51 protein-coding genes and 3 tRNA genes (1 of these 54 cut by a window edge) are annotated in these 56,140 nt (G+C 76.7%); 30 read left to right on the top strand and 24 right to left on the bottom strand.

Annotated features, from left to right (window positions below; genetic code table 11):
* A protein-coding gene (lepA, locus tag WDZ17_RS10560; RefSeq protein ID WP_422631943.1) for a translation elongation factor 4 crosses the window boundary here: on the top strand, positions 1 to 87 show its final stretch. The gene continues 1,791 nt to the left of window position 1, outside the view; 87 of the gene's 1,878 nt are visible here — the last part of the coding sequence; its start codon lies off the left edge, out of view; its stop codon occupies positions 85 to 87.
* 32 nt (positions 88 to 119) lie between these two features.
* Here lepA and WDZ17_RS10555 read toward each other — a convergent pair whose 3' ends face one another.
* A complete protein-coding gene (locus tag WDZ17_RS10555; RefSeq protein ID WP_339575113.1) occupies positions 120 to 299 on the bottom strand; it encodes a hypothetical protein in 180 nt (59 codons plus the stop codon).
* 101 nt (positions 300 to 400) lie between these two features.
* On the opposite strand from WDZ17_RS10555, the gene WDZ17_RS10550 reads away from it, so the two are divergent.
* Positions 401 to 1,093, top strand: coding sequence for an MOSC domain-containing protein (locus tag WDZ17_RS10550; protein WP_339575112.1), 693 nt, complete (start codon positions 401 to 403; stop codon positions 1,091 to 1,093).
* Here the strand turns inward: WDZ17_RS10550 and WDZ17_RS10545 are convergent.
* Positions 1,080 to 1,661 (bottom strand): GNAT family N-acetyltransferase, encoded by a 582-nt coding sequence (locus WDZ17_RS10545; RefSeq protein WP_339575111.1) that lies wholly within the window; start codon positions 1,659 to 1,661, stop codon positions 1,080 to 1,082. The genes WDZ17_RS10550 and WDZ17_RS10545 overlap by 14 nt on opposite strands.
* 58 nt (positions 1,662 to 1,719) lie before the next feature.
* Between WDZ17_RS10545 and hemW the strand changes: the two genes are divergently transcribed.
* A complete protein-coding gene (gene hemW / locus WDZ17_RS10540; protein ID WP_339575110.1) occupies positions 1,720 to 2,973 on the top strand; it encodes a radical SAM family heme chaperone HemW in 1,254 nt (417 codons plus the stop codon).
* 68 nt (positions 2,974 to 3,041) lie between these two features.
* Here hemW and WDZ17_RS10535 read toward each other — a convergent pair whose 3' ends face one another.
* Positions 3,042 to 3,659: a DUF4870 domain-containing protein gene (locus WDZ17_RS10535; RefSeq protein WP_339575109.1), complete on the bottom strand. Its 618-nt coding sequence runs from the start codon at positions 3,657 to 3,659 to the stop codon at positions 3,042 to 3,044.
* 129 nt (positions 3,660 to 3,788) lie between these two features.
* Positions 3,789 to 4,688 (bottom strand): DUF3097 domain-containing protein, encoded by a 900-nt coding sequence (locus WDZ17_RS10530; RefSeq protein ID WP_339575108.1) that lies wholly within the window; start codon positions 4,686 to 4,688, stop codon positions 3,789 to 3,791.
* 143 nt (positions 4,689 to 4,831) lie between these two features.
* On the opposite strand from WDZ17_RS10530, the gene WDZ17_RS10525 reads away from it, so the two are divergent.
* The 3 genes from WDZ17_RS10525 to dnaJ all read left to right on the top strand — a co-directional run bounded on the left by WDZ17_RS10525 (position 4,832) and on the right by dnaJ (position 8,321).
* Positions 4,832 to 5,857, top strand: a complete 1,026-nt coding sequence (locus WDZ17_RS10525; protein ID WP_339575107.1) for a TIGR03557 family F420-dependent LLM class oxidoreductase — start codon at positions 4,832 to 4,834, stop codon at positions 5,855 to 5,857.
* A 141-nt stretch (positions 5,858 to 5,998) separates the two neighbouring features.
* The gene (gene hrcA, locus WDZ17_RS10520; RefSeq protein ID WP_339575106.1) at positions 5,999 to 7,030 is read left to right on the top strand and encodes a heat-inducible transcriptional repressor HrcA; all 1,032 of its coding nucleotides are present in this window, start codon (positions 5,999 to 6,001) and stop codon (positions 7,028 to 7,030) included.
* 178 nt (positions 7,031 to 7,208) lie between these two features.
* On the top strand, positions 7,209 to 8,321 hold the full coding sequence (dnaJ, locus tag WDZ17_RS10515; RefSeq protein WP_339575105.1) for a molecular chaperone DnaJ: 1,113 nt from the start codon (positions 7,209 to 7,211) through the stop codon (positions 8,319 to 8,321).
* 38 nt (positions 8,322 to 8,359) lie between these two features.
* On the opposite strand, the gene WDZ17_RS10510 is transcribed toward dnaJ, so the two are convergent.
* The gene (locus WDZ17_RS10510; protein ID WP_339575104.1) at positions 8,360 to 9,343 is read right to left on the bottom strand and encodes a Gmad2 immunoglobulin-like domain-containing protein; all 984 of its coding nucleotides are present in this window, start codon (positions 9,341 to 9,343) and stop codon (positions 8,360 to 8,362) included.
* Between the two features lie 63 nt (positions 9,344 to 9,406).
* Between WDZ17_RS10510 and WDZ17_RS10505 the strand changes: the two genes are divergently transcribed.
* The 8 genes from WDZ17_RS10505 to WDZ17_RS10470 all read left to right on the top strand — a co-directional run bounded on the left by WDZ17_RS10505 (position 9,407) and on the right by WDZ17_RS10470 (position 18,379).
* The gene (locus WDZ17_RS10505; RefSeq protein ID WP_339575103.1) at positions 9,407 to 9,829 is read left to right on the top strand and encodes an HIT domain-containing protein; all 423 of its coding nucleotides are present in this window, start codon (positions 9,407 to 9,409) and stop codon (positions 9,827 to 9,829) included.
* A 124-nt stretch (positions 9,830 to 9,953) separates the two neighbouring features.
* Positions 9,954 to 11,150 (top strand): PhoH family protein, encoded by a 1,197-nt coding sequence (locus WDZ17_RS10500; protein WP_422631942.1) that lies wholly within the window; start codon positions 9,954 to 9,956, stop codon positions 11,148 to 11,150.
* Positions 11,147 to 11,602 carry an rRNA maturation RNase YbeY gene (ybeY, locus tag WDZ17_RS10495; RefSeq protein ID WP_339575101.1) on the top strand — a complete coding sequence of 152 codons (456 nt, stop codon included), beginning with the start codon at positions 11,147 to 11,149 and terminating at the stop codon, positions 11,600 to 11,602. The genes WDZ17_RS10500 and ybeY overlap by 4 nt, the downstream gene beginning before the upstream one ends.
* Before the next feature lie 95 nt (positions 11,603 to 11,697).
* Complete coding sequence (era, locus tag WDZ17_RS10490; protein WP_422631946.1) at positions 11,698 to 12,633, top strand: GTPase Era; 936 nt, start codon at positions 11,698 to 11,700, stop codon at positions 12,631 to 12,633.
* Positions 12,634 to 12,836: 203 nt separating this feature from the next.
* Complete coding sequence (locus WDZ17_RS10485) at positions 12,837 to 14,675, top strand: 2-isopropylmalate synthase (protein WP_339575099.1); 1,839 nt, start codon at positions 12,837 to 12,839, stop codon at positions 14,673 to 14,675.
* Positions 14,676 to 14,928: 253 nt separating this feature from the next.
* Positions 14,929 to 16,590 (top strand): diguanylate cyclase, encoded by a 1,662-nt coding sequence (locus tag WDZ17_RS10480; RefSeq protein ID WP_339575098.1) that lies wholly within the window; start codon positions 14,929 to 14,931, stop codon positions 16,588 to 16,590.
* 89 nt (positions 16,591 to 16,679) lie between these two features.
* Positions 16,680 to 17,564: a DNA repair protein RecO gene (gene recO, locus WDZ17_RS10475; RefSeq protein WP_339575097.1), complete on the top strand. Its 885-nt coding sequence runs from the start codon at positions 16,680 to 16,682 to the stop codon at positions 17,562 to 17,564.
* The gene (locus tag WDZ17_RS10470; RefSeq protein ID WP_339575096.1) at positions 17,561 to 18,379 is read left to right on the top strand and encodes an isoprenyl transferase; all 819 of its coding nucleotides are present in this window, start codon (positions 17,561 to 17,563) and stop codon (positions 18,377 to 18,379) included. The genes recO and WDZ17_RS10470 overlap by 4 nt, the downstream gene beginning before the upstream one ends.
* 25 nt (positions 18,380 to 18,404) lie before the next feature.
* On the opposite strand, the gene WDZ17_RS10465 is transcribed toward WDZ17_RS10470, so the two are convergent.
* The 4 genes from WDZ17_RS10465 to WDZ17_RS10450 are packed head-to-tail and all read right to left on the bottom strand — an operon-like array spanning position 18,405 to position 21,744.
* The gene (locus WDZ17_RS10465; RefSeq protein ID WP_339575095.1) at positions 18,405 to 18,815 is read right to left on the bottom strand and encodes a Fur family transcriptional regulator; all 411 of its coding nucleotides are present in this window, start codon (positions 18,813 to 18,815) and stop codon (positions 18,405 to 18,407) included.
* A 5-nt stretch (positions 18,816 to 18,820) separates the two neighbouring features.
* A complete protein-coding gene (locus tag WDZ17_RS10460) occupies positions 18,821 to 19,774 on the bottom strand; it encodes a metal ABC transporter permease (RefSeq protein ID WP_422631945.1) in 954 nt (317 codons plus the stop codon).
* Positions 19,775 to 19,793: 19 nt separating this feature from the next.
* A complete protein-coding gene (locus WDZ17_RS10455; protein WP_339575093.1) occupies positions 19,794 to 20,705 on the bottom strand; it encodes a metal ABC transporter ATP-binding protein in 912 nt (303 codons plus the stop codon).
* Positions 20,706 to 20,727: 22 nt separating this feature from the next.
* Positions 20,728 to 21,744 carry a metal ABC transporter substrate-binding protein gene (locus WDZ17_RS10450; RefSeq protein WP_339575092.1) on the bottom strand — a complete coding sequence of 339 codons (1,017 nt, stop codon included), beginning with the start codon at positions 21,742 to 21,744 and terminating at the stop codon, positions 20,728 to 20,730.
* A gap of 174 nt (positions 21,745 to 21,918) precedes the next feature.
* On the opposite strand from WDZ17_RS10450, the gene WDZ17_RS10445 reads away from it, so the two are divergent.
* The gene (locus tag WDZ17_RS10445) at positions 21,919 to 23,301 is read left to right on the top strand and encodes a glycine--tRNA ligase (protein ID WP_339575091.1); all 1,383 of its coding nucleotides are present in this window, start codon (positions 21,919 to 21,921) and stop codon (positions 23,299 to 23,301) included.
* Here WDZ17_RS10445 and WDZ17_RS10440 read toward each other — a convergent pair.
* Together WDZ17_RS10440 and WDZ17_RS10435 are read right to left on the bottom strand one after the other, a co-directional pair.
* A complete protein-coding gene (locus WDZ17_RS10440) occupies positions 23,271 to 25,478 on the bottom strand; it encodes a putative bifunctional diguanylate cyclase/phosphodiesterase (protein ID WP_339575090.1) in 2,208 nt (735 codons plus the stop codon). The genes WDZ17_RS10445 and WDZ17_RS10440 overlap by 31 nt on opposite strands.
* Positions 25,479 to 25,618: 140 nt before the next feature.
* Entirely contained in the window at positions 25,619 to 28,336 is a 2,718-nt protein-coding gene (locus WDZ17_RS10435) for a M14 family zinc carboxypeptidase (protein ID WP_339575089.1), read from the bottom strand.
* 178 nt (positions 28,337 to 28,514) lie between these two features.
* Here WDZ17_RS10435 and dusB point away from each other — a divergent pair, with 178 nt between their 5' ends.
* From dusB to WDZ17_RS10405, 6 genes are all read left to right on the top strand, one after another.
* Complete coding sequence (dusB, locus tag WDZ17_RS10430) at positions 28,515 to 29,771, top strand: tRNA dihydrouridine synthase DusB (protein WP_339575088.1); 1,257 nt, start codon at positions 28,515 to 28,517, stop codon at positions 29,769 to 29,771.
* The gene (locus WDZ17_RS10425; RefSeq protein ID WP_339575087.1) at positions 29,768 to 31,156 is read left to right on the top strand and encodes a deoxyguanosinetriphosphate triphosphohydrolase; all 1,389 of its coding nucleotides are present in this window, start codon (positions 29,768 to 29,770) and stop codon (positions 31,154 to 31,156) included. The genes dusB and WDZ17_RS10425 overlap by 4 nt, the downstream gene beginning before the upstream one ends.
* A gap of 177 nt (positions 31,157 to 31,333) precedes the next feature.
* Entirely contained in the window at positions 31,334 to 33,253 is a 1,920-nt protein-coding gene (dnaG, locus tag WDZ17_RS10420; protein WP_339575086.1) for a DNA primase, read from the top strand.
* Positions 33,254 to 33,352: 99 nt separating this feature from the next.
* A tRNA-Asn gene (locus WDZ17_RS10415) sits at positions 33,353 to 33,424 on the top strand.
* A 60-nt stretch (positions 33,425 to 33,484) separates the two neighbouring features.
* Positions 33,485 to 34,720: an acetyl-CoA C-acyltransferase gene (locus WDZ17_RS10410; RefSeq protein ID WP_339575085.1), complete on the top strand. Its 1,236-nt coding sequence runs from the start codon at positions 33,485 to 33,487 to the stop codon at positions 34,718 to 34,720.
* Positions 34,721 to 34,843: 123 nt separating this feature from the next.
* Positions 34,844 to 34,917 (top strand) — tRNA-Ile (locus WDZ17_RS10405).
* 16 nt (positions 34,918 to 34,933) lie between these two features.
* Here the strand turns inward: WDZ17_RS10405 and WDZ17_RS10400 are convergent.
* From WDZ17_RS10400 to WDZ17_RS10390, 3 genes are all read right to left on the bottom strand, one after another.
* The gene (locus tag WDZ17_RS10400; RefSeq protein ID WP_339575084.1) at positions 34,934 to 35,341 is read right to left on the bottom strand and encodes a GVDTG sorting domain-containing protein; all 408 of its coding nucleotides are present in this window, start codon (positions 35,339 to 35,341) and stop codon (positions 34,934 to 34,936) included.
* Positions 35,342 to 35,478: 137 nt separating this feature from the next.
* On the bottom strand, positions 35,479 to 37,470 hold the full coding sequence (locus tag WDZ17_RS10395; RefSeq protein ID WP_339575083.1) for an amylosucrase: 1,992 nt from the start codon (positions 37,468 to 37,470) through the stop codon (positions 35,479 to 35,481).
* Positions 37,471 to 37,554: 84 nt separating this feature from the next.
* Positions 37,555 to 37,770 carry a hypothetical protein gene (locus WDZ17_RS10390; protein ID WP_339575082.1) on the bottom strand — a complete coding sequence of 72 codons (216 nt, stop codon included), beginning with the start codon at positions 37,768 to 37,770 and terminating at the stop codon, positions 37,555 to 37,557.
* Between the two features lie 113 nt (positions 37,771 to 37,883).
* On the opposite strand from WDZ17_RS10390, the gene WDZ17_RS10385 reads away from it, so the two are divergent.
* On the top strand, positions 37,884 to 38,363 hold the full coding sequence (locus WDZ17_RS10385) for a hypothetical protein (protein WP_339575081.1): 480 nt from the start codon (positions 37,884 to 37,886) through the stop codon (positions 38,361 to 38,363).
* A gap of 197 nt (positions 38,364 to 38,560) precedes the next feature.
* Here the strand turns inward: WDZ17_RS10385 and WDZ17_RS10380 are convergent, their stop codons facing one another.
* The gene (locus tag WDZ17_RS10380; RefSeq protein ID WP_339575080.1) at positions 38,561 to 39,196 is read right to left on the bottom strand and encodes a hypothetical protein; all 636 of its coding nucleotides are present in this window, start codon (positions 39,194 to 39,196) and stop codon (positions 38,561 to 38,563) included.
* A 283-nt stretch (positions 39,197 to 39,479) separates the two neighbouring features.
* Here WDZ17_RS10380 and WDZ17_RS10375 point away from each other — a divergent pair, with 283 nt between their 5' ends.
* Positions 39,480 to 39,983, top strand: a complete 504-nt coding sequence (locus tag WDZ17_RS10375; RefSeq protein ID WP_339575079.1) for a DUF3145 domain-containing protein — start codon at positions 39,480 to 39,482, stop codon at positions 39,981 to 39,983.
* Positions 39,984 to 40,094: 111 nt separating this feature from the next.
* Here the strand turns inward: WDZ17_RS10375 and WDZ17_RS10370 are convergent, their stop codons facing one another.
* The 6 genes from WDZ17_RS10370 to WDZ17_RS10345 form a co-directional block, all read right to left on the bottom strand.
* Entirely contained in the window at positions 40,095 to 41,549 is a 1,455-nt protein-coding gene (locus WDZ17_RS10370; protein WP_339575078.1) for an acyl-CoA carboxylase subunit beta, read from the bottom strand.
* A complete protein-coding gene (locus WDZ17_RS10365; protein WP_339575077.1) occupies positions 41,546 to 42,862 on the bottom strand; it encodes a beta-ketoacyl-[acyl-carrier-protein] synthase family protein in 1,317 nt (438 codons plus the stop codon). The genes WDZ17_RS10370 and WDZ17_RS10365 overlap by 4 nt, the downstream gene beginning before the upstream one ends.
* A 138-nt stretch (positions 42,863 to 43,000) precedes the next feature.
* Positions 43,001 to 43,249, bottom strand: coding sequence for an acyl carrier protein (locus WDZ17_RS10360; RefSeq protein ID WP_339575076.1), 249 nt, complete (start codon positions 43,247 to 43,249; stop codon positions 43,001 to 43,003).
* A 127-nt stretch (positions 43,250 to 43,376) separates the two neighbouring features.
* Complete coding sequence (locus tag WDZ17_RS10355) at positions 43,377 to 44,426, bottom strand: beta-ketoacyl-ACP synthase III (RefSeq protein ID WP_339575075.1); 1,050 nt, start codon at positions 44,424 to 44,426, stop codon at positions 43,377 to 43,379.
* On the bottom strand, positions 44,423 to 45,610 hold the full coding sequence (locus WDZ17_RS10350; RefSeq protein ID WP_339575074.1) for an acyltransferase domain-containing protein: 1,188 nt from the start codon (positions 45,608 to 45,610) through the stop codon (positions 44,423 to 44,425). Before WDZ17_RS10350 ends, WDZ17_RS10355 begins: the two co-directional genes overlap by 4 nt.
* 180 nt (positions 45,611 to 45,790) lie before the next feature.
* Entirely contained in the window at positions 45,791 to 47,134 is a 1,344-nt protein-coding gene (locus tag WDZ17_RS10345) for a PucR family transcriptional regulator (protein ID WP_339575073.1), read from the bottom strand.
* Positions 47,135 to 47,312: 178 nt separating this feature from the next.
* On the opposite strand from WDZ17_RS10345, the gene WDZ17_RS10340 reads away from it, so the two are divergent.
* Positions 47,313 to 47,987 (top strand): hypothetical protein, encoded by a 675-nt coding sequence (locus WDZ17_RS10340; protein WP_339575072.1) that lies wholly within the window; start codon positions 47,313 to 47,315, stop codon positions 47,985 to 47,987.
* Between the two features lie 73 nt (positions 47,988 to 48,060).
* Here WDZ17_RS10340 and aceE read toward each other — a convergent pair whose 3' ends face one another.
* Positions 48,061 to 50,805, bottom strand: a complete 2,745-nt coding sequence (aceE, locus tag WDZ17_RS10335) for a pyruvate dehydrogenase (acetyl-transferring), homodimeric type (protein ID WP_339575071.1) — start codon at positions 50,803 to 50,805, stop codon at positions 48,061 to 48,063.
* Between the two features lie 313 nt (positions 50,806 to 51,118).
* Between aceE and WDZ17_RS10330 the strand changes: the two genes are divergently transcribed.
* Positions 51,119 to 51,541, top strand: coding sequence for a secondary thiamine-phosphate synthase enzyme YjbQ (locus WDZ17_RS10330; protein ID WP_339575070.1), 423 nt, complete (start codon positions 51,119 to 51,121; stop codon positions 51,539 to 51,541).
* A gap of 68 nt (positions 51,542 to 51,609) precedes the next feature.
* On the opposite strand, the gene fdhD is transcribed toward WDZ17_RS10330, so the two are convergent.
* Entirely contained in the window at positions 51,610 to 52,494 is an 885-nt protein-coding gene (gene fdhD / locus WDZ17_RS10325) for a formate dehydrogenase accessory sulfurtransferase FdhD (protein ID WP_339575069.1), read from the bottom strand.
* A gap of 174 nt (positions 52,495 to 52,668) precedes the next feature.
* Here fdhD and WDZ17_RS10320 point away from each other — a divergent pair, with 174 nt between their 5' ends.
* The 4 genes from WDZ17_RS10320 to WDZ17_RS10305 all read left to right on the top strand — a co-directional run bounded on the left by WDZ17_RS10320 (position 52,669) and on the right by WDZ17_RS10305 (position 54,658).
* Positions 52,669 to 53,094 (top strand): DUF3052 domain-containing protein, encoded by a 426-nt coding sequence (locus WDZ17_RS10320; RefSeq protein WP_339575068.1) that lies wholly within the window; start codon positions 52,669 to 52,671, stop codon positions 53,092 to 53,094.
* On the top strand, positions 53,052 to 53,591 hold the full coding sequence (locus WDZ17_RS10315; RefSeq protein ID WP_339575121.1) for a redoxin domain-containing protein: 540 nt from the start codon (positions 53,052 to 53,054) through the stop codon (positions 53,589 to 53,591). Before WDZ17_RS10320 ends, WDZ17_RS10315 begins: the two co-directional genes overlap by 43 nt.
* Positions 53,582 to 53,654 (top strand) — tRNA-Val (locus WDZ17_RS10310). The genes WDZ17_RS10315 and WDZ17_RS10310 overlap by 10 nt, the downstream gene beginning before the upstream one ends.
* Before the next feature lie 209 nt (positions 53,655 to 53,863).
* On the top strand, positions 53,864 to 54,658 hold the full coding sequence (locus WDZ17_RS10305) for an SDR family NAD(P)-dependent oxidoreductase (protein WP_339575067.1): 795 nt from the start codon (positions 53,864 to 53,866) through the stop codon (positions 54,656 to 54,658).
* Here the strand turns inward: WDZ17_RS10305 and WDZ17_RS17585 are convergent.
* Positions 54,609 to 54,893, bottom strand: coding sequence for a Nif3-like dinuclear metal center hexameric protein (locus WDZ17_RS17585; RefSeq protein WP_494516970.1), 285 nt, complete (start codon positions 54,891 to 54,893; stop codon positions 54,609 to 54,611). The two genes, WDZ17_RS10305 and WDZ17_RS17585, sit on opposite strands and share 50 nt — an antisense overlap.
* Positions 54,894 to 55,056: 163 nt before the next feature.
* Here WDZ17_RS17585 and WDZ17_RS10300 point away from each other — a divergent pair.
* On the top strand, positions 55,057 to 56,140 hold a 1,084-nt coding region (locus WDZ17_RS10300; protein ID WP_339575066.1), incomplete at its 3' end, for a Nif3-like dinuclear metal center hexameric protein.

Here is a 56,140-nt window from a genome sequence, read left to right as displayed (position 1 = left end):
ATGGTGGGCCGCGTCGAGGTCCCCCAGGAGGCCTTCATCGCCGCGCTGAGCTCGGACGCCGACGTCAAGGACGCCGCGAAGAAGTAGTCCGGGCGGCGCCGGCAGGGCGGTCGCCCCCCTCAGCCGCGCCGGCGGGGACGGCGGTGGTCCACGGTCGCCCAGGAGCGGGCCGCGGCGACGTCCTGCAGCCGGGCGAGCTCGTCGACGTCGCGGTCAACGACCGCTGCGCCCGACGGTGCCCGGGGGGCGGGGACGACGGGTCGGGCGCGGCGCGTCGTCGCGGGAGCGAGGGAGGTCACGCCCTGGTGTCGGCACCGGCGGGCCCGCCCTTGAGCGCCCCGACCCGGACGCCGCGCCGCGAGGGCGCCCGGTGCCCCCACGGCGCTGCTTCACTGCAGCCATGACGGCTGCACCGCCCGGTCCTGCGCCCGCCGGCCCGCCCGCCGGCCCGCCGGGCAGGGTCCTCGCCGTCTGCCGCGTGCACCAGCTGCGGCCCGACGGGGACCGCGGTGACGTCACCGGCATCGACAAGCGACCCGTGGACGCCCTCGTCCCCGTGGGCCCGCTCGGGCTCCTCGGCGACGTCCAGGCGGACCGCGCCGACCACGGCGGTCGCGACAAGGCGGTCTACGCGTACGCGCAGGAGGAGGCCGACCACTGGGCCGACGTGCTGCAGCGCGACGTCGTCCCGGGCCTGTTCGGGGAGAACCTCCGCACGTCCGGCGTCGACGTGGACGGCGCGGAGGTGGGGGAGCGGTGGCGGGTCGGCCGCGACCTCGTCCTCGAGGTCACCATGCCGCGCACCCCGTGCCAGACCTTCGCCCGTCACCTCGGCGAGCAGCGGTGGGTGCGCCGCTTCGCCGAGCGCGGGCGCCCCGGCGTCTACCTGCGCGTCGTCGCCCCGGGCGCCGTGGGCCCGGGCGACCGCCTCCAGGTGCTGTCGCGACCGGGCCACGGCGTCGCGTCCTCGGCCTTCTTCGCCGACCCGACCCCCGAGCGGGCGCGGGCGCTGCGGGCCGCCCACGACGCGGGGGACGTCGTCCTCGCCGCCGACCTCCTCCCGTCGGTCGAGCGGGCGCTCAGCCGCGGCTGACGCTCCCGCCGACGCCGGGGCGGACGGGCGGCTGCGGGACGGCGACGACGAGCACCGCGAGGGTGCCCTGGTCGCCGCCGACCTGCCGCACCCCCGTGTCGGTCCACCCGGCCGCCGCGTAGGCGCGCCGTGCGGCCGTGCTCGCCTCGGCGACCGTGAGGACGGCCAGGGCCGGGCCACCCGCCGACGCCGGCCCCCACAGCCGGGCGGCCAGGGCGGGGACCGCCGCGGCGGCGCGCCGTCCCCAGCCGCGCCCCTGGTGCTCGGCCGCCAGGTAGAAGCCCCGCAGGAGCACCGCCCGGTCGGGCTCGTCGAGCACGGCGGCGAGCAGCTCGCCGCGGTCGAGGACGCCGAACCCCACCGGGCGACCGTCGGCGAGGACGGCGAAGGGCGCCCGGCGCGGGTCCGCGTCGGCGGCCGGCAGCGTCTGCCGGGCGCTCGCCGAGTCCGCGAGCTGGGAGGGCGCGGGCTCCAGCCGCAGCAGCTCAGCGCGCAGCCGGTCGTCCTCGGGCTCGAGCGCGTGCAGCTCGAGGACGACGTCGTCGCGGCGTGCCGCCGGGATGGCCATCTCCCCATCCTCGCGCGGGCGTCGCGGACCACCGCCGTCGCCGGGGGACCATGACGGGGTGAGCCCCGCCCTGCCCGCCGGTGACCCGGTCCCCGAGGACGGCTCCCTGCCCGCGACCGCGGCCGAGGGCGCCGCGGACCGCGCGCTCGCGATGTACCTCCACGTCCCCTTCTGCCGGGTCCGCTGCGGCTACTGCGACTTCACGACGTACACGGCCGAGGAGCTCGGCGGCGCGGGCAGCGGCTCGTCGCGCGCGGGCTACGCCGCCGTCGCCGCGCGCGAGGTGGAGATGTCGGGCCGGGTCCTGGCCGACGCCGGGCTGCCCGCCCGTCCGGTCTCGACCGTGTTCGTCGGCGGCGGCACCCCGACGCTCCTGCCGAGCGGCGACCTCGTCGGCCTGCTCGGCGCGGTCGACCGGGTGCACGGCCTCGCCCCGGACGCCGAGGTGACGACCGAGGCGAACCCCGACTCGGTCACCCCCGCGTCGCTCGCCGAGCTGGCCGCCGGGGGCTTCACCCGGGTCTCCTTCGGGATGCAGTCCTCGGTGCCGCACGTGCTGGCGACGCTCGACCGCACGCACGACCCGGCGCGGGTGCCCGACGTCGTGCGCTGGGCCCGTGAGGCGGGGCTGCAGGTGAGCCTGGACCTGATCTACGGCGCCCCCGGGGAGTCACGCGCCGACTGGCGGGCGAGCCTGGAGGCGGCGCTGGCGTGCGCGCCCGACCACGTCTCGGCGTACGCGCTCGTCGTCGAGCCCGGCACGAGGATGGCGGGGCAGGTACGCCGCGGGGAGCTGGCGCTGCCCGAGCAGGACGACCTCGCGGCCAAGTACGAGGACGCCGACGCCCTGCTCACCGCGGCCGGCATGTCCTGGTACGAGGTGAGCAACTGGGCCGCGCGGCCGGACGCGCGCTGCCGCCACAACGTGTCCTACTGGCGGGGCGACGACTGGTGGGGGGTCGGGCCGGGCGCCCACAGCCACGTCGGCGGCGTCCGGTGGTGGAACGTCAAGCACCCCGGCGCCTACAGCGCCCGGCTCGTGTCCGGACGCTCCCCGGCCCACGCCCGCGAGGTGCTCGACGACGAGGCGAGGCTCGTCGAGCGGGTGCTGCTCGGTGTCCGGCTCGCCGAGGGGCTGCCCGTCGACGAGCTGCCGCCCGCGGGACGGGCGCTCCTCCCGGGCACGGTCGCCGACGGCCTCGTGCGGGAGCCCGCGGAGGTCCCGGGGACCGACGGCGCCGCGCGGGTGGTCCTCACCGACCGCGGCCGGCTGCTCGCCGACGGGGTGGTGCGTCGCCTGCTCGGCTGGTGACCAGGGCTCGGCCGACCACGCCAGGGCCGACGACCGGGGCGTCCGGGGGCGAGGGGGCTCGCGCCCCGTCAGCGCACGAGCCGCAGGGTCAGCGGGTAGCGGTACCGCTCGCCGCGGTTGCTGCGCACGGCGGCGACGACGGCCACGACGAGGACGTAGACCGGCAGCACCACGGCGGCGATCGCCGGCAGGAACGCGAGGACGCCGAGCGTGACGAGCGCCAGGACCGAGGTGGCGAGGAAGACGGCCGCGACGGTGATCTGGAAGTTCAGCGCGTCCCGGGTCTGGTCCCGGACGAAGAGCCCGCGGTCGCGCAGCACGAGGAAGGCCACGAGCGGCCCCACGGGGAAGGTGACGATCCCGGAGAGGTGGGTCAGCGTCGCCCACAGCCGCTGGTCGGCGGGGGAGAGGTCGCCGGCCCCCTCCGGACGGGGCGCGCCGTCCTGCGCGCCGTACCCGTGGGGCGGGGCGGGAGGCCCGGGGGGCTGCTCCCCGTACCGGTACGGCTGCTCGGCGCCCCCGTACCCGGGGTCCTGCGGCCCGTACCCGGGGTCCTGGGGGCCGTACCCGGGCGGCCCGTGACCGCCCGGTCCCCGGGGCGGCGGGCCCTGCGCGGGCGGCGGGGCCCAGCCCGGCGGCGGCTGCTCGGCGGACGGCTCGTCGCCGCGGGGCTGCTGCTCGGACACCGGTGGGCTCCTCCCCGGGCGGCCGGTCGGCCACCCGTCCTCGACCCTACCGAGCGGCGTCCGGCCACGGCCCCGCCGTGCACAGGCGGGGCGGCGGGGAGGCGGCGGCCTCCGGGGTGCCGCAGCCGGTCAGGCGCCGGGCGCCGTCACGAAGTCGATGAGCTCCTCGACCCGGCCCGACAGGGAGGGCTCGAGGTCCGCGATGGTCGTCACCGTGCCGAGGATCCGCTTCCAGCCGTGCGCGACGTCGCGCTGGTCGGCGTGCGGCCACCCGAGGGCCGCGAGGACGCCGTGCTTCCACGACTGCCCGCGCGGCACGTCCGGCCAGCGCTCGAGCCCGACGGCCCGCGGCCGGACGGCCGCCCACACGTCGACGTAGGGGTGCCCGACGACGTGGACCAGGCCCCGCCAGCGCCGGTCGGCCAGGACGGCGTCGACGAGGCGGGACTCCTTCGTGCCGGGGACGAGGTGGTCGACGAGCACGCCGACCCGCCGCCCCGGCCCGGGGGCGAAGGCCTCGAGCGCACCGCCGAGGTCGTCCACGCCGTCGAGCGGCTCGACGACGACGCCCTCGACGCGCAGGTCGTCGCCCCAGACCTTCTCGACGAGCTCCGCGTCGTGCCGGCCCTCGACCCAGACGTGGCTGCCCCGGGCCACGCGGGCCCGCTGTCCCTCGACGGCGCGGGAGCCGCTCGCCGTCCGGCCCGGGGCGATCCCGGTGGGCCGCGCGGCGGCGTGCGGGGCGGCCTGCCGCGGCGGCGCCAGCCGCACCGGCCGGCCGTCGAGGTGGAAGCCGGGCCCGAGCGGGAAGGCGCGGGTCCGTCCGCGCCGGTCCTCGAGGTGGACGACGTGCGCGCCGCCGGCCTTCTCCACGCGGACGACGGCGCCGACCCAGCCCGTCTCCACCTCCTCGACGACGAGGCCGCGGTCGGCCGCGACCTCGGTCGAGCGGCCGCGCGGCGGGACACGCCAGTCCCCGGCGAGGACGTCGCTGCCGTACCGGTCGCGCGGCGGGGTCGTGCGGCTCATGCGGCGGACGCTAGCCGCGCGGGCCCCCCGGTCCCGGAGGGCGCGCGGGCACGTCCCGGCGAGCGGGTGCGGGTGGGGGGAGCCGCTCCTAGCGTGGACGCGGACCAGCCGGGGCGACGCCGGCGGACACGACGGAGGCACCCATGCAGATCGGCTACAAGCTCGCCACCGAGGCCTTCGCGCCGAAGGAGGTCGTCCGGCAGGCCGTGGAGGCCGAGCGCGCCGGCTTCGACTTCGTCGAGATGAGCGACCACTTCCACCCCTGGCTCGAGACGCAGGGCCACAGCGGCTTCACGTGGGCGCTGCTGGCGAACATCGCGGCGAGGACGCAGACCCTCGGGCTGGCGACCGGCGTCACCTGCCCCAGCGTCCGGTACCACCCGGCCGTCATCGCCCAGGCGGCCGCGACGATGCAGATCATCTCGGACGGCCGCTTCACCCTCGGCGTCGGCGCGGGGGAGCGCCTCAACGAGCACGTCGTCGGCACGCAGCACTTCCCCGGCATCCGCGTGCGGCACGAGCGGTTCCGGGAGGCCCTCGAGATCATCCGGCTGCTCTGGCAGGGCGGCTACCGCACCTACGAGGGGAAGCACCTCCAGCTGGAGGACGCCCGCGTCTTCGACCTGCCCGAGGAGCTGCCCGCCATCGCCGTCGCGGCCAGCGGCCCCGCCTCGGCCCGCATCGCCGCCGAGCTGGGCGACGGGCTCTTCGCCACCGAGCCGAAGGGCGACATGGTGGCGACCTGGAAGCGTCTCGGCGGCAGCGGACCGGCCTTCGCCGAGATCCCCCTCGCGTGGGCGCCGGACGCCGAGAGCGCGGCGCAGGCGGTGTGGGAGAAGACCCGATGGGCGCTGACGGGCTGGAAGGTCATGTCCGAGCTGCCCAACCCGGTGAACTTCGACGCCGCGACGCAGAGCGTGACGACGGAGCAGATCCAGGCGCAGTTCGCCTGCGGCCCGGACGTCGCCCGGCACCTCGAGGTGGCCCAGCCGTTCGTCGACGCGGGCTTCGACCACGTCGTCACCATGAACGCCGGTCCCGACCCCGACGGCTTCTTCGACTTCTTCCGCCGCGAGCTCGCCGAGCCGCTGCGCGCGCTGACGCCCTCCGACGACGCGCAGGGACCGGGGCTCGCCGACCGCGTCCTCGGCGCCGTCCGCGGGGGCTGACCCGCGGGCGACCGGGCCGCGCGACGTCCCCCGGGGGCTCGCGCGGTCCGGGCCGGGCCCCGCACCGGGCGTAGGCTTGGCACTCAGGACGGATGAGTGCCAGGTCGACCGACCCGGCGGCGGGCGAGCGGAGGTGCACGGGTGAGCGACGAGCGGCGGCTGGCGGTCCTGCGGGCCATCGTCGAGGACTACGTCGCCACCCGGGAGCCCGTCGGCTCGAAGGTCCTCGTCGAGCGTCACAGCCTCGGCGTCTCGCCCGCGACCATCCGCAACGACATGGCCGTCCTCGAGGAGGAGGGCTACATCGCGCAGCCGCACACGAGCGCGGGCCGCGTGCCCACCGACAAGGGCTACCGGGCCTTCGTCGACCGCCTGGCCACGGTGAAGCCGCTGTCGCCGGCGGAGCGCCGCGCCATCTCCACGCTGCTCGACGACGCCACCGACCTCGACGACGTCCTCACCCGCACCGTGCGGGCCCTCGCCCAGCTGACGCGGCAGGTGGCCGTCGTCCAGTACCCCTCGCTCAGCCGGGCCACCGTCCGGCACGTCGAGCTCGTGCCGCTGGGCGGGCCCCGCCTGCTGCTCGTCCTCATCACCGACTCCGGCCGGGTCGAGCAGCGCACGGTCGAGGTGGCCGGCGAGGTCCCGGAGGAGCTCGTGGGGCAGATGCGCACCCGTCTCGGCGCCGTCGCGTCCGGCCGTCGGCTCGCGGAGGTCGTCGCCCTCCTGCCGTCGCTGCCGGAGTCCTTCGCCCCGGCCGACCGGGACGTCGTGCGCGCCGTGCTGCGGGCGCTGGAGGACTCGCTGTCCGCCGAGCGGGAGGAGCGCGTGGTCCTCGCGGGCACGGCCAACCTGGCGCGCTCGGGGCTGGACTTCCCGCAGTCGATCTCGCCCGTGCTGGAGGCCATCGAGGAGCAGGTGGTGCTGCTGCGCCTGCTCGGGGAGATGGCGGACGACGCCGGCGCGGCGGCCGGCGGCGTCTCGGTCCGCATCGGTCGCGAGCTGGCGCACGACCGGCTGACCGAGACGTCGGTCGTCACCAGCGGCTACGCCTCCGGCGGCCAGGTGGTCGCGCACCTCGGCGTCCTCGGCCCCACGAGGATGGACTACCCCACGACGATGGCGGCGGTGCGCGCGGTGGCGCGCTACGTCTCCCGCATCATCGGGGGCTGACGAGCACCACCCGCACCGCCGCGTGCCGCCCGCGGGCCCGGGCCGCGAGGCGCCGGCACGAGCACCACGACGAGCACGAGCACCACGACGAGCACGAGCACCACGACGACAGCACCACGACGAGCAGGGGCCGGCGCAGCGCCGCCGGCCGACCCCGACAGGAGCGAGCACACCCACGGTGAGCGACCACTACGCGGCCCTCGGCGTCTCCCGCGACGCCTCGCAGGACGACATCAAGAAGGCCTACCGGCGCCTGGCGCGCAAGCTGCACCCGGACGTCAACCCCGGGGCGGCGGACGAGTTCAAGGACGTGTCCGCCGCCTACGACGTCCTGTCCAGCCCCGAGAAGCGGCGCGCCTACGACCGCGGGGAGAGCCTCGGCGGCTTCGGCGGCGGCGCCGCCGGCGGCTTCGGCTTCAGCGACATCTTCGACACCTTCTTCGGAGGGGCGGCCGGGGGCGGCCGGGGGCCGGCGACCCGGGCGCGCCGCGGCCAGGACGCGCTCATCCGCATCGAGGTCCCGCTGCCGGAGGCCGTGTTCGGCGCCGACCGCACGATCGCCGTCGACACGGCCGTCGTGTGCCCGACGTGCTCGGGCTCGTGCTGCCAGCCGGGGACGTCGCCGCGCACGTGCGAGGTGTGCGGCGGGCGCGGCCAGGTGCAGCGCCAGGTCCGCAGCTTCCTCGGCCAGGTGATGACCACGGCGCCCTGCCCGAACTGCCAGGGGTTCGGGACGACGATCCCGTCGCCCTGCCCGGAGTGCGCCGGCGAGGGCCGGATCCAGGAGCGCCGCGACCTCACGGTCCGCGTGCCGCCCGGCGTCAGCACGGGCACCCGGATCCAGCTCGCCGGTCAGAGCGAGGTCGGCCCGGCCGGCGGTCCTCCCGGCGACCTGTTCGTCGAGGTCGTGGAGGAGCCGCACGAGACGTTCACCCGTCGCGGCGACGACCTGCACTGCACGGTCGTCGTGCCCATGACCGCCGCGGCCCTCGGCACCGAGCTGTCCGTCGACACGCTCGACGGCGGCCAGCAGGTGGACGTGCGCCCCGGCACGCAGTCCGGCGAGGTGCACACGCTGCGCGGGATGGGCGTCGGGCACCTCCGCGGGGGCGGCCGCGGCGACCTCCTCGTCCACGTGGACGTGCAGACGCCGACGCGCCTCGACGACCGCCAGGAGGAGCTGCTGCGCCAGCTCGCCGAGATCCGCGGCGAGGAGGCGCCCGAGGGGCGCCTCACCAGCGCCGGCGGCGGCGTCTTCGGCCGGCTGCGGGACATGTTCTCGGGCCGCTGACGGCGACGGTCGGCCCGAGCTCCTCGGGACCGCTCAGCTCAGGCGACCCGGAACGTGGTCGTCGTCACCGGGGGGACCACCGGCGCCTCGGCGCCCGCGCCCTCGCCGTCGGAGTCGTCCGGCACGCGGACCTCGAGGGTGTAGCTGCCGGCCGGCAGGTCGAGCATGACCTCCCAGGTGCCGGTGGTCCCGATCTCGGCGGCGAGACCGTCGGGGCCCTCCACCGTGGCCGGTCCCTGCTGGAGGACGGTGGACCCGCTGCGCAGGGTCCAGACGACGGTGGCCTCCGCGGCGCTCGTCGCCCGCCCGGCGAGGACGACGGTGCATCCCCGCGGCAGCGTCGCCCCCGCGGCCGGGCTGTCGATGCTGACCGCCAGGTGCTGCGAGCCCTCGACGACGGCAGCGCGCACGGGGGAGCGCCCGGCACCGGCACCGACTCCGGCACCGACTCCGGCACCGGCTCCGAGCGGCTCGGGGGCCGAGCGGTCCGCCGCCGGTGCGCCCGGTGCGCCGGGTGCCGAGGTCGCCGACCCGGCGCCGGCGGCCGGCACCGGTGCTCCGGACCGGCCGGTCGGCCCGTCGACGGGCGCCGAGGCACCGTCGCCCGCCGTGACGAGGAGCTGCGTCGCCGGGCTCCCCGGCCCCGCCGGGGCCCCGGCGGCCTCGCGCGAGGGCGCCCGCACGGGGGAGCCGTCGCCGGTCGCGCCGAGGACGGCCGGCGCGCCCGTGGAGACGCCCCCGACGTCGTCCCCCGGGAGCGCGTCGCCCACTTCGTCGTCCCCCGGGAGCGCGTCGCCCGTCACCGCGTCGCCCGTCACCGTGCCACCGGGCACGCCCGCGTCCGTCGCGCCGGCCGCCGAGGCCGCGACCGAGGGGACGCGGCCCGGCTCGGCCGCCGTCGCGCCGGCGGCGACGGCCACGGCCAGGACCACGGCGCCCGCAGGGGCGAGCCGCAGCACCGTCGCGGCGCGACGGCGACGGACGTGGCGGACGGGGTCCCGGCGTGCGCGTCGAGCGGTCATGGGTGCTCCATCGGCGCTCCCGGGGCCGGACCTTGCCCGCGCGGCCGTCCTAGGGTGCCGGGCATGACCCACTCGGAGCAGCCGCAGGACCGGTCCCAGGGGCCCGCGCAGCGCGGGGCGGCCCCGTCGGGCGCCCCCGTCGAGGGCTGCGTCTTCTGCGGCGTCGTCGGCGGTGACGTCCCCGCCGAGCTGGTCGCCAGCACGGACGCCGTCGTGGCCTTCCGCGACCTCGCCCCGAAGGCGCCGCTGCACGTCCTCGTCGTCCCGCGGGCGCACCACCCCGACGTCGTCGCGCTCGCCGCGGCCGCCCCCGCGGTCCTCGCCGACCTCGTCGCCACGGGGGCCCGCGTCGCCGCCGACGGAGGAGCCGCGGACGGCGAGCACCGGCTCGTCTTCAACACCGGGGCCTCGGCGGGGCAGAGCGTCTTCCACGCGCACGGGCATGTCCTCGCCTCGCCGGGCGACGCGCTCGGGGGCGACCTCTGAGGTCGGCCGCCGCGCAGCCCGGCAGCGACCGCGGGCGGCCGGACGGTCCCGGCTACGCTGGGAGGACCCTGCGCCCGGTCCGGGGGCGCGCCGTCCGCGAGGAGCCTGGGCCGACGGCCCGACCATGACGCAGCCGACCCCGCCCTCCGCACGTCGTCCCGCCGCCGGCCGCGGCGACGGAGCGCCCCCTCGTCCCCGCGGCGGCGGGGCGCAGACCCGCCACACCGTCGTGGTGCCGCCCGAGGTCCCCATGCCCGCGCTGCTCGGCAGCGGCGACGCCGTCCTCCGCGTCGTCGAGCGCCTGTTCCCGGACCTCGACGTGCACGTGCGCGGCGACCAGATCACCGCCACGGGGCCGGCCGCCGAGGTGGCCCTGCTCGAGCGGCTGGTCGACGAGCTGTCCGCGGTCGTGCTGTCCGGCGAGGTGCTCACGGCCGACGCCGTCGAGCGTTCCGTGGGCATGCTGCGCCGCGCGACGAGCGAGCGCCCCGCCGACGTGCTGACCCTCGACGTCCTGTCCTCGCGCGGGCGCACCATCCGGCCGAAGACGCTGGGGCAGAAGCGGTACGTCGAGGCCATCGAGGCCGAGACCGTCGTCTTCGGCATCGGTCCCGCCGGGACGGGGAAGACGTACCTGGCCATGGCCAAGGCCGTGCAGGCGCTGCAGGCCAAGCAGGTCTCGCGCATCGTCCTCACCCGTCCGGCCGTCGAGGCGGGGGAGCGGCTCGGCTTCCTGCCCGGGACGCTCACGGAGAAGATCGACCCGTACCTGCGCCCGCTCTACGACGCCCTCGGCGACATGCTCGACCCCGAGCAGGTGCCCCGGCTGCTCGCCGCGGGGACCATCGAGGTGGCGCCGCTGGCGTACATGCGGGGCCGCACCATCAACGACGCCTTCATCATCCTCGACGAGGCGCAGAACACCTCCGCCGAGCAGATGAAGATGTTCCTCACCCGGCTCGGCTTCGGCTCGACCATGGTCATCACCGGCGACGTCACGCAGGTCGACCTGCCGGGCGGCACCGAGTCGGGGCTGCGCGTCGTGCAGGAGGTCCTCGACGGCGTCGACGGCATCGCCTTCGCGCACCTGGACGCCGGCGACGTCGTGCGGCACAAGCTCGTCAGCGACATCGTCGAGGCCTACGGCCGCTGGGACGCCGAGCGCGCCCGCACCGCCCCCGAGGGCCAGCAGCGCGACCCGCGCCGGGCGACCCGGCCCGGCCCGGCCGCCCGGGACGCCGGCACCGGGACGTCGGCCGGGACCGGGACGTCGACCGGGACGTCGACCGGGACCGGGACGTCGACCGGGACCGGCGCGTGAGCGTCGAGGTCGCGAACGAGACGACGCACGCGGTCGACGAGCGCGAGCTCTCCGGGCTCGCCCGGCACGTCCTCGACGCCCTGCACGTCCACCCGCAGGCGGAGCTGTCGGTGCTGCTCGTCGACGAGGCCGCGATGTCCGCCCTCCACGAGCAGCACATGGGCGAGGAGGGGCCGACCGACGTCCTGTCCTTCCCGATGGACGAGCTCCGCCCCGGCAGCGAGGACGCGCCGAGCCCGCCCGGGCTGCTGGGCGACGTCGTCCTGTGCCCCGAGGTCGCCGCGCGGCAGGCCCGCGCCGCGGGGCACTCGACCGCCGACGAGCTGCTGCTGCTGACGACGCACGGCGTCCTGCACCTGCTGGGCTACGACCACGCCGAGCCGGAGGAGGAGCGCCGCATGTTCTCCCTCCAGCGCCAGCTCCTCCTCGAGTTCCTCGGCGAGCGCCGGTGAGCCCGCACCCCCGCCCGCCCGGCGACGAGGACGACGACGACCGTCCGCCGCCCGGCGTCCCCGCGTCCGCCGTCGCCACCGGTGCCGGGCTCGGCCTGCCCCGGGTGCCGGAGGGCTACCGCAGCGGCTTCGCCTGCTTCGTCGGGCGGCCCAACGCGGGCAAGTCGACGCTGACGAACGCCCTCGTGGGCCAGAAGGTGGCCATCACCTCCAGCCGGCCGCAGACGACGCGGCACACCGTGCGGGGGATCCTGCACCGGCCCTCGGCCCAGCTCGTCCTCGTGGACACGCCCGGGCTGCACCGTCCGCGCACGCTGCTGGGGCAGCGGCTCAACGACCTCGTCCTGGCGACCCTCGCCGAGGTCGACGTCGTCGGCTTCTGCCTGCCCGCCGACCAGGCCGTCGGCCCGGGGGACCGGTGGATCGCCGAGCAGCTCCTGCCGCTCGCCCAGGGGCGTCGGGGGACGCCGCTCGTGGCGGTGGTGACCAAGACCGACCTGGTCCCGCGGGACCGGCTGGCCAAGCACCTCGTCGAGGTCGCGGACCTCGGGCCGTGGGCGGACGTCGTCCCGGTCTCGGCGACCGCCGGGCAGCAGGTGGACGTCGTGGAGGACGTGCTGCTGGGGCACCTGCCCGAGGGCCCGCCGATGTACCCCGACGGCGAGCTCACCGACGAGCCCGAGGCGGTCATGGTCGCCGAGCTCGTCCGCGAGGCCGCCCTGGAGGGCGTGCGGGACGAGCTGCCCCACAGCCTGGCGGTCGTCGTCGAGGAGATGGGCCCGCGGCCCGCGGCGGACGGCGGCGAGCGGGCCGACGGGATGCTCGACGTGCACGTCCAGCTCTTCGTCGAGCGCGACTCGCAGAAGGGCATCGTCATCGGGAAGGGCGGCTCCCGGCTGCGCGAGGTCGGCACCCACGCCCGCGCCGGCATCGAGGCGCTGCTCGGCGTCCCGGTCTTCCTGGACCTGCGGGTCAAGGTCGCGAAGGACTGGCAGCGGGACCCGCGCAAGCTGGCGCGGCTCGGCTTCTGAGCGGGAGCGGGTACGGGGGCGCCGCCGCGACCGGGGGTATCGTCGCCCTCGTGCGCGTGAGCCTCCTCCTCGGCTGCCGCGGCGAGGGCCTGTAACCACCGGCCCCCTCGCCGCGGAGTCCGCCGGCGCAGGCCGGCCCTGCCGGTGGGACCGCCCGGGGCACCGACCCCGCGCGCCGCCCGCTCCCCACCAGCGAGGACCCCATGAGCCACGTCCGCCCCCCGCAGCAGCCCTCCGCGATGCCGGTGCACCGGTACCGCCCCTTCCACGAGCAGATCCGGGTCGAGCTCCCCGACCGCACCTGGCCCACGAGGCGGCTCGAGACCGCGCCGCGCTGGTGCGCCGTCGACCTCCGTGACGGCAACCAGGCGCTGATCGACCCCATGAGCCCGGCGCGCAAGCTGCGGATGTTCCAGCTGCTCGTGGACATGGGCTACAAGGAGATCGAGGTCGGCTTCCCGTCGGCGAGCCAGACGGACTTCGACTTCGTCCGCCAGCTCGTCGAGGGCGGGCTCATCCCCGACGACGTGACGATCCAGGTCCTCACCCAGGCCCGCGACCACCTCGTCGAGCGGACGTACGAGGCCATCGCCGGCGCCCCGCGCGCGATCGTCCACCTCTACAACTCCACCTCCGTGCTGCAGCGCGAGGTCGTCTTCGGCCTCGACGAGGACGGCGTCCTCGACATCGCCCTCCAGGGCGCCCGGCTGTGCCGCAAGCTCGAGGAGACCGTCCCGGAGACGCAGGTCACCTACGAGTACTCGCCGGAGTCCTTCACGGGCACCGAGCTGGAGTACGCGGCCCGGGTCTGCAACGAGGTGCTCGAGGTCTTCGAGGCCTCCGCCGAGCGCCCGGTCATCATCAACCTCCCCGCGACCGTGGAGATGGCCTCGCCCAACGTCTACGCCGACGCGATCGAGTGGATGGGGCGCCACCTCGTCCCCCGCGAGGGCGTCGTCCTGTCCCTGCACCCGCACAACGACCGCGGCACCGCGGTCGCCGCCGCGGAGCTGGGGCTGCTGGCCGGCGCCGACCGCGTCGAGGGCTGCCTCTTCGGCAACGGCGAGCGCACCGGGAANCACAACGACCGCGGCACCGCGTTCGCCGCCGCGGAGCTGGGGCTGCTGGCCGGCGCCGACCGCGTCGAGGGCTGCCTCTTCGGCAACGGCGAGCGCACCGGGAACGTCTGCCTCGTCACGCTGGGGCTGAACCTCGTCACCCAGGGCGTCGACGCCATGGTCGACTTCTCCGACATCGACGAGGTCCGCCGCACGGTCGAGTACTGCAACCAGCTGCCGGTCCCCGAGCGCCACCCCTACGGCGGCGACCTCGTGTACACCGCCTTCTCCGGCTCCCACCAGGACGCCATCAAGAAGGGCTTCGACGCGATGGACCGGCGGGCCGCCGAGCAGGGCCGCCCGGTGGAGGAGATCACCTGGGCCGTGCCGTACCTGCCCGTCGACCCCAAGGACGTCGGTCGCAGCTACGAGGCCGTGGTGCGCGTCAACAGCCAGTCCGGCAAGGGCGGCGTGGCGTACCTCATGCGCTCCGAGCACCACCTCGACCTGCCGCGCCGGCTGCAGATCGAGCTCTCCGGCGTCGTCCAGCAGCGCACCGACGAGGTGGGCGGCGAGGTCGACGCGGCCGCCCTCTGGCAGATCTTCGCGGACGCGTACCTGCCGGCGACCGACCCGGCGCGGGCCTGGGGGCGTTTCGCGCTCACGGGTCTGCGGCAGAGCAGCGAGGTCGACGGCGCGGCCCGCCTGGAGGTGGACGTCACCGACGGCGGCCGGCCGCGGGTGCTCGAGGGCCTGGGCAACGGGCCGATCGACGCCCTGGTCGAGGCGCTGCGCGGGGAGGGCGTGCGCGTGCGCGTCCTCGACTACGCCGAGCACGCGCTCTCGGAGGGCGGCGACGCGCGCGCGGCCGCCTTCGTCGAGTGCGAGGTCGGGGACCGCGTGCTGTGGGGCGTCGGGATCGACCCGAACACCGTCGTGGCCTCGCTGCGCGCCGTCCTGTCGGCGGTCAACCGGGCGCTCTGACCCCGGTCGGGTCGTCGCCGGGCGCGCACCGCGGGCGGGCTGCCCGCGACCGGGCGTGACCGGACCGGTCCCCGCGGGCGGAGGTCGACGTCCGCGGGGACCGGTCGGCCGGTGCTCGCCACGACGGGTGAGCCCGCCCCCCTGGCGCGGCTCCCGCGCTCACCTAGGGTGGCGCGCGCGCCGATGCTGGACGCGGACGCCGGAGGCGGGCCGCCGCCGGCGGTCGTGGCGCCCGGCGAGGGGAGGGGCGGGCATGGGTGAGCTCGTCGTCGTCGACGTCTTCGGGCCCTTCGACCTCCTCTGCGACCGGGCGCACCAGCACTACGTGGACGGTGACCCCGCCGGCACCGTGCGGGCCTGCGACGAGGCCCTGCCCCTCGTGCGCCTCGCGGGGGACGTCGCCAGCGAGCGGTTCCTCTGCTACAGCCGCGGGGTCGGGCTGCGGGAGCTGGGCCTGTACGCCGAGGTCGTCGCGCAGTCGCAGGAGCTGCTGGTGCTCTCGGCGGGGGACCCGCTGTGGCGGGCCAAGGCGCTGGCCCTGCTGGCGGAGGCGAGCGCCGTCCTCGGCCGCACGTCCGTGGCGCTCGACCACGTCGCCGAGGGCCTCGACCTCGTCGACGCCGGCGGGGGCGGCTACAACCGCATGTCGGCGCAGATGGCGCTGGGGATCACGCTGGAGGCGCTCGGCCTGCACGAGGCCGCCGAGGGGGTCCTCGCCGGTCTCGTCGACCCGAGGGAGCCCTACCGCACCATGGCCGTCGAGGAGGCCTGCGCCGTCCGCGCCGCCTGGGCGGGCATCGCCGGGCTGCTCGGCGACCGCGAGGAGGTCGGCCGCCACCAGCTCGTCGTCGCGGAGCGGGCCCTCGCCATGCGGCGGGCAGCGGTCGAGGCGGGGGACGAGGGCGGGGTCGTGCGCGCCGACGTCTACTGCGCGCTGGCCCTGCAGGAGCTGGGCGACGACGCGGCCGCGTGGGCGCTCGTGGGCGACCCGGCCGTGCTGGACCGCCTCAGCCCGGCCGGCACCGACCGGCTCGTCGCGCTCGTCGTCCGGGGCCGGTGCCTGCTCGCGGCGGGGGACGTCGCCGGCGCCCGCCGCTGCCTCGACCTCGCCGAGCGCACCAGCCGCCGCAGCCGTCGCGACGTCTGGCGCTGGGTGGCGGTCGAGGCGCTCGGGGACGCCGACGTCCTCGAGCACGGGCCCCACCCCGGCATCTGCCGGGCCCGCGAGCACGCCCGGGCCCTGCTGCGCCGGCTGCGCCGCGACAGCGCCGGCAGGACGGCCGAGCTCGCCTCCCGCCGCCACGTGCGCCGCCTGATCGACGAGAGGGAGGGCGTGCACCGCGCCGCCCTCACCGACCCGCTGACCGGCCTCGGCAACCGGCGGGCGCTGCTGGAGATGGTCGAGCGCGGGCCTGACGAGCTCGGCGCCGTCTTCGTCGACGTCGACCGCTTCAAGGACGTCAACGACCGCTTCTCGCACGACGTCGGGGACCGCGTGCTCGTCCGCGTGGCCGAGCTGCTCACGGGTGCCTGCCGCTCCTCCGAGCTCGTCGTGCGCTACGGGGGCGACGAGTTCGTCGTCCTCGTCGCCGACGACCCCGACGCCGCGGAGGCCATCGCCCAGCGGGTCCTCGAGGCGGTGCGGGTCCAGGACTGGGAGCAGCTCGGCTCCGGGCTGCAGGTGACCGTGTCCGTCGGCGTCCAGCGGGGCGCGCCGGTCGCGTCCGCGCTCGCCTCGGCCGACTCCGCCCTCTACGCCGCCAAGCGCGGTGGCCGCGACCGCGTCGTGGTGGGCCCGGACGTGGACGGGGGCACCTCCGACCGCCCGGCGACCGACGGCAGGCTCGGACCGCGCGGCGTCGTCCTGCCGCCGCCGACGGGTGCGACCCCCGCGGACCCGCGCGTCCGGGGCTGAGGTGTCATGGCGCCCGCGTCGGGGACGGGCGGGGTCGGGCCGGGCGCGCCGGGTGCGTCCGGCGCGCGAGCGGCGACCACACTGGGGGCGTGAAGCTCTACCGCGACGAGGCCGTCGTCCTGCGCACGCAGAAGATCGGCGAGGCCGACCGCGTCATCACGCTGCTCACCCGCACCAGCGGGCGGGTGCGGGCCGTCGCCAAGGGGGTGCGCCGCACGGGCAGCAGGTTCGGCGCGCGCCTCGAGCCGTGCATGCTCGCGGACGTGCAGCTGCACCGCGGGCGCAGCCTCGACGTCGTCACGCAGGTGGTGACGCTCGCGCCGTACGCGCGCTCGGTCGCCGACGACTACCCCCGGTACACCGCGGCGACGGCCATGCTCGAGGTGGCGGAGCGCCTCACCCCGGAGGAGCGCGAGCCCGCCACCCAGCAGTTCCTCCTGCTGGTCGGGGGGCTGCGGGCGCTCGTCGGCCCGCCGCACGCCTCCGTCCGTCGGCCGGCCGGCCTCGTGCTCGACGCGTTCGTCGTGCGCTCGCTGGCCGTCGCGGGGTGGGGCGCCAGCTTCGACGCGTGCGCCCGCTGCGGCGCGCCCGGCCCGCACCGGGCCTTCGCCGTCGCCGCGGGGGGAGCGGTCTGCCGGTCGTGCCGGCCGCCGGGGGCCGCCGCGCCGGCGCCGACCACGCTGGAGCTGCTGGGGGCTCTCCTGGCCGGGGACTGGGACGCCGCCCTCGCCGCCGGGGAGCGCGAGCGCCGCGAGGCCAGCGGCCTCGCCGCCGCGTACCTGCAGTGGCACCTCGAGCGTGCCGTGCGCTCGCTGCCGCTCGTGGACCGGACGCCGGAGCCGACCACCGACGAGGGGTCGGTGCCGGACGTCGAGCCACCGGGGCCGCCCCCGCCCGGTCGGGCCGTCGAGGCCCTCTCCGCGGCCCAGGCGGCGGACCGGGCCGCGCGCGCACCGCAGGGGACCCCGGCGTGAGGCTGCGCCGGCGGCCGGACGTCGCCGTCGTCCCGCCCGTGCCCGTCGACCCGCCGCCGCACCCGAGCGGTGCGCAGCCGCCCGACCTGCCGCCCGAGGCGGTCCCCCGCCACGTCGCCGTCGTGATGGACGGCAACGGCCGCTGGGCCAACCAGCGCGGCCTGCCGCGCACGGCCGGGCACGAGGCGGGGGAGGCGGCGCTGCTCGACCTGGTCGCGGGCGCGCTGCAGATCGGCGTCCAGCACGTCTCGGTCTACGCGTTCTCGACGGAGAACTGGAAGCGCTCGCCCGACGAGGTGCGCTTCCTCATGGGCTTCAACCGCGACGTGCTGCGCCGCCGGCGCGACCAGATGGCCTCGTGGGGCGTCCGGGTCCGCTGGGCGGGGCGCCGGACCCGGCTGTGGCGCAGCGTCGTCGCCGAGCTGGAGGAGGCCGAGCGGGTCACCGCCGGCTGCGACCGGCTCCAGCTGACGATGTGCGTCAACTACGGCGGCCGCGCCGAGATCGCCGACGCCGCCCGGGCGGTCGCCCGCGAGGTGGCCGCGGGCCGCCTGGACCCCGAGCGCGTGGACGAGCGCGTCCTCGCGCGGCACCTCGACGAGCCCGACCTGCCCGACGTGGACCTGTTCCTGCGCACCTCGGGCGAGCAGCGGACGTCCAACTTCCTGCTCTGGCAGTCGGCCTACGCGGAGATGGTCTTCCTGGACGTCCTGTGGCCCGACGTCGACCGCCGGACGCTGTGGGACGCCGTCCTGCTCTACTCCGGCCGCGAGCGCCGCTACGGCGGGGCGGTCGACCGGTCGCCCACCAGCTGACGCGCCGGGCGAGGGCGGGGAGCCGTCAGGAGCGGGCGGCCGCCGTGCAGCCGGCGCACGTCCCGAACACCTCGACGACGTGGTCGGGCTCGGTGAAGCCGTGGGCGGCGGCGACCGACGTCGCCCACGCCTCGACGTCCGGGCCCTCGACCTCGACCGTGCGACCGCACCGGCGGCACACGAGGTGGTGGTGGTGGCTCGGGCTGCAGCGCCGGTAGACGGCCTCGCCGTCGTCGGTGCGCAGGACGTCGACCTCGTCGTCCTCGACCATCCCCTGCAGGGCCCGGTACACGGTCGCGAGCCCGATCGGGTTGCCCTGCTCGCGCAGGGTCGCGTACAGGTCCTGGGCGCTGCGGAAGGCGTCGCTGCTGGCCAGGGACGCCTGGACGGCGTCGCGCTGGCGGCTCGAGCGGCGGACGCGCTGCGGCTGGGGCACGGCTCTCACGCTCCTTCCCGGGGGCTGCTGCCTGGTGCGAGCAGGGAGGGGGAGGACGACACGGCCGTCCCCCCGGGGTCCGATGATGCCGGACCGCCCGACCGGGCCACGGACACGTCCGGCCCGGCCGCGGCCCCGGCCCCCGCGGCGCGGGCCGAGCGCCGGTGGCCGCGGTGGCGGGCGGCGCGCAGCAGGGCCGAGCCCGCCGCCGCGACGACGAACAGGGCGATGAGGTAGAGGACGATCGTCCCTCCGGAGGGCGTGTCGCCGTAGTACGACGTCACGACGCCGACGACGCTCGTCGCCACGCCGACGACCATCGCCGCCGCCGTCGTGGTGCGGAAGCTCCGGCACGTCTGCTGCGCGACGGCGACCGGCAGGATCATCAGCGCGCTGATGAGCAGCAGCCCGACGACGCGCATCGAGAGCACGACCGTCACCGCGGTCAGCACCGCCAGCAGGACGTTGAGCCCCGTGACGGGCAGCCCGGACGCCCGGGCGTGCTCCTCGTCGCTGCTGACGGCGGCGAGGCGGCGACCGAGGCCGAGCGTGGCGAGCAGCACGACGGCCGCCAGCACGCCGAAGACGCGCAGGTCCTGCGCCGACGTCGTCGTGATGGCGCCGAACAGGTAGGTGTTGAGCGTCGCGGCCGACCCGTCCGCCCGCGCGACCAGGACGACGCCGCCCGCGATGCCGCCGTAGAACAGGACGGCGAGGACGACGTCGCCGCCCGCGCGCCCGTACCGGCGCAGGAGCTCGACGCCGACGGCGGCGACGACGGTGACGACGAGGGCCACGGCGACCGGCGCCCGGCCCGTCAGCAGCCCCAGGGCGACGCCGGTCAGGGCCACGTGCCCCATGCCGTCGCCGATGAGCGAGAGCCGTCGCTGCACGAGGAAGACCCCCACCGCGGGGGCGGCGAGGCCCACGAGCAGGGCGGCGACGAGCGCGCGCACCATGAAGCCGTACTGCAGGACCTCAGGCACGGTGGCGCTCCGGGTGCTCGTCGGCGCCCACCGCGACCGGGCGGGTGTCCGGGTGGTCGACCCAGCCCCGTCCGGCCCGCCCCTCGACCTCGTCGCGGTGGTGGACGTGCTGGTGGCGCAGGGGGTCGGCGCCGTCGGCCTGCCCCTCCGCGCGGCGGGTCGTCGCCGTCGCGGCCGCGGGGTCCAGGTCGTCGGACGCCCCGAGGAGCCCGGGCACGAGCGGCCCGTCGTGGACGAGCCGCCCGTGCGAGAGCACGAGCGCGCGGTCGACGACGTCGGCGAGCGGGCCGACCTCGTGGGTGACGACGAGGATCGTGACCTCGTGGTCGGCGAGGGCGGCGAGGGTGCCGGCCAGCGCGCCCGCGCTCGCCGCGTCGACCCCGGCGAGCGGCTCGTCGAGCACCAGGAGGTCGGGCTCCGCGGCGAGGGCCCGGGCGATGAGGACCCGACGCTGCTGCCCCCCGGAGAGCTCCGTGACGTCCTCGCGGGCGTGGTCGGCCATGTCGACGGCCTCCAGCGCCCGGTGGACGGCGGCGTGGTCGGCCCGCCCGGCCGGCCGCCACGGGCGGCGCAGGGGCAGCCGCCCGGTGGCGACGACCTCGCGGACCGTCGTCGGGATGCCCCCGCCGACCGACATCCCCTGCGGCACGTACCCGGTGCGACGCCGGCTGCGGCGCGACGGCGCCGGCTCACCGCCGACCTCGACGGTGCCGCCGGTGCGCGCGGCGAGGCCGAGCACGCCGCGCAGCAGCGTCGTCTTCCCGGACCCGTTGCTGCCGAGCAGGGCGACGCGCTCGCCCCGGTGGACCTCCAGGTCCACGCCGGTGACGACGACGCGCTCGCCGTAGCCGAACGACGCGCCCCGCAGGCGGAGCAGCGGCGCGGAGGTCGAGGGCTCGCTCACGGCTGCATCCTGCCCGTCCCCGTCACGAGCAGCCCTGGCCCTCGCGCAGCGTCTGGAGGTCGGCGCGCATGACGCTCGGGTAGTCGTCGCCGGGGGAGGCGTCCGTGAGCCCCTCGAGGGTGTCGAGGACGGCCGTGCTCGCGCCCGTCTCGTCGGCGACGGTCTCGGCGACCGCGGGGCTCAGCAGCGTCTCGGTGTAGATGGTGCTCACGTCGTGCGCGCGGACGAAGTCGGCGACCTCGGCGAGGCGCGCGGGGGTGGGCTCCGCCTCGCCGCCGATGCCGCTGACGCCGCGCTGCTCGAGGTCGTAGCGCTCGGCGAGGTAGCCGAACGCCTGGTGGGAGGTGACGAGGTCACGGCTGGCGCAGGTCGCCAGCCCGGTGGAGTACTCGTCGTCGAGGGCGGTGAGCTCCTCCTGCACCCCCGCGAGGCCCGCGGCGTAGGTGCTGGCCCCGTCCGGGTCGGCCGCGGAGAGCCCGTCCGCGACGGCTGCGGCCACGGAGGACATCCGCACCGGGTCGAGCCAGAAGTGCGGGTCCTCCTCGAGGCCGTGCTCGTGCTCCTCCTCGGCGTCGGAGGCCCCGCCCTCGTGCTCGTGCTCGTCGCCGGAGGGCCCGCCCGCAGGGGTGCCGGGGGTCTCCTCCAGGTCGGCGGCGGGGGCGACGTCGACGACGGGGGCGTCGCCGCGCTCCTCGGCGGCCGCGTCGACGGCACCCTGGAAGCCGCCGAGCGTGACGAGCACGTCGGCGTCGACGGCCTCACCGACCTCCTGGGGGGAGAGCTCGAGGTCGTGCGGCTCCACGCCGGGGGCCGTGAGCGACGTGACGTCGGCGCGGTCACCCGCGATCGCCTGAGTGACCCACTGCAGCGGGTAGAAGCTCGCGGCCACCTGCACCCGCGCGCCGTCGGACCCGTCGGTCCCGCCGCCGCCCGGGCTGCCGCCCCCGCCCGCCGCGGCGTCGGAGCCGCAGGAGGTCAGCAGCAGGGCGCTCGCGAGCGGCAGGGCGAGCAGGGACGCGGTGCGGGGCGTGCTGGGCATGAGGACGATTCTCACCTGTGAGAGCCGTTCTCGTCAACGCGGGCCGTCGGCGTCCCGGCGTCCGGCCGATACCCTCGCCGGGACCGTCCGGGCGGACCAGCCCGGTGCGGCGGACCCGCACGCCCCCCGGGCGCGGGACGCCGCCCCTCCTCCAGACCCCCGGAGCGAACCAGCGTGGCCGCACCCTCCCGGATCGACACCGTCGTCAGCCTCTGCAAGCGCCGGGGCTTCGTGTACCCGAGCGGCGAGATCTACGGGGGCACCCGGTCGGCCTGGGACTACGGGCCCCTCGGCGTGGAGCTGAAGGAGAACATCAAGCGGCAGTGGTGGAAGGCCGTCGTGACGGGCCGCGACGACGTCGTCGGCCTCGACTCCTCCGTCATCCTCCCGCGCGAGACGTGGGTCGCCTCCGGCCACGTCGGCGTCTTCACGGACCCGCTGACCGAGTGCCAGTCCTGCCACCGCCGCTTCCGCGCCGACCACCTCGAGGAGGCCTACGAGGAGAAGAAGGGCCGGGCGCCGGAGGGGCTCGCGGACATCACGTGCCCGAACTGCGGCACCCGCGGCGCCTGGACGGAGCCGCGCGACTTCAACATGATGCTGAAGACCCACCTCGGGGCCGTCGAGGACGAGTCCGGGCTGCACTACCTGCGACCCGAGACCGCGCAGGGCATCTTCGTGAACTTCGCCAACGTCATGGGCTCCTCGCGCCGGAAGCCGCCCTTCGGCATCGGGCAGATCGGCAAGTCCTTCCGCAACGAGATCACGCCCGGCAACTTCATCTTCCGCACCCGCGAGTTCGAGCAGATGGAGATGGAGTTCTTCGTCGAGCCCGGCACCGACGCGCAGTGGCACCAGTACTGGATCGACACCCGCACGGACTGGTACGTCGACCTGGGGGTGGCGCGGGAGAACCTGCGGCACTACGAGCACCCGGCGGAGAAGCTGTCCCACTACTCCACCCGCACGGTCGACATCGAGTACCGCTTCGGCTTCACGGGCTCGGAGTGGGGCGAGCTCGAGGGCGTCGCCAACCGCACGGACTTCGACCTGCGGACGCACTCCGAGCACTCGGGCACGGACCTGTCCTACTTCGACCAGGCGAAGGGCGAGCGCTGGACGCCGTACGTCATCGAGCCGGCGGCCGGCCTGACCCGCTCGCTCATGGCCTTCCTCGTCGACGCCTACTCCGAGGACGAGGCCCCCAACGCCAAGGGCGGGGTCGACAAGCGGGTCGTGCTGCGGCTCGACCCGCGGCTCGCGCCGGTCAAGGCGGCCGTGCTGCCGCTGTCCCGCGGCGAGGCCCTGTCGCCGAAGGCCCGCGACCTCGCGGCGGCCCTGCGCCGGCACTGGAACGTCGACTTCGACGACGCGGGCGCCATCGGCCGCCGCTACCGCCGCCAGGACGAGATCGGCACGCCCTTCTGCCTGACGGTCGACTTCGACACCCTGGACGACCAGGCCGTCACGGTCCGCGACCGTGACGCCATGACGCAGACGCGCGTCGCGCTCGACCAGGTGGAGGGCTACCTCGCGAGCAGGCTCGTCGGCTGCTGAGCCGGCCCCGCGGACGCCGGGAGGCCGACGTCGGCGCGGGCTCGTGACGGGGGCGCGGCCCGCAGGAGGTCGGTGACGTCCCGGGCGGCCGCGGGCCGCCCGCAGTGCAGGCCCTGGGCGACGTCGCAGCCGAGGCGCTCGAGCGCGAGGAGCGTCTCCGCCCCGTCGACGCCCTCGGCGACCACCCGCAGGCCGAGGTCGTGGCCCAGCGCGACCGCCGAGCGCACGAGCGCGGCGTCCTCCTCGCGCGTCGTCATGGTGGAGACGAGGCTGCGGTCCACCTTCAGCTCGTCCACGGGGAGCCGCGTCAGGCTCAGCACGGAGGCGTAGCCGGTCCCGACGTCGTCCAGGGACAGACGGACACCGGCGCCGGCGAGGCGGTCGAGGACCTCGCGGGCGCGCCCGGGGTCGAGGACGAGGGCGCTCTCGGTGATCTCGAGCCGCAGGAGGCCGGCGTCGACGCCGTGGCGGGCGAGCGCGGCGGTGACGCGGCCGGGCAGGTCGGCGCGGTGCACCGAGCGCGCCGAGAGGGTGACCGCCACCGGCACGGGGGTGCCCGCCTCCACCCACCGCCGGACCTGCGCCAGGGCCAGGTCGAGCACCACGTCCGTGAGCTGCTCCACCAGGCCGGTGGTCTCCACGAGGGGCAGGAACTCGGCTGGGGCCAGCAGTCCCCGCACCGGGTGCTGCCAGCGCACGAGCGCCTCGAGGCCCACGAGCCGGCCGTCCCGCACGCGGACCTGCGGCTGGTAGTGCAGGAGCAGCTGTTCCGAGGCGAGGGCACGGCGGAAGTCCGACAGCAGGACGAGGCGGCTGCGGTCGTGGACGTCGGCGTCGCGGCGGTAGGGCTCGACCCCGCTCGCCCGCTCCTTGGCGGCGTACATGGCGACGTCCGCGCTGCGCAGGAGGGCGCCGACGGCCTCCTCCGGCGTGAGGCCGTCCGGCGCCCGGTCGACGTGCGACACGCCGATGCTGGCGTCCACGTCCAGGGCGAGCCCGTCGACGGGGAAGGCGGCCGCGAGGGCCTCCCGGAGGCGGACCCCCGTGGCGTGCGCCTCCTGCGGCGAGGCGCCGGGCAGGAGGACGGCGAACTCGTCGCCCCCCAGGCGCGCGAGGACGTCGTCCTCGCCGAGCGCGCCGCGCAGCCGGGGCCCGACCTGCTGCAGCAGCCGGTCGCCGTAGTCGTGCCCGAGGGTGTCGTTGACCTCCTTGAAGCGGTCGAGGTCGCACAGCAGCACCGCCAGCGGGCGCTCCGGCGCCTGCGCCAGCAGGGCGCCGCCGCGCGTGAGGAGGGCCGCCCGGTTGGGCAGGCCCGTGAGGTGGTCGTGGTGCGCCTGGTGCTCGAGGCGCCGCTCGAGGCGCAGCCGCTCGGTCACGTCCCGGCCGACGAGGACCTCCTCCTGGCCCCGCTCCTCCCCTTGGCCGGGGCCACCTCCCGAGGCGCTCACCTCGAGGTGGACCCAGCCGTCCTCGCCGCCACGACGGCGGTGGCGGACGCGGACGACGCACCGCGCGGGCCGCCCGGCCTCGGGCCCGCCGAGGAGGCCGGCGAGGGCGGTGGCGTCGTCGGGGTGGACGAGCCGGACGAGCTGACGACCGACCGCGGCCGAGGGGGGCCACCCCGTCAGGGCGCGGACGGCGTCCGAGGCGAAGGTGACCGTCCCGTCGGCCGAGACGAGGACGGTCGCGTCGCCGGTGCCCCGCACGGCGGCGCGGAAGTGCTCCTCGCGCTCCAGGGCCGTGAGCAGCGCCGAGAAGGCGTCCGCCGTCGGGCCGAGGTCGGCGTCGGCGCACACGTCGGGTGCGAGCGCGGCCCAGCGGCTGCGTCCGTCGCCGTCCGTCCCCCCGCGCTCGCCGACGGTGCGGGACACGTCCTGCAGCGCCGCCGCCAGCACCGCCAGGCGTCGTCCGACGACGCGGCGGGCGAGCACGAGGTTGGCGAGCGCCAGCGCGAGCCCGGCGCCGAGGCAGGCCAGGCGGAAGGTGGGGGTGTGGGTGCTCTCCGGGGGGACCCCGAGCAGCAGGGTGAAGGCGGGGAACACCAGGCCCACGAGGAGCCCGAGCGCCGCCATCGCGAGGGCCAGCCGCCGGAAGGCGCCGAGCCGCCGTCGCGCGGCGGCGGGCCGGGCGGCGGCGGGTCGGGCGGCGGTGGGCCGGGCGGCAGGGGAGGACGCCACCCGGGGGGCATCGGCACGGCGGGGGAGGACCTTGAGCGCCTCGTCGGCACGGCCCGGACGCGTCGTCGCGGGGGACGGCGACGGCCCCGGGCGCTGTGCTCGGGGCCGTCGCGACCGGCGTGGGCGGGAGTGCCCGAGGGTCAGCGGGTCGCGCTCCCCAGCGCCCGGGCGACGTCGTCGAGCATGCCGACCGGGTGCACGCGGAAGGTCGGGTAGGTGCCGAAGACGACGGCCCGCCCGCCGCCGGCGCTGGTCCCCGAGACGACGGACGCCTGCCCGGCGGCCGCGGCCGGACCGCCCGTGCCGTCGCCCAGCGCCCGCCAGTGGCCCGCGACGAGGGGGTCCTCGGCGTAGGTCTGCTCGGCGACGGTCCCGGCCGCGAGGTCGGTGAAGTGCACCGGCGCGTAGACGAAGGCGCGGTCCTCGGCGTACCCGTCGAGGAGGCCGCCCTCCGGCGTCTCGACCGCGACGACGCCGTTGCCGGAGCGGTTGCCCGCCACCGCCGTCACGTCGAGGTAGCCGAGCTGCTCGGCCAGCGCCGCGGCCGCCGTCCCCGTCCCCACGAGGTCCCCGCCCCCGGCGACGAACGCCCGGAGCTCGGCGAGCGCCGCGGCGGGCAGCGCGCCGCGCCCCAGCGGCGCGCCGACCCAGAGCGCGTCGACGTCGTCGAGGTCGCTCGTCCCGTCCGCGAGCGAGGCGGCCGTGACCCGTACCGGGTCGGCGTAGCCGAGCTCCTCCAGCGAGAGGAGGTCCTCGCCGGCGCCGTCGACCGAGGACGTCGTCGTGTACGCCAGGCGCAGCGGGCGCTGGAGCGGCACGTCGGCCGAGCCGGGCGTGACGTCCGGGGTCGGCGTGAACGCGACGCCCTCGGACGCCGCGACGGCGCGCGCCGCGTCGCGCCGGCTGCGGTCGAGGACGGCCGACCCGTCCGGCAGCAGTCCCACGGGGACGCCGTCGGCGAGCAGGGCGTTGAGGGCCCGGACCTCGGCCGTCCCCGTCAGCTCCAGCCGCAGGTCGGTGCCGCGCGGGGTCGGCGGCACGTCCCCGGTCGGCAGCGCCCGCGTCACGGGCCGGGCCAGCACGGTCGGGGTGCGCCCCGTCCCCGGCAGGTCCTCGACGACGTCGACGTCGGCGCCCCAGAGGTCGGCGAGGCTCCACGCCGAGACGTCGTACATGCTCGGCACCCGGTCGGAGATGTCGCTGCCCTCGGCGAGCAGGACGTTGGCCATGCCGCGCAGCGGCTGCTCCATGTCGACGAGGTAGCTGCCGCGCGGGTACGTCTCGCCGTCGACGCGGTAGCTGCGCACCGTCCGTCCGACCTCGACGCCGTGGCGCAGGAGCTGGTCGACGAGCCGGGCGGCGGAGGTCGCCGACCGCTGGCCGTCCCCGGTCGGGATGACGTAGGCCTCGGGGAAGGTCGTGGAGTAGACGTCCGTCTCGTCCCACACCTCGGCCCACTGGTCGGGGCCGGGCACCGTCGTGGGGTCGGGGTCCGGGCCGATCTCGCGCAGCGGCTCGCCCGCGCTGCCGCGACGGAAGACCTCGACCTGGTTCGCGAGCAGCTCCGCCGCGTTCTCCGTGGCGTAGTCCGTCGTCGAGGTGAGCACCTGGAGGGCCACCTGCACGTTGACGCCGGTGCGCCGGGCGCTCTCGGCGCGGCCCTCGGCGGTCGAGGTGTCGACGCGGCCCAGCGGCAGCTCGACGGTCGAGGTCACGGCGCCCTGGAAGGCGACGTACTGCGCGGTGAAGATGGGGGGCCAGTCGTCCCACCCGGACCGGATGTCGCGGTAGGGGATCTGGATGCGCCCCGTGTTCTCGGTCGTCACCGACCCGTCCTGCGCGCGGTAGGTGTTGCCCTCGATGTCGGCGGCGACGACGTCGGCCTCGATCCGCAGCGCGGAGGCGTACGCGTGCGGGAGGAAGAGGTCGTAGTCGTAGTTCTCGCCGTGCGGCGGGCCGCACGGCTCCACCTGCAGGACGGAGGTGTAGCCGTGGACGTCGCTGAAGAAGAGCGGCTGCAGGCGACCGGCGAGGTCGCGGACCGCGCGCGTCTCCGGGGTCTCGTTCGTGATGAAGTCGCGGTTCGCGTCGAGGTCTTGGGCCGTGCGGCGCTGGCCCGCCACCCTCCCGTCGGGGTTGTTCGTGACGGTGAGGTACAGCCGGCTGCCGGCGAGCGTCGTGACGGCGTCGGCGTCCCCCGCCTCGGCGCGGCCGACCAGGTCCTCCATCCACCGCAGGCCGGCGTCGGTGCCCTCCCACTCGTTGCCGTGGATGTTGGCGTTGAACCAGATCGGGGTCTTGTAGCCCGCGGCGAGGTCGGCGTCGGCCGCCGCCGCCTCCGGGTCCTGCTTGATCTCCTCGCGCCAGGCCGTCTGCCGGGCGGTCTGCGCCTGCGTCTCCGGCGCCGTGAGCGTGACGAGGAGCAGCTCGCGGCCCTGCGTCGAGGTCCCGACGACCTCCGCGGAGACGTAGTCGCTGCTCGCCATGAGGGCCTGCAGCCGGGGCGCGATCTCGTCGTAGGGCAGCGCGCCGCGGGCGATCGAGGCGTCCGCCGGCTCGTCCGGGTAGACGCGCAGGTCGGGCTGCTGCGGGTAGCTGGTGGGGCCCTCGCCGACGGCGGAGGGTGCGGCGGCGACGGCCGGGCGGCGTTGCTCGGCCACGGCGCGGCCCGGCGCGCCCCCCAGCTCGCCCCGCAGGAACGCCGGGGCGTCGGCGGGGACGTCCTGGGCGCGCGAGGACGGCGCGGGTGCGTCGGCGGGCGCCGCCGTGGCGCCGGGGGCGGTGGTCAGGAGGACGGCGACGGCGACGCCGCCGACACCTGCGCGGGCGGCGGCGCGCCGGCGGGGACGAGGGGGCACGGGAGCTCCTGCGGTCGGGGCTGCCACCGGGGATGTCCGGTGTGCGGGGAACCGTGGCACAGGTCCGGGACGCGTGGGGTGTCCCGGCGACGGTCCGTGCCCCACGGCGAGGAGGCGGCCGCCGCGCGCCGTGGGGGACGTCGCCCCGGCGGCTGCGCACGGCTGCGACGATGGAGGGGTGAACGCCCTGACCGCACCAGCGCCGGCGGCCCCCGCCGCCGCGCGAGCCCCGTCCTCGGCCACCGGCGGCCGTCCGGCCGGGGTCCCGTCCTCGCTCCGCATCGGCCCGCACGAGGTGCGGACCCCCGTGGTCCTCGCCCCCATGGCCGGCGTCACCGGCGAGGCGTACCGGACCCTGTGCCGGGAGCAGATGGGCGCCGCCGGCGGCGAGGGCGTCTTCGTCTCCGAGATGGTGACCTCGCGCGCGCTGGTCGAGCGCACCCCGGAGTCGCTGCGCCTCGTCCGGCACGCGCCCGGCGTCCCGCTGCGCAGCACCCAGGTCTACGGCGTCGAGCCGAGGACCGTGGCGGCCGCGGTGCGCGTGCTCGTCGAGGACGACCTGGCCGACCACGTCGACCTGAACTTCGGCTGCCCCGTCGCCAAGGTCACCCGTCGAGGCGGTGGCGCGGCGCTGCCGTGGAAGAGCTCGCTGTTCGCGGCCGTCGTCCGCGAGGCGGTCCGCGCCGCGGAGCCCGCGGGCATCCCCGTCACCGTCAAGATGCGGGTCGGCATCGACGCCGAGCACGTCACCTACCTCGAGGCCGGGCGTGCCGCCGAGGCGGAGGGCGCCGCCGCCGTGGCCCTGCACGCCCGCACGGCCGAGCAGTACTACTCCGGCGAGGCCGACTGGAGCCGCATCGCCCGGCTGAAGGAGGCGGTGACGTCGGTGCCCGTCCTCGGCAACGGGGACGTCTGGTCGGGGGAGGACGCCGTCCGGATGGTCACCGAGACCGGCTGCGACGGCGTCGTCGTCGGGCGCGGGTGCCTCGGTCGTCCCTGGCTGTTCGCGGACCTCGCCGCCGCCCTCGCCGGCCGTCCGGAGCGGGTGCGGCCGACCCTCGGCGAGGTCGCGGACATGCTCCAGCGGCACGCCGTCCTGCTCGCCGAGGAGCACGGCGGACCGGACGGGCCGGACGAGGACAAGGCGTGCCGGGACATCCGCAAGCACGTCGCCTGGTACCTCAAGGGGTTCCCCGTGGGCTCGGACCTGCGCCGCCGCCTGGCGCTCGTGCCGACGCTGGAGGAGCTCGGCGAGGTGCTCTCCGAGCTGGACCGCGACGCCCCCTGGCCCGGTGACGACGCCGAGGGCCCCCGGGGGCGCACCGCGGCGACCAAGCGGGTCGCGCTGCCGCACGAGTGGCTCTCGAGCCGGGAGCTGACGGGCGAGGCGGCGCGGATGGTCGCCGACGCCGAGGCGTCGGTCTCCGGCGGGTGAGCGTCCCCGCCGGCAGGCGGCCGAGCGCCGGCGCCGTCCGCCCCGACGACGCGGGCGTCCCCGGCTACGGGCTGCACGACCGCGCGCGCCGCCTGCCCGAGCCGCCGAAGAGCGCCGTCCGCGGCGACTTCGCACGGGACCGGGCGCGGGTGCTGCACTCCTCGGCGCTGCGGCGCCTCGGGGGCAAGACGCAGGTGGTCGGGCCCGGCACCGACGACTTCGCCCGCACGCGGCTGACGCACAGCCTCGAGGTGGCCCAGGTGGGCCGGGAGCTCGCGTCGTCGCTGGGCTGCGACCCCGACGTCGTCGACACCGCCTGCCTCGCGCACGACCTCGGGCACCCGCCGTTCGGGCACAACGGCGAGCGGGCCCTGGCCGAGGCCGCCGCGGACGTCGGCGGCTTCGAGGGCAACGCGCAGACGCTGCGGCTCCTCACCCGCCTCGAGCCGAAGGTCGTCGACGCGGCGAGCGGGCGCAGCGGCGGGCTCAACCTCACCCGCGCGAGCCTCGACGCCGTCGTGAAGTACCCGTGGCACTCCGGCGAGGCGCCGGGCGTGACGACCGGGCCCACCACCGGGCCCACCACCGGGCCCACCACCGGGCCCCCCACCGGGGGCCGGGAGGGGACGGGCACGCCCGGCAGCGGCAAGTACGGCGTCTACGCCGGCCCGGACGGCGACGACGAGGTGTTCGGCTGGCTGCGCGCGGGCGCGCCGCCGATGCGCCGCTGCCTCGAGGCGCAGGTCATGGACCTCGCCGACGACGTCGCCTACAGCGTCCACGACGTCGAGGACGCCGTGGTCGCCGGACGGCTCGACCTCGGCGTCGTCGCCGACCCGGGGCAGCGCCGCCGCGTCGCCGAGCTGGCGGAGCGCTGGCACGGCCTCGACGCCGCGGCGGTCGCCGAGGGCCTGCAGCGGCTGGCCGCCTCGCCGCAGTGGCCGGGCACGGTCGACCGGGGCCGGGCCTCGCTCGCCGCGCTCAAGGACATGACCAGCCAGCTCGTCGGCCGCTTCGTCGACGCCGCGCGGCGGGCGACGCAGGAGGCCTACGGGCGCCGGCCGCTCGTGCGGTACGCCGCGGACGTCGTCGTGCCCGCCGGGACGCAGGCCGAGATCGCCGCGCTCAAGGGTCTCGCGGCGCTGTTCGTCATGGAGGCGGACGACCGCCAGCCCGAGTACGTGCGCCAGCGCGAGGTGGTCGCCGAGCTCGTCGCCGTCCTGCGCGAGCGGGGCCCGGAGGCCTTCGAGCCCACCTACGCCGCCGACCTCGTGGCCGCGACCGGCGACGCCGAGCGTCTGCGCGTCGTCGTCGACCAGGTGGCCGCGCTCACCGACGTCAGCGCCCTCGCCTGGCACGACCGGCTCGTCGTCCGTCGTCCCTGAACCGGCTGAACCGCCTGAACCGCCTGAACCGCGCCCGAGGTCCGCGGGGTCCCCTTCGCCCCCATCCCCCGACGTCGTCGCCGACGTCGGGTTGAGGGGTGTCTGGACGACGTCGGCGTCGTCGGCGGGGCCTGTGGACGCCGACGCCCGCTCGGTCGCGCGACCTAGACTCCGGGCGTGCCAGGTCGGATCCGCAGCGAGGACGTCGAGGCGGTCCGCGAGCAGGTGCGGCTCGACGAGGTCGTGGGGGAGTACGTCACCCTCAAGCCGGCCGGCGCGGGCTCGCTCAAGGGCCTGTGCCCCTTCCACGACGAGCGCTCGCCGTCCTTCCACGTCCGCCCGGCCGTCGGCTTCTACAAGTGCTTCGGCTGCGGCGCCGGAGGTGACGTCTTCCGCTTCCTGCAGGAGCTGGACCACCTCACCTTCCCCGAGGCCGTCGAGCGCCTCGCCCAGCGTGCCGGCGTCCAGCTGCGCTACGAGGAGGGCAGCGGCGGTCCCCGGCGCCAGGACGTCGGTGCGCGGCAGCGGATGCTCGACGCGCACCGCGTCACCGCGGAGTTCTTCGCGGAGCAGCTCGGGTCGCCGGGCGCGCGGGTCGCCCGCCGCTTCCTCGCCGAGCGCGGCTTCGACCGCGCCGCGGCCGAGCAGTTCGGCGCGGGGTTCGCCCCGGAGGGCTGGGACGTGCTGCTGAAGCACCTGCGCGGCAAGGGCTTCAGCGACGGCGAGCTCGCGACGGCGGGCCTCGTCAGCCGTGCGCAGGCGGGGGACCGCGTCTACGACCGCTTCCGCGGCCGCCTGGTGTGGCCGATCCGCGACGTCGCCGGCGCCACGATCGGCTTCGGCGCCCGGCGGCTGCTGGAGTCCGACCAGGGCCCGAAGTACCTCAACACCCCGCAGACGCCGCTGTACGACAAGTCGAGCGTCCTGTACGGCCTCGACCTCGCCAAGCGCGAGATCGCGCGGCGGCGTCAGGTGGTCTTCGTCGAGGGCTACACCGACGTCATGGCGTGCCACCTGTCGGGCGTGCCGACCGCGGTCGCCACGTGCGGGACGGCGTTCGGGCCGGAGCACATCCGCTCCGTACGCCGGCTGCTCATGGACGACGACGCCTTCCGGGGGGAGGTGGTCTTCACCTTCGACGGCGACGAGGCGGGCCGGAAGGCGGCGCTGCGGGCCTTCGAGGAGGACCAGCGCTTCACCGCCTCGACGTTCGTCGCGGTCGAGCCCGGGGGGCTCGACCCCTGCGACCTGCGCCTCGAGCGCGGCCCCGAGGCCGTGGCCGACCTCGTCTCCTCGCGCGTGCCGCTGTTCGAGTTCGCCCTGCGCAGCACGCTGGAGCGCTTCGACCTCGACGCGGCCGAGGGGAGGGTGCAGGCGATGCGGGCGGCGGCGCCCGTCGTCGCCGGTATCAAGGACCCGGCGCTGCGCCCGGAGTACGCGCGCCGCCTGTCGGGCTGGCTGGGCATGGACGTCGAGGAGGTCCGTCGTGCGGTGGGGGCGGCGGGACGCGCCCCGGCCGCGCCGGCGGGCCGCTCGTCGGCGTCCCACGGGGAGGGGCAGGGGCGCGGTCGCGGCGGCCGGGGGGCGCCGGAGCAGGCCCCCCGCGAGGTGCACGCGCCGGCGCCGGACCCTCGGGACCCGGTCGTCCGCCTGGAGCGCGAGCTGCTGCAGGCCGTCCTGCAGGCGCCGTCCGACGTGGACGCCGCCCGCTTCGACGCCCTGCCGGCCGACGCCTTCGCCGTGCCGGTGCACCGGGCCGTGCACGAGGTCGTGCGCGCGGTCGGTGGTCTCGCGGCGGCGGGGGGCGGCGGCTGGACCGGGCGTGTCCGGGAGACCGCCGGCGAGTCGCTCCAGCCGTACGTCGAGGAGCTCGCCGTCGCGCCGATGGCCCTGCGTCCGGGGGAGGGGGCCGGGCGCCTCGCGGCGGCAGCCCTGCGCGAGCTCGAGCTCCGCGGGCTGATGCGCGAGGCCGGCGAGGTGACCGGTCGTGCCCAGCGCGCCGAGGCCTCCGGTGACGCCGAGGCCGCGGCCGGGCTGTGGGCGCGCGCCGCGGCGCTCACCGCGGCCCTCCAGCGCCTGCGGGCCGAGAGCGCCTGAGCCCCGCGCGGGTGGGTGCCGGCGTCCGACGGGCGCCCGAGCCCGCCCGGTGGTCCTGCTAACCTCGACACCGCCCGGACGCGCTGCGCCCGGGTGCCGTCCCGCGTAGCTCAACGGCAGAGCATTCGACTGTTAATCGAACGGTTGCTGGTTCGAATCCAGCCGCGGGAGCAGCGCGGCCGGCCCCCCGCACCGTGGCGGGCGGGCGCTGCCCCACCCGCGGGAGGCTCCGTGACCGCACCCTCGTCCGCCACCCGGCGGGAGCCCGTCTCCGTCCTGGTCGCGGGCGCGCGCACGCCCATGGGCCGGTTGCAGGGCGCGCTGTCCCCGCTGCGGGCCGTGGACCTCGGCGCCCACGCCGTGCGTCACGCCCTCGAGCGCTCCGGCGTCCGCCCGCAGGACGTCGACCAGGTGGTGCTGGGGCAGGTCCTCCAGGCCGGTCAGGGGCAGAACCCCGCCCGCCAGGCCGCGGCGCTCGCGGGTGTGCCGATGTCCGTCCCGGCGCTCACCGTCAACGCCGTCTGCCTCTCGGGGCTGCGCGCCGTCGCCCTCGCCGACCAGCTCGTCCGCGCGGGGGAGGCCGACGTCGTCGTCGCGGGCGGCATGGAGTCGATGAGCGGGGCACCGCACCTGCTGCCGGGCGCGCGCGCCGGCTACCGCTTCGGTGACGCCGTCGTCCGGGACGCCACGAGCCACGACGGCCTGCGGGACGCCTTCGCCGACGTGTCGATGGGCGCGCTCACCGAGGTCGAGGAGGCCGCCCGTGCTGCCGACGCCCGCGGCGCGTCGAGCCGGGAGGAGCAGGACGCCGTCGCCGTCCGCAGCCACCGCCTCGCGGCGCAGGCGCAGGCGGGCGGCCGCCTCGGCGAGGAGATCGCCCCGCTCCCGGTGCCGCAGCGGCGGGGGGAGCCCCTGGTCGTGGACGCCGACGAGGGGGTCCGCGCGGGGGCGACGGCGGAGGCCCTCGCCGCGCTGCCGCCCGCCTTCCGGCCGGACGGCACCATCACCGCCGGGTCGGCGTCGCCGGTCTCGGACGGCGCCGCGGCCGTGGTCGTCATGCGCCGCGAGCGTGCGGAGGCGGCCGGCCTGCCGTGGCTGGTCGAGATCGGCGCCCACGGCGTCGTGGCCGGGCCCGACTCGACGTTGCAGAGCCAGCCCGCCCGGGCCGTCGAGCGGGCCTGCGCCCGAGAGGGTCTGGACCCGAGAGCCCTGGACCTGCTCGAGATCAACGAGGCCTTCGCCGCGGTCGTGCTCGCCTCGGTGCGCGAGCTCGGCGTCGACCCGGACCGGGTCAACACCGCGGGCGGCGCCATCGCCCTCGGGCACCCGATCGGGGCCTCGGGGGCCCGGCTGGCGCTGACCCTCGCCCTCGGGCTCCGTCGTCGCGGGGGCGGCACGGGCGTCGCCGCGCTCTGCGGCGGCGGCGGGCAGGGCGAGGCGCTGCTGCTGCACGCGCCGTCGCGCTGAGCCACCCGTCCGCCGAGCGCCGGCTGCGGCAGGCGGAGACGAGGTGGCCGCACGAAGACGCTGAAGAGGGCGTCCTCGTGCGGCCACCTCGTGGTTCGCGGGCTCGGTAAGGTCCGCGTACCCGGGGCAGTAGCTCAGCCGGTCAGAGCAGCGGACTCATAATCCGCCGGTCGTGGGTTCGAGCCCCACCTGCCCTACTGGCCGTGGTGTCCCTCACGCCTGCGAGCGACGGCGCACCAGGACGAGTCCCCCTGCGCCGGCCGCGGCAAGCAGGCCGCCAGTCGCCAGGAGCCCGGTGACGCCGCCGGCCGTGCCGCCGGCGCCGGTCTCCGCCCCGCCGGCGGGCATGGCCATCTGGTCCGTCGTGGTGTCGACGCCCGTCTCTGCGGTGGGGGCCGCGCTCCCGCGTCGCGGCAGGGACTCGCACGCGAGGCCGACCACGCCTCCCTCGTCCAGGCGGTTGGGGTCGGAGGGGTCCCGCTCGAGAACGGCCTGAGCATCTTCCTGGAAGTCGAAGTCCGAGCAGTTGAGGTTGTTGCCGCCGGCGGCGAGCGCGGGCGCGGCCACGCCCAGCAGGCCGGCGGCGAGGACGGTGGTCATGGCGAGGCGGGTCGTGCGCATGGGTCTTCCCCCGTGGTTGGTGTCAGTCTTCCGGGTCGTGCTGGTCGGACGCTACGTCGTCGTCGTCCGGGTCTGACCGTTCTCGGCGCCCTCGAACGGGTGAGACTCGGTGGCGCGCAACCGTAGAGCCGAGGCTCTCAGCGGCCGTCGGCGACGAGCCAGACGACGCCGTACGGGGGCAGCCAGAGCTGCCCGTCGCCGCCCCGCTCGGGGACGCGCCCCGAGAGCGCGTCGACGGCGTCGGCGACGCCGTGGTGGGCGAGCCGCTCGGCCGGGAAGGGGCGCCACCCGCTCGTCACGTTCGCCAGCACCAGCAGGTCCCCCTCGGGGTGCGCCCGCAGGACGACGAGGACGCCGGGGTCGCCCGGGTCCAGCACCTGCGAGGCGACCGAGGCGTGCAGGTGCGGCAGCGACGCCCGCGTCCGCGCCAGGTGCCGGATGCCGGCGAACACGGTGCCGGCGACCGTCGAGGGGTCGTGCCGCTGCGCCAGCAGCTCCTCGGACAGGCGTGGCCGGTGCACCCAGCGGTTGTCGTCCTCGTGACCCGGCTCACCGGCCCACCCCGCGTCCCCGGGGTGGCCGAGCTCGTCGCCCATCCACAGCACCGGGACGCCGCCCCAGACCAGGACGAGCGCGTGCGCCAGCAGCAGGCGGCCGACGGCGAGGTCGACGTCCTCGTCGCCGCTGCGGCCGCCGCGCGCGAGGGCCGCCTCCAGCCCGACGAGGGCGGAGGACGAGCCGCTGATCCGGCGGTCACCCGTCGCCGGGTTCTCCTGGAAGACGAGGCCGGTCGCGGTCGAGCCGGGGAAGGCGCCGGAGTACCAGTCCGAGAGGAAGGAGCGGTGCGCGTGCCCGTCGAGGCCCGCTGCGGCGGCGTCGTCGTCGCCCACCGCCCACCCGATGTCGTCGTGGCAGCGCACGTAGGTGATCCACGCCGTCGACGGGGGGACGGGCGGGAGGGCCTGCAGGGCAGTCGTCGCCAGACGGACGTCCCCGGCGGCGAGCATCGACCAGACCTGCACCATGAGGGTGTTGTGGTAGGCGAGGTCGCTGACCCGGCCGACGTGCCGCCCCGTGCCGAGGTAGTGCACGAGGTCGGTCGGCGCGACGATCGCCTCGGCCTTGAGCAGCACGCCGGGGCACGCCACGCGCGTCACGGCGCGCAGCACCTGGGTCAGCGCGTGCACCTCCGGCTGGTTCTGGCAGGAGGTGCCCAGGCGCTTCCAGAGGAAGGCGACGGCGTCCAGGCGCAGCACCTCGACACCGAGCCCGGCGAGGTGGAGGACGACGTCGACCATCTCGGCGAGGACGTCGGGGCAGGACCAGTCGAGGTCCCACTGGAAGGTGTTGAACGTCGTCCAGACCCAGGCGCCGAGCTCGGAGTCCCAGGTGAAGCTGCCAGGAGCGGTGTCCGGGAACACCTCCGGCAGCGAGCGCTCGTAGGCGTCGGGCAGCGCGCGGTCGTCGAAGAGGTGGAAGTAGCGGCGGTGGTGCGCACGCTCGTCCGCCGTGCCGCTGCGTGCGGCGACGGCCCACGGGTGCTCCCGGGCCACGTGGTTGAGGACGAGGTCGAGCACCAGGCTGATGCCCCGTGAGCGCAGGTCGCGCGCCAGCGCCCTCAGGTCGTCCGTCGTCCCGAGGTCCGGCCGCACCCGCCGGTAGTCGGCGACGGCGTACCCGCCGTCGCTGTCGCCCTCGCGGGGGAGCAGCAGCGGCATGAGGTGCAGGTACGTGACCCCGAGCTCCTCGAGCAGCGGCAACCGCTCCCGGACCCCGTCGAGGGTGCCGGGGGAGGACGCCGTGCCGGAGAAGCGGTCCGCGTAGGCGGCGTAGCCGAGGACCTCGGGGCGCTGGAACCAGTCGGGGGCGAGCGTGCGCGCCAGGTCGAGCCGGTGCAGCTCGGGGTCGCGCTCCGCGTACGCGGTGGCGGCCGAGCGCAGCAGCCTCCGTCCGAGGGCCTCGGCGTCCTCGGGGGCGTGCACGGCCATGAGCCCGTCGTGGACGTCCCCCCACCACCGCTCCACCCGCAGGGCGAACAGCTCACGGCGGTCCGGGGACAAGGGCGCCAGCACGTCGCCGACCGCGTCGAGGTCCGGCCGCGCCCGGCGGCGCCGGCTGGTGCTGGTCATGGGGCCTCCGGGCCGGGGTCGTCCCACCCTGGCCGGTGGACGCGCCGACGGTAGCGGCGCCGGCCCCGTGCGGGGCCGAGGGGCTCAGCCGCCCGAGCGGCGTCCCGGGAGGTCCTCGCGGTCGTTGTCGTAGTCCGAGGCCGCCTGCCGCGCCGTGGGGTCGCTGCTCGCCTCGCTCGGGTCCGGGTCCTGCTCGGCGGCGTTGACGGAGATCGTCGGGACGGCCGGGCCGCGCCCGGCCGCCCCGTCCCCGGAGCCTGCCGGTGGCCGGTCGGTCTCGTCGTCCTGCGGCGTGGGCACGGGGTCAGCATGACCGTCGCGGTGGCCGTCGGCGAGGCCGACGCGCGGGCGACGTCGCGGTCGTGGACCGGGGCCGCCCGGCGCTCCTCGCCCGTCGCGCCATGCTGCTCCGCGTGACGGACGCAGCCCTGGTCGAGGACGCCGGTGCACCGGTGCCGCTGGTGCTCGTCGTCGACGCGGCCAACGTCGTCGGTTCCCGCCCGGACGGCTGGTGGCGCGACCGCGCCGGCGCGTCCCGGCGGCTGCTGGACGGCCTCGCCCGGCTGCCGGGGCGCCGCGTCCTCGGGCCGGGGGGCGTGCCGGGGGTCGTCCTCGCGGTGGCCGTCGTGCTCGAGGGCAGGGCCCGCGGCGCGGGCACGACCACGGACGACCACCGGGTGCAGGTGCTCCTCGCCCCCGGCTCGGGCGACGACGCCGTGGTCGAGCTGGTGCGGGAGCTGGCCGGGGCCGACGCCGGGGACGCGGCCGTCGTGGTCGTCACCGCCGACCGGGGGCTGCGCGACAGGCTCGACGTGGGCTGCTGGGGGCCGGGGTGGCTGCGCGACGTGCTCGACCGTCTCGCGACGGACGGGGTCGACCGCCCGCGGAGGTAGGTGCGCCGGGCCGGGAGCGCCTCTCGGCGCGTGGCCGCTCGAAGCGGCTTCATGTGGAGCCCGGGGCTACCGCGGCCCGGCGCCCGACCACTGTAACCGCGGACGACGGGCGGCGTCGTGCCGGCGGCGGGAGCGGTGGACGACCACGCGGACGGCCCAGGGCCCGTCCGTCGCCGGCGGGCACCGTCGGAGCGGCCTCAGAGCAGCGAGCCCGACCTCCAGCGGCCGGCGCAGGACTCCAGGTGCTCGGCCGTGCGCACGAGGCGGCCGGCCGACGTCGTCAGCCCCGCGTCGTCGGCGTCCGTGGCCGGCCACACCTCGTCGTCGGCCAGGTCGGCTCGGCCGACGGCGACCACGCGCGCGAAGGCCGCGGCGCGCTCCAGCGTGCCGGCGAAGTCGCCCGTCGCGACGCCGGCGAGGACGGCGTCCACCTGCTGGCGCACCTCGTCGGGTCCCGGCGGGTCGGCCACGCCGGCGACGGCCTCGAGGACGGGCGCGCGGCGCCGACCCTCGTCGAACTGCCGCGAGGCCTCCGACGGGGCGGCGTGCACCCACTGCCGCAGCACGTACAGCCGCCACAGCGCCCCGGGGAGCGACTCCGGGGGCGCGTCGGCCCACAGCTCGGCGAGCAGCTCCAGCCCCTGCTCGTCCGCGAGCCGCACGAGCCGGGCGGCGACCTCGGCGTCGCCGGAGCTCTGCGCCCCCTCGACGAGCAGGCGGGCCGTCGCGTGCGCCGCCGCGTCCCGCGACGTCGGGTCGCCGGGGCTCTCGAGGCTGTCCATCGCGCGGGGCCCGAGGAAGGTCGGGCGGCGCGGGTGCTGCGCAGGGCTCACCGGACCATGGTGCGCCCCCGGCCCGGTGCGCGGCGGTCCGGCGTCGTGCCGGCGGTGGTGCCGTCCGTGGTGTCGTCCGTGGTGCCGTCGGTGTCGGCGGCTCGGGCGCGGACGCCGGGCGGCGCGCCCGGACCCGCTGCGCGGCAGGGGCTGGCAGCCGGGCCCGACGTCTGGCATCCTGCGCGCGACGGCTCTGCGCCGTCCGGCACGACGGCCGCCTGCGCCGGTGATCGAGGACGTTGGGGAAGACGCACCTCGCACACCGACACCAGGAGGGTCAGACATGCCCGGAGCACTGACGCGCGGAGTCCTCTTCGTGCACTCCGCGCCCCGCGCGCTGCTGCCCCACGTCGAGTGGGCGGCCGGCGGGGTCGTCGGCGTGTCCGCCTCGATGGACTGGATCGAGCAGCCCGTCGCCCCCGGCTCCTACCGCACCGAGATGTCGTGGCAGGCCGAGCAGGGCACGGGCGCCCGGCTGGCGTCCGCGCTGCGCGGGTGGGCGCACCTGCGCTACGAGGTCACCGAGGAGCCCAGCCAGGGCGTCGACGGCGGGCGCTGGAGCCACACGCCCGAGCTCGGCATCTTCCACGCCGTCACCGACGTCCACGGCAACGTCCTCGTCCCGGAGGACCGTGTCCGCGCGGCGCTCGAGTGCTCCGTGGAGTCGGCGGCCGACGTGCGGGCCGAGCTCGAGCTCGCCCTCGGCACCGCCTGGGACGACGAGCTCGAGCCCTTCCGCTACGCCGGCGACGGCGCCCCCGTCCGCTGGCTGCACCGCGTCGGCTGAGCGGGCTCACCAGCACCGGAACCCTCCGCCTCCCCCCGCATTTCGACGACTTCTCGCGGTGGCAGCGCTCGCCGTCCGGCACGGCGACGACGTCCCGTCGCGGGGGAGGGGCTACAGCGGGATGTTGCCGTGCCGGCCGCGGCGCTGCGGGGCCCCGGAGATCGCCGTGGCGAGCGCCGTGCGGGTGGCCACCGGCTCGACGACCTCGTCGACGACGCCGATCTCCACGGCGCGCGCCAGGCCGCCGGAGAGCTTCTCGTGCTCGGCGGCGAGCTCGGTCTCGACCTGCGCCCTGGCGTCCGCCGGGACCTCGGCGAGGCGGCGCCGGTGCAGGATCCGCACGGCCGCGACGGCGCCCATGACGGCGACCTCGGACGTCGGCCACGCGAAGACGCGCGTCGCGCCGAGCGAGCGCGAGTTCATCGCGATGTAGGCGCCCCCGTAGGTCTTGCGGGTCACGAGCGTCACGCGCGGCACGACGGACTCGGCGAAGGCGTGCAGCAGCTTGGCCCCGCGGCGCACGACCCCGTCCCACTCCTGGCCGACGCCCGGCAGGTAGCCGGGCACGTCGACGACGACGACCAGCGGGATGCCGAGGGAGTCGCAGAGCCGCACGAACCTCGCCGCCTTCTCCGCGGAGGAGGAGTCGAGGCACCCCCCGAGGCGCAGCGGGTTGTTGGCGACGACGCCGACGGTCCGCCCGCCCATGCGCCCCAGCGTGGTGACGACGTTGGGCGCCCAGCGCGGGTGCAGCTCGAGCGAGCCCTGGTCCGCGCCGTGGCCGGCGGGGGAGTCGAGCAGGTCGTCGACCAGGGGGTGGACGTCGTAGGCGCGCCGGACGTTCTCCGGCAGGTGCGCCGACAGGTCGCGCTCGGCCACGCCGTCGACGTCCATGGCGCCCTGCGCCCCGAGCAGGTGCACGAGCTTGCGCGCCTGGGCGTAGGCGCCGTCCTGCGACTCGGCGACGACGTGGACGACGCCGGAGCGCCGCCCGTGCGGCTCGGGGCCCCCGAGGCGCGCGGCGTCCACGTCCTCGCCCGTGACCGAGCGGACGACGTCGGGCCCGGTCACGAACACGCGCCCCTCGGGCGCCAGGACGACGACGTCGGTCAGCGCGGGGCCGTACGCGGCCCCGCCGGCTGCCGGGCCGACGACGACGGAGATCTGCGGCACGACGCCGGAGGCGCGCGTCATCACGGCGAAGACGGCCCCGAAGGCGTCGAGGGAGACGACGCCCTCGCGCAGGCGTGCCCCGCCCGAGTGCCACACGCCCACGACGGGCACCTCGTCCGCCAGCGCGCGCTCGTACGCGGCGAGGACGACGCGGCTGCCCGCGGCGCCCATGGCGCCGCCCTGCACGCGCGCGTCGCAGGCGAAGGCGACGGCGGGGGAGCCGTCGACGAGCCCGGTCGCGGCGAGCATCCCGGAGTCGTCCGCCGGGGTGAGGGCCTCGACGGTGCCCGCGTCGAAGAGGGTCCGCAGGCGGTGCATCGGGTCCTTGGGGTCCACCTCGCCGCCTCCCTGGTCAGGGGCGGCGTCAGGCGGACGGGACGTGACGGCGGTCATGCCGCGCCTCCAGAGGTCGGGCCGGTGAGGGCCAGGGCCGCGTTGTGGCCGCCGAACCCGAAGGAGTTGTTGAGCGCCACCGCGTCCGGGCCCGTGACGATCTTCCGCGGCTCGTCGAGGACGACGTCGAGGTCCACCTGCGGGTCGAGCTCGGTGACGTTGATGGTCGGCGGGGCCAGGCCCTCGGCCAGCGCCTTGAGGCAGAAGATGCTCTCCAGCGCGCCGGCGCCGCCGAGCAGGTGGCCGGTCATGGACTTGGTGGCCGAGACGCTCACCCGGTCCAGGTCCGACCCGAGCGCGGCGCGCAGCGCCACGACCTCGGCCACGTCGCCGACCGGCGTCGAGGTGGCGTGCGCGTTCACGTGGACGACGTCGCCGGGCTGCGCCCCGGCCTGCTGCAGCGCCAGCCGGATGGCGCGTGTCGCGCCGAGCCCCTCCGGGTCCGGGGCGGCGATGTGGTGCGCGTCGGAGGTGATGCCCGCGCCCACGACGGACCCGAGCACCGCGGCGCCGCGCGCGGCGGCGTGCGCGGCCGACTCCAGGACGAGGACGCCGGCGCCCTCGGCGAGGACGAACCCGTCGCGCGTGACGTCGTAGGGGCGGGAGGCGGTCTCGGGCGTGTCGTTGCGCAGCGACAGCGCGTGCATGGAGGCGAAGGCCGCGATGGGGAGCGCGAGGATGGCCGCCTCGGTGCCGCCGGCGATGACGACGTCGGCACGGCCGGTGCGGATCATCTCCGCGCCGTAGGCGATGGCCTCGGCGCCGGTGGCGCACGCGGAGGCGGGGCTGTGCGCGCCGGCGCGGGCACCGAACTCGATGGACAGCGCCCCGGCGGCGCCGTTGGGCATGAGCATCGGCACGGTCAGCGGCAGCACGCGGCGGGGGCCCCGCTCGCGGAGGGTGTCGTGGGCGTTGATCAGCGTCGTGACGCCCCCGATGCCGGTGCCGACGACCACCCCGAGGCGCTCGCCGTCGACGTCGGGGGCACCGGCCTGCTGCCAGGCCTCGCGACCGGCGACCAGCGCGTACTGCGCCGAGGGGTCCAGGCGCTTGCTCTCGTGCCGGGGGAGCACGTCGGTGGCGGGCACCGCCAGGGTGCCCCCGAAGGTGACGGGGAGCCCGAGCTCCTCCACGAAGGGCATCGGCAGCGGCCGGGCGCCGGAGCGGCCCGCCAGCGCGGCCTCCCAGGTGCTCGGCACGTCACCGCCGAGCGGCGTGGTCGCGCCCATCCCGGTGACGACGACGGCGCGGTCGGCCGCCGGGCCCCCGGAGGACGCGGCTCCGCTGCTCGGGCGGGGCGTCGTCTCGGACATGGCGGTGGGCCTCCAGGTCGGCGGTGCGGCGGTGTGGCGGTGGACCGTGCGGTCCTCGTGGTCGGCGCCCGTCCCACGGGGGACGGCCGCCTGCGGGCACGCCCGGCCGGAGGTCACCGGCCGGGCGTCCCCGGGGTGTCAGCCCTGGGCCTGCTGGATGTAGGCGACGACGTCGCGGACGGTGCGCAGGTTCTTGCTGTCCTCGTCCGGGATCGTCACGCCGAACTTCTCCTCGGCGTGGACGACGATGGAGGTCATCGACAGCGAGTCGATGTCGAGGTCGTCCGTGAAGGACTTGTCCATCTCGACGGACTCCTTGGGCAGTCCGGTCTCCTCGTTCACGAGGTCGGCGATGCCGTCGAGGATCTCGTTCTCGCTCTGGGCCATGGGTGCGTGCTCCTTGTCTGCGGCGCGCCGGGTGCGCACCTCGGGGTCGTGCTGGTCTGCGGTGGTGCTGGTCTGCGGGTGGTCCTGGTCCGACGGCGGTGCACACCGCCGCGGCGGGGAGAGGGGGCTACGGCAGGACGACGACCTGGGCCGCGTAGGACAGCCCGGCGCCGAAGCCGATGAGCAGGGCGAGCCCGCCCGAGGGCGCCTGGCCCTCGGCGAGCATCCGGTGCATCGCCAGCGGGACGGACGCGGCGGAGGTGTTGCCGGTCGTCCGGATGTCGCGGGCGACCGCGACGTGCTCGGGCAGCCCGATCTGGCTGCTGAGCTTGTCGATGATGCGCATGTTCGCCTGGTGCGGGACGAACGCGGCGAGGTCGTCGACGGTGATCCCGGCGGCGTCCACCGCCTGCAGGGCCAGCGGCGCCATGGCCCACACCGCCCACCGGAAGACCTTCTGGCCCTCCTGCTGCAGCGCCGGCCACTCCACGGCGGCGGGGTCGGCGTCACGGTGCTCGAGCCACGAGGTGCGGTTGCGGATGACGTCCCACTGCGAGCCGTCCGAGCCCCAGACGGTGGGGCCGATGCCCGGGGTGTCGGAGGGTCCGACGACCACCGCACCGGCGCCGTCGGCGAACAGGAAGGCGGTCGAGCGGTCGGAGAGGTCGGTGAAGTCGCTCAGCTTGTCCACGCCGACGACGAGCACGTGCTCGCTCGTCCCGCCGCGCACGAGGTCCGAGGCCTGCGCCAGCGCGTGGCAGAACGCCGCGCAGCCGGCCGAGACGTCCCACGCCGCAGCCGGTGTCGCCCCCAGCCGGTCCGCGACCTGGGTGGCGGCCGCGGGGGTCTGGTACGGGTGCGAGACGGTCGCGAGGATGACGGCGCCCACGGCGGCGGCGTCCACGCCCGCCGCGGCGAGGGCCTCGGCCCCCGCGTGCACGGCCATGTCGACGACGGAGGTCTCCGCGTCGGCCCAGCCGCGCTGCTCGATCCCGGTGCGCTGCCGGATCCACTCGTCCGTCGAGTCGATGTGCTGGCACACCTCCTCGTTGGTCACGACCCGCTCGGGCCGCCAGGCGCCGACGCCGAGGATCCGGGTGTGCTCGGGACCGCGGCGGGTGCGCAGCACGGGGACACGGCGCCCCGGCGACGGCTGGTCCGTCGTCGGGACGCTCACGCCGCTCCCCCCGCGGGGTGCAGGCGGACGAGGGGCTGGCCGGGCGCGACCGGGTCGCCGTCCTCGACGAGCCACTCGACGACCGTGCCGCCGTGCGGGGCGCTGGCGTCGTGGCCGTCGCGCAGCCCCTCGACGCGGGCGACGACCGCGCCCGCGTCGACGCGGGCGCCCTCCTCGCGCGGGCCCTGCACCCGCACGACGCCCTTGGCGGGGGCGACGACGAGGCGCCACGTGGGCGACGTGGTCACCGTGCTGCGCTCGCCGTGGCGGGCGACGAAGGCGCGGGCGTCGTCGAGCTGGTCGGGTGTCTTGAGCGCGAAGGTCTCGACCCCGGGCAGGGAGCGCCTCGCCAGGTTCGCCAGCGTCCCGGCGGGGGGCACCTCGAGGAGGCCGGTGACCCCGCGGTCGGCGAAGGTCTGCTGGCACAGGTCCCACCGCACGGGACGGGCGACCTGGGCGACGATGCGCGAGAGCACCTCCTGGCCGTCGTGCAGGACGGTCCCGTCGGCGTTGGAGGCCAGCAGCACGCGGGCGTCGTGCGTCGTGACGGCGCGGGCGAGGCGCTCCAGCTCGGGGACGGCGGGCGCCATGTGCTCGGTGTGGAAGGCGCCCGCGACCTGCAGGGGGATCACGCGGGCGCGGGCGGGGGCGTCCTCCCGCAGGGCGGCGAGCTGCTCGAGCGTGCCCGCGGCGACGACCTGGACCGCCCCGTTGGCGTTCGCGGCCACGAGGCCGTGGCGCCCCAGCGTCGCGGCGACCTCGTCGGCGTCCCCGCCGACGACGGCGCTCATGCCCGTCGGCGCCGCGGCGCTGGCGGCGGCCATGCCGCGGCCGCGCTCACGGACGAGGACCATCGCCTGCTCGGCGGAGACGACGCCGGCCGCGGCCGCCGCCGTGATCTCCCCGACGCTGTGGCCCGCGCCCAGTCCCACGACCGAGAAGGCGTCCGCCGGCTGCGGGAAGAGCGAGAGGAGGGACAGCAGCCCGCTCGCGACGAGGAGGGGCTGGGCCACCGCCGTGTCCCGGATCGTCTCGGCGTCCGACGTGGTGCCGTGCGTCTCCAGGTCCAGGCCCGACACGGCCGACAGCCAGTGCAGGCGGTCGGCGAAGCCGGGGACCTCCAGCCACGGGGCGAGGAAGCCCGGGGTCTGGGACCCCTGGCCGGGGCAGGCGATGACGAGCACGGCACCGACCCTGCTCCGCGCGGGCGAGGGCCGACGGTGCCGACGCCGACAGCACCACCCCGGAGACTTTGGAGGACTCCTACAACGGCCGCCGTCGCACCGGTGACCATCCGGTGACCGAGCGTCGACGTCTCGGTGCGCTCCGTGCACAAGGAGGGTCGCTGCCCGTCGTCCGCGGGCTCAGGAGTCCGGGGCGCGCCCCGGCGGACCGTCGGCGAGGGCCCCGACCACGAGCGCCACCTGGAGGACGAGGGCGTCCCGCGGGTGCGTCGCGTCCCAGCCGGTGACGTCGACGACCTTGCGCAGCCGGTACCGGACGGTGTTGGGGTGCACGAACAGGAGCCGGGCGGTCGCCTCGAGCGAGCGGCCGTGCTCCAGGTAGGTCGAGACGGTCTGGGCGAGGCTGCCGGCCGCCGCGACGAGCGGCCGGTAGACCGCGTCGAGGACGGCGCGGCGGGCGCGGACGTCGCCGGAGAGCACGCGCTCGGGCCACAGCTCGTCGGCGAGCACGGGTCGGGGCGCCCCCGGCCAGGCGCGGGCCGCCGCGAGCCCCGACAGCGCCGCGCGGGTCGAGATGCCCGCCGACGCGAGGTCGGGCACCGCCGGGCCGACGACCACCGGCCCGGGGCCGAAGAACCGGGCGAGGACGGTCGTCGCGGCCCGCAGGTCCACCGGTGGCGTCCCGGGCGGCACGGACACCTCGGCGTCGACGTCACCGCCCCGGCGCCGGCTCGACCTGAGCCCGAGGAGGACGACGAGGCGCTCGCCCTGGAGGCCGACGAGCGCGTCGTCGGCCGAGCCGCGGGCGGCGCGGCGCAGCCGGGCCACGACGTCCTCGGGGTTGCCGGCCGGCGCCGAGCCGACGACCACGGCCACGGCGGAGGGTCGTCCCCAGCCGAGGGCCGACAGCCGCGAGCGGACGGCGTCGTCGACGTCGCCGCGCACGACGGCGTCGACGACGAGCGCCTCAAGGCGGGCGTCCCAGGCGCCGCGGGCCTCCGCGGCGCCGGCGTACAGGCGGGCCGCGGCGAAGGCGACCTCGCGCGAGTACCGCAGCACCGCCTCGCGCAGGTGCTGCTCGCGGCCCGGGGCGGCGACGACGTCGACGTGGTCCTCGACCACGTCGACGGCGGCCCGCACGAGCTCCAGCGTCTGGCCGAGCGTCACCGCGCGGGTGAGCTCGCGGGGGGCGCTGCCGAAGACGTCCGCGGTGATGGCGAGCGAGGCGTCGGCGTCCGGGTCGGAGTACCACGTGGTGAAGGCGCCGATGCCGGCCTGGGCGACCAGGCCGACCCAGGAGCGGTCCTGCGCCGGCATGGCCCCGTACCAGGGCAGGGTCTCGTCGAGGTGCCGCAGCGCCGCGGTGGACAGCAGCCCCGTCGCGGCGCGCAGCCGGGCGACGTCGTCGGCGGACGGCTCCGGGCGGCGGGTGCGCGCCCCTCCCCGGTCCGCGGTCGCGGGGTCGGTCGTGGGCGCGGGGTCGGTCGTGGGCGCGTGCCGAGCGGGGGCACCGGCGTCGTCCACGGCGGTGATCGTACGAGCGCCCGTCCTCCCCGGGCCCCGAGGACCCGTGCCCGGACCGTGACCGCCGCCGCGGCCCGCGGCGGCGTGCCCGGGGAGGGGCGCAGGGCTATGGTCGGGAGCGTCCGGAGGTCCGGCGCCAGCACGACCGCGCGGTCCGACACCCCGACGGAAGGACCGCATGAGCCTGCTGGAGAAGCTGCGCCGCCGCGTCGCGCGCAGCGCGCCGGAGAGCATCAAGCCGGCGCTGCGCCGCGTGGACCCGGTGGCCAAGCGGTCGTCGGGCCACGGGCACCCGGACGACCGGCGCGAGGACGCGCTGAGGGCACGGCTGCACGAGGACCCCAACGACGAGAGCGCCTTCGTCGAGCTGGCCGGCATCGTGCGTCGTCGGGCCGCGGAGAACCACGCCGAGGGCGACCCGCGCCGTGCCGAGGACGACGCCGTGTGGGCCCTGGCGGAGGAGATGGCCGGCAGCAGCAGGGCCTGGTACCCGCTGCTCGAGCTCGGACGCCTGTCGATCCACGACGACCGCGAGGGCGCGATGCGACGGCTGGCGACGGCGGCCGAGCGGGACGCGACCGGCGGTGCCCTGGCGCAGGCCCTGTCGATCCTGCGCGAGGAAGGGCTCCCGGGGGACGCCCTCGGGCTCGGGGTGGGTCACTGGCGCCCGCGCGAGCACCGCATCGACGCCGGGGTCCAGCTCGTGCACGCCGCGGTGGAGGCCGGTCGCGTCAGCGAGGCCCGCCGTCACCTCGAGGCGATGTCGCTGCACCCCGACTCCGCGCGGGTCGAGGTCGTCCAGGCCGAGCTCGAGCGGGTCATCGCCGGTGCGGAGGGCTCGCCCGCCCGCTGAGCCACCCCGCTCGCCGACGACGGAGGGCCGCCACCCCGCGGGGTGGCGCCCCTCCGTCGCGTCGGGGCCGTGCTCAGGCGTCGGCGCCCTCGGTGCTCCCCGAGGTGCCGGCGCTCGGGTCGTCCAGGCGCCAGGTCGCGTAGGCCTTCGCCGGCACGTCCTTGTCGACCTCGCCGCGGGCCGCGAGACGCACGAGCGCCTGGTAGGCCATCGAGGGGCCGTCGACGTGGAAGTGCCGTCGGACCGCAGGACGCGTGTCCGAGAGGCCGAAGCCGTCGGTGCCGAGGACGGTGTAGTCCTCCTCGACCCACGGGCGGATCTGGTCCTGCACGGCCCGCATGTAGTCGCTCACGGCGACGACGGGACCCGTCTGCCCCCGCAGCCGCTGCGTCACGTAGGGCACGGGGGCGTCGTCGGCCGAGGCCTGCGGGTGGTCGAAGACCCATGCGTCGCAGGCGAGGCCGTCGCGGCGCAGCTCGCCCCACGACGTCACCGACCACACGTCCGCGTCCACGCCGAAGTCGCTGCCGAGGAGCTCCTGCGCCTCCAGCGCCCACGGCACGCCGACGCCCGAGGCGAGCAGCTGGACCCGCGGACGGTCGCCCTCGTGCCCGCGGCTGACGAGGTGCATCCCCTTGAGGATGCCCTCGACGTCCACGTCGTCCGGCTCGGCCGGCTGGACCATCGGCTCGTTGTAGACCGTGAGGTAGTACATGACGTTCGGGTCCACGTCGTGCCCCGCCGCGTCGGTCCCCCTCGGCCCGTCGCCGTACATGCGCTCGAGGCCGGCCCGCACGACGTGGCCGATCTCGTAGCCGTACGCCGGGTCGTAGGAGACGACCGCGGGGTTGGTGGACGCGAGCAGCGGGGAGTGCCCGTCGGCGTGCTGCAGCCCCTCGCCCGTCAGCGTCGTCCGACCGGCGGTGGCGCCCAGCAGGAAGCCCCGCGCCATCTGGTCGCCCGCGGCCCACAGGCTGTCGCCGGTGCGCTGGAAGCCGAACATCGAGTAGAAGACGTAGACCGGGATCATCGCCTCGCCGTGCGTGGCGTAGGCGGACCCGGCGGCGGTGAAGGCGGCGAGGGAGCCGCCCTCGTTGATCCCCAGGTGCAGGATCTGGCCGGACTCGGACTCCTTGTAGGACAGCATGAGCTCGCGGTCCACGGACTGGTACTTCTGCCCGCCCGGGTTGTAGATCTTCGCCGTCGGGAAGAACGAGTCCATCCCGAACGTGCGGGCCTCGTCCGGGATGATCGGGACGACCCGGCGGCCCAGCTCCTTGTCGCGCATGAGGTCCTTGAGCAGACGGACGAAGGCCATCGTCGTCGCGATCGTCTGCTTGCCGGAGCCGCGCTTGAGGACCTTGTAGGCGTCGTCGCCGGGCATCTCGATCGCCGTGTGCGGCGTCGTCCGCCGCGCCGGCAGGGGGCCCCCGAGCTTCTGCCGGCGCTCCTTCAGGTACTGGATCTCCTCGGCGTCCTCGCCCGGGTGGTAGTAGGGCGGGTTGTAGAGGTCCTGCTCGAGGCGCTCGTCGGAGATCGGGATGCGGAGGCTGTCGCGGAACGCCTTGAGGTCGTCCATCGTCAGCTTCTTCATCTGGTGCGTGGCGTTGCGGCCCTCGAAGTGCGAGCCGAGCCCGTAGCCCTTGACCGTCTTCGCGAGGACGACGGTCGGCTGTCCGGTGTGCTCGACCGCCGCCTTGTAGGCCGCGTAGACCTTGCGGTAGTCGTGCCCGCCGCGCTTGAGGCCCCACAGCTGGTCGTCGGAGTAGCCCTCGACGAGCTTGCGGGTGCGCGGGTCCTGGCCGAAGAAGTGCTCGCGCACGTAGGCCCCGGACTCGGCCTTGAAGGTCTGGTAGTCCCCGTCGCGCGTCTGGTTCATGACGTTGACCAGGGCGCCGCCGGAGTCGGCCGCCAGCAGCGGGTCCCACTCGCGGCCCCACAGCACCTTGATGACGTTCCAGCCGGCGCCGCGGAAGAAGCTCTCCAGCTCCTGGATGATCTTCCCGTTGCCGCGCACCGGGCCGTCCAGGCGCTGCAGGTTGCAGTTGACGACGAACGTCAGGTTGTCGAGGTTCTCGTTCGCGGCGATCTGCAGCAGGCCGCGGCTCTCGGGCTCGTCCATCTCGCCGTCGCCGAGGAAGGCCCACACGTGGCTCGCGGAGACGTCCTTGATGCCGCGGGCGGTGAGGTACTTGTTGGACTGCGCCTGGTGGATGGCGTTCATCGGGCCGAGGCCCATCGACACCGTCGGGAACTCCCAGAAGTCCGGCATCAGCCGCGGGTGCGGGTAGCTCGGCAGCCCGCGGCCCTTCGCCGTCAGCTCCTGGCGGAAGCCGTCGAGGTCGGTCTCGGAGAGCCGACCCTCGAGGAACGCGCGGGCGTAGACGCCGGGGGAGGCGTGGCCCTGGATGTAGACCTGGTCGGGCGTGCCGCCCTCGTGGCCCTTGAAGAAGTGGTTGAAGCCGACCTCGTAGAGCGTCGCGGACGAGGCGTAGCTCGAGATGTGGCCGCCGACGCCGACCTCGGGCCGCTGCGCCCGGTGGACCATGATCGCGGCGTTCCACCGCAGCCAGGCGCGGTAGCGGCGCTCGACCTCCTCGTCACCGGGGAACCAGGGCTCCTGCTCCGGCCCGATGGTGTTGACGTAGTCGCTCGTCACCGGGGTGGGGACGCCGACGCCCCGTTCGCGGGCGCGGTCCTGAAGCACCGACATCAGGTACCGGGCCCGGGTGCGGCCGCCCTCGTCGACGGCGCCGTCGAGCGAGTCGACCCACTCCTGGGTCTCCTCCGGGTCGATGTCGGGGACCTGGGAGGGCATGCCGCTCCGGGTCGGACCGGCGTCGTCGCGTCCTGCCACTGGGGTGCTCCGTCTCGCTCGCCGCCCGGGCGCGTGCCCCGGCGGTCCGGCCGCGGCCCGATCGGCCGCACACCGCGGGGCAGGGGTCGCCCACGGCACGACCATCCTCGCGCGCCGGGCGGTGCGGCGTCACATCAGGTCCCCGGACGTGCGACACGGACGTGCGACACGGACGTGTGACACGGACGTGCGACACGGACGTGCGACACGGACGTGCGACGCGGGCGTCGGCCGCGGGCGTGCGTCGGGACCGGCCCGCTGCTGTCATCGGGGCATGGAGACGACCGAGCTGGCGGTGCGCACGGGTGGGGAGCAGCGCGTGGTGGACCTCACCGCGCAGGTGCAGGACGCCCTCGACGGCTGGGAGGCGGGGGACGGGCTGCTCTCGGTCTTCGTCCCGCACGCCACGGCGGGCCTGGCCGTGCTGGAGACCGGCGCGGGCTCCGACGAGGACCTGCTGCGCGCCCTCGCGCAGGTGCTGCCGTCGGCCGGGCCGCAGGAACGGGGGTGGCGCCACGCCCACGGCTCGCCGGGCCACGGCCGCGACCACGTGCTGCCCGCCCTGGTGAGCCCCTCGCTCGTCGTCCCCGTCCTGCGGGGGCGCCCGGCGCTGGGCACGTGGCAGAGCGTCTGCCTCGTCGACACCAACGTCGACAACGCCGACCGCCGCGTGCGCCTGTCCTTCCTCCCCGGTTGACCCCGGGCGCGCGCCCGACCTCGACGACGTCTCGTCGCCGGTGGGCCCGTGGGGCCGTACGTCGACGACTACTCGTCCCCCGCGAGGCCGTGGACGCGGACGCGGTGGGCGCCGGCGTAGAGGTTGAGGGTCGGGGGGCGGACGAAGCCGGCGAGCGTCATCCCGGCCTCCCGGGCGAGCTGCACGGCGAGCGACGACGGCGCCGAGACGGCGGCGAGCACGGGCACCCCCGCCATCCAGGCCTTCTGGGCCAGCTCGAAGGACGCGCGGCCGCTGACGACCAGGACGTGGCCGGTGAGCGGCCAGCCGACCTCGCGCGCCGCCCACCCGAGGACCTTGTCGACGGCGTTGTGGCGGCCGACGTCCTCGCGGACGACGAGCAGCTCGCCGTCCGCCCCGGCCAGGCCGGCGGCGTGCAGCCCACCGGTGCGGGCGAAGACGCGCTGGGCCTCCCGCAGCCGGTCGGGCAGCCCCGCGAGCACGGCCGCGTCGACGACGACGTCGTCCCGCCACAGGTTGGCCCCCGTCCGCGCGCGGACGGCGTCGACGCTCGCCGACCCGCAGACGCCGCACGCCGACGTCATCCCGAAGGTGCGCCGCCCCTCGAGGTCGGGCACGGGGACGCCGTCGGCGAGCGCCAGCTCCAGGGACCCGACGAGGGGCTCGCCGTCGACGCCCTCGTCCACGCACGCCGTGGTCCGCGCCACGGCGGACGGTCCCGGAAGCAGCCCCTCGGTGAGGAGGAAGCCGAGCGCCAGGTCGTCGTCGTGGCCGGGCGTGCGCATGGTGACGACGACGGCCGCCCCCGCCACGCGCACCTCGAGCGGCTCCTCGACGGCGACGGAGTCCGGGCGCGGCTCCCGTGCGGGCTCCCCGCCGTCCACCCGCAGGCGCACGACCTCGACGGCGCCGCTGCCGCCGGCGGGTGACTGTCCTGCAGCGGGAGGGACCACCGGCCGACTGTAGGCACCGCCGGTCGGCGCGGCCGAGGGTGCGGCGGCACGGGACCCGGCGTGGACCCGTGCACTACGGTCGCGTCCGACCGATCGGGCCCCACCGGGCCCGGGGCCCGTGGAGGGTCGACCGGCACGACGACCAGGGACGACGACGAGGGGTGGGGCACGACGGTGGCTGAGAGCGCGGACGCCGCGGCAGCGGGCGGAGCCGCACGGCGACTGTCCGTCACGGCGGGCCAGGTGGTGCAGGAGCTGGGCTACGACGCGGACGTGGACCACGACCTGCGCGACGGCGTCGAGGACGCCATCGGCGGGGAGATGCTCGACGAGGACGCCGTCGAGGCGGTCGACGTCGTCCTCCTCTGGTGGCGCGACGGCGACGGCGACCTCGTGGACGCCCTCGTCGACTCCCTGACCTCGCTCGCGGAGAACGGCGTCGTCTGGCTGCTGAGCCCCAAGAGCGGCCGCCCGGGCCACGTCGAGCCCGCCGACATCGACGACGCCGCGCCCACGGCCGGCCTGCACGCCACGTCGACGCTCGCGGTGACCGAGGACTGGTCCGGCACCCGCCTCGTCACCCGCAGCCGCAAGGCCTGACCGTCACCTCGCGGCTGGGGCGGCTCGCCCGTCGGCTCCGCGGCCCCGGCGAGGCCCTCACCCTCCGGCCGGGGGACGACGGCCCGCCGACGCCGCGGCTCGTCGCCTCCACGGGACGGGTCGTGGACGTGAGGGAGGCCGCGGCCGGCCGGGGCCTGGTGCTCGTGTTCCTGCCTTTCGCCTCGTCACCGGTCTGCACCCGAGAGGTCCGCGACCTGCGGGACCGCCACGCCGACCTCCGGGCGCACGGCGTCGAGGTCGTCGCCGTCACCTGCGACGCCCTGCCGGCGCTCGCGGCCTGGGTCCGGGCGGAGGACCTGCCCTTCCCGGTGCTCTCCGACTTCTGGCCGCACGGCGCGGCCAGCTCCGCCTGGGGCGTCCTCGACGCCGCCACGGGCGCGCCCCGGCGCACGACGTTCCTCGTGGGCGCCCGGAGCGTGGATGATGCCCTCGGTGCCGTCCGGGACCTCCTCCCGCCACCGGCCCCGGGCCTGTAGCTCAGCTGGTAGAGCACCGCGCTTACACCGCGGACGTCGTCGGTTCGAACCCGGCCGGGCCCACCCGCGCCGCGTCCCGGGACGAGCCCTGCCACAGCGGCGCCGCCGGCGCACGTCGGGCGCCGACGCCGTGCCGTGCCTACCGTCGCCGCGAGGACGCGCCGGGCCGCCCGGTCCGGGCGCCCGCCCCCGCCGTCCCCCGCCCGCAGCTCGCGGGCACCCACCGCTCGGCCCGGCGCCGCCGTCCGGCGCACATCGACCCAGGAGGACCCATGGACCTCGGCATCTCCGGCAAGACCGCCCTCGTGACCGGCGCCGACTCCGGCATCGGCTGGCACACCGCTCGCATGCTCCTCGAGGAGGGCGTGCAGGTCGCCGTCAGCGACATCGACGCCGACTCGCTGAAGGAGTCCGCAGCGAAGCTCCCCGGCGAGGTGACGCAGGTCGCGGCCGACCTCACGAAGCTCGACGACGTGGCGACGCTCAAGCGCGAGGTCGAGGCGGGTCTGCGCGGAGCCCCCGACATCATCGTCGCCGCGGCCGGCATCACCGGCGCGCAGGGGTACTTCCACGAGATCGACGACGAGGGCTGGACGAAGACCGTCGAGACCGACCTCATGTCGCCGGTCCGCACCGTCAAGGCGTTCATCGACGGCATGCGGCCGAAGGGGTGGGGCCGGATCGTCCTGCTCACCAGCGAGGACGCCTTCCAGCCGTACGCGGACGAGATCCCCTACTGCGCCGCCAAGGCCGGCGTCCTCGCGCTCATGAAGGGCCTGTCGAAGACGTACGCGTCCGAGGGCATCCTCGTGAACAGCGTCGCGCCGGCCTTCATCTCGACGCCGATGACCGACGCGATGATGTCCAAGCGCGCCGACGCGAACGGCACGGACACCGACGAGGCCATCCGCAGCTTCCTCGCCGAGGAGCGCCCCGGCATGGAGCTCGGCCGTCGCGGTGAGCCCGAGGAGGTCGCCGCGGCCATCGTCTTCCTCTGCTCCGAGCGGGCCAGCTTCGTCAACGGCGCCACGCTGCGCGTCGACTCGGGCTCGGTCCAGACGATCTGACGGCGNCGGCCAGCAGGACCGAGCGCACGAGCCGGGTCGGGTCACCGCAGACGAGGCCGACGGCGTCCCACTCCTCGGCGCTCGCGGCGGGGTAGCGGCGCTCGAGAACCTCCCCCCCCCCCCCCCCCCCCCCCCCCCCCCCCCCCCCCCCCCCCCCCCCCCCCCCCCCCCCCCCCCCCCACGACTCGTCCGTCCGGGCGCGCGGCCCCCGACGTCGTCGCCGACGTCGGGAGATGAGGCGCTCGGGACCCGACGTCGTCGCCGACGTCGAGGTGAAGCGGCGTCCCCCGAGAGCGGCGACGGGCGGTCGGTCACGGACCGGTCACGACCGCCGACGCCCCGCCGCGGCGGGATGACGCTGCGTCGCCACCCGCTACGGTGCGAGGGTGATGGATGGCGTGAGCAACGGAGTCGCCCTCGCCGACCTCCTCGAGGTCCTCGAGCGCCGCTACCCCGCCGCGAGCGCCGAGGAGTGGGACGCCGTCGGCCTCGTCTGCGGTGACCCGACCCGGCTCGTGCGCTCGGTCCTGCTGGCCGTCGACCCCGTCGCCGAGGTCGTGGACGAGGCGGTCGAGCTCGGCGTCGACCTGGTGCTCGTGCACCACCCGCTGCTGCTGCGCCCGGTGCGCTCGGTCCGCGCCGACGACCCGAAAGGCGCTGTGGTGCATCGGCTCGTGCGCGCCGGCATCGCCCTGCACGTGCTCCACACGAACGCCGACTCCGCCCGCCCCGGCGTCTCGGACGCCCTCGCCCGGGTCATCGGCCTCGACGACCTGCAGCCGTTGTCCGCGGCGCCGGCCGCCCCTGTCGACAAGCACGTCGTCTTCGTGCCGGAGGGGGACGCCGAGCGCCTCGTCGACGCGATGTCCGCCGCGGGCGCCGGGGAGATCGGCGAGTACTCGCGCTGCGCGTTCACGGGCACCGGCACGCAGACGTTCACGCCCGGCGAGCGTGCGCACCCGGCCGTCGGCACTCCCGGTGAGCGGCACACGGGGTCCGAGGCGCGCGTCGAGATGGTCGCCCCGCGCCACCTGCGCGAGCGGGTCCTGGCCGCCGTCCGCTCGGCGCACCCCTACGAGGAGCCCGCGCTCGACGTCCTCGAGCTCGCGCCGTGGTCCTCGCCGCGGGGGCTCGGCCGGGTGGGGACGCTCGACAAGCCCCTGACGGTCGAGGCGCTGGCCGGCGTCGTCGCCGCGGCGCTGCCGTACACCCACCACGGCGTGCGCGTCGCGGGCGACCCCTCCGCGCTCGTGCGTCGCGTCGCGGTGTGCGGCGGCAGCGGCGACAGCCTCTTCGACGCCGTCCGCGCCAGCGGCGCCGACGCCTACGTCACCGCGGACCTGCGCCACCACCCGGTCTCCGAGCTGCGCGAGCGTGCCCGCGGCGGGGCGCCGCACGTCCTCGACGTCTCGCACTGGGCCAGCGAGTGGCCGTGGCTGCAGGGCGCCGGTGACCGGCTGCGCGCCGACCTCGAGGAGGTCG

Origin of the sequence: Pseudokineococcus basanitobsidens (genome assembly GCF_037482545.1) — a bacterium.
Lineage (GTDB): Bacteria > Actinomycetota > Actinomycetes > Actinomycetales > Quadrisphaeraceae > Pseudokineococcus > Pseudokineococcus basanitobsidens.
The sequence above is the reverse complement of the archived record's forward strand: the minus strand, read 5'-3'. Positions and strand labels throughout refer to the sequence as shown.

Excerpts from the sequence above, each read along its gene's own strand:
- WDZ17_RS10550 (WP_339575112.1), top strand. The coding sequence starts at position 401 with ATGACGGCTGCACCGCCCGGTCCTGCGCCCGCCGGCCCGCCCGCCGGC.
- WDZ17_RS10545 (WP_339575111.1), bottom strand. The coding sequence starts at position 1,661 with ATGGCCATCCCGGCGGCACGCCGCGACGACGTCGTCCTCGAGCTGCAC.
- WDZ17_RS10530 (WP_339575108.1), bottom strand. The coding sequence starts at position 4,688 with ATGAGCCGCACGACCCCGCCGCGCGACCGGTACGGCAGCGACGTCCTC.
- WDZ17_RS10525 (WP_339575107.1), top strand. The coding sequence starts at position 4,832 with ATGCAGATCGGCTACAAGCTCGCCACCGAGGCCTTCGCGCCGAAGGAG.
- WDZ17_RS10510 (WP_339575104.1), bottom strand. The coding sequence starts at position 9,343 with ATGACCGCTCGACGCGCACGCCGGGACCCCGTCCGCCACGTCCGTCGC.
- WDZ17_RS10505 (WP_339575103.1), top strand. The coding sequence starts at position 9,407 with ATGACCCACTCGGAGCAGCCGCAGGACCGGTCCCAGGGGCCCGCGCAG.
- WDZ17_RS10500 (WP_422631942.1), top strand. The coding sequence starts at position 9,954 with ATGACGCAGCCGACCCCGCCCTCCGCACGTCGTCCCGCCGCCGGCCGC.
- WDZ17_RS10480 (WP_339575098.1), top strand. The coding sequence starts at position 14,929 with ATGGGTGAGCTCGTCGTCGTCGACGTCTTCGGGCCCTTCGACCTCCTC.
- WDZ17_RS10460 (WP_422631945.1), bottom strand. The coding sequence starts at position 19,774 with ATGGTGCGCGCGCTCGTCGCCGCCCTGCTCGTGGGCCTCGCCGCCCCC.
- WDZ17_RS10450 (WP_339575092.1), bottom strand. The coding sequence starts at position 21,744 with ATGCCCAGCACGCCCCGCACCGCGTCCCTGCTCGCCCTGCCGCTCGCG.
- WDZ17_RS10400 (WP_339575084.1), bottom strand. The coding sequence starts at position 35,341 with ATGCGCACGACCCGCCTCGCCATGACCACCGTCCTCGCCGCCGGCCTG.
- WDZ17_RS10395 (WP_339575083.1), bottom strand. The coding sequence starts at position 37,470 with ATGACCAGCACCAGCCGGCGCCGCCGGGCGCGGCCGGACCTCGACGCG.
- WDZ17_RS10375 (WP_339575079.1), top strand. The coding sequence starts at position 39,480 with ATGCCCGGAGCACTGACGCGCGGAGTCCTCTTCGTGCACTCCGCGCCC.
- WDZ17_RS10370 (WP_339575078.1), bottom strand. The coding sequence starts at position 41,549 with ATGACCGCCGTCACGTCCCGTCCGCCTGACGCCGCCCCTGACCAGGGA.
- WDZ17_RS10365 (WP_339575077.1), bottom strand. The coding sequence starts at position 42,862 with ATGTCCGAGACGACGCCCCGCCCGAGCAGCGGAGCCGCGTCCTCCGGG.
- WDZ17_RS10360 (WP_339575076.1), bottom strand. The coding sequence starts at position 43,249 with ATGGCCCAGAGCGAGAACGAGATCCTCGACGGCATCGCCGACCTCGTG.
- WDZ17_RS10340 (WP_339575072.1), top strand. The coding sequence starts at position 47,313 with ATGAGCCTGCTGGAGAAGCTGCGCCGCCGCGTCGCGCGCAGCGCGCCG.
- aceE (WP_339575071.1), bottom strand. The coding sequence starts at position 50,805 with ATGCCCTCCCAGGTCCCCGACATCGACCCGGAGGAGACCCAGGAGTGG.
- WDZ17_RS10330 (WP_339575070.1), top strand. The coding sequence starts at position 51,119 with ATGGAGACGACCGAGCTGGCGGTGCGCACGGGTGGGGAGCAGCGCGTG.
- WDZ17_RS10305 (WP_339575067.1), top strand. The coding sequence starts at position 53,864 with ATGGACCTCGGCATCTCCGGCAAGACCGCCCTCGTGACCGGCGCCGAC.